Here is a 57,671-nt window from a genome sequence, read left to right as displayed (position 1 = left end):
TCACCCCGAAATCTGGTCTTAACCTTTTTTGGAAGGAATCCTATGAGTTTCACCGACAAAACCCTCGTCTGTGTCGATTGCGGGAATGACTTCGTTTTTACTGCTGGTGAACAAGAGTTTTACGCACAAAAAGGCTTTACCAACGAACCACGTCGCTGTACTCAATGTCGTCAAAGCAAAAAACAACAGCGGAGCGAGCCAAGTAGCCGCTCATCATTTAGCCGAGATAGCAGTTTTGGTGGTGGTCGCGAGCGCAGCCGCGAGTATGGCGGTCGCGATAGTTTTGGTGGTGGTGGGCGTTCTAGCTTCGGTGGTGGCAATCGCCGCGATGCTGCTGGCCAAGCTTCACGCGAAATGTACGATACGGTGTGTGCTGAGTGTGGGCGTACCACGACAGTGCCTTTCAAGCCAACTCAAGGCCGTCCGGTCTATTGCCGCGATTGTTTTCAAAAGCAACGAACTTCTTCACGTTGGTAAGGTCGGGTAGCGTAGCATAAATCTTGGTGGGGCAGCCGTTCAGTCGCCAATTGTGGCGGCTGAATTTGTTTTAATCACGCTCTTGCATTCTTCACAGGTGTTGCATTCCAGTTTCAAGATCAATATGACTCTGTGGCGATAACCGTAGTTGCGGGCGCAGCTGTGGCGTAACCGCTTTTTTGCGGCGGCCAAGCGTCAAATGGAAATTGACTAAATAGGCTCCATCGCTGCGCCGCAAGGTTGGCAAGCCAAAATGTTCACGAATCGTACACAAGCCTGGGCTATGGCAATCAATCCATAAATGCAGGCCGTTTTCAGCTTGTAGCACTGGCACATAGCGAAATGTGACTGTCTCGCCGACAAATGCCACGCCCCAATCGGCTTGGTTGCGGTTGGGAGCTTCGCCCTTGATCACTGAAATATGTGGACGTGCAGCAGGTTTGCAGGCAATATTGGCGGTTTCGACCAAATACAATAGGCTGGCATGAGCTTCAGCCGCAACCCTTAGCAAATACCAATTTGGCTCGTAAAAGAGTTGGCCTTCAAGTTCTAAACCTGCCTGATCATAGTGTTCTAAGGTTGTTACCATCGGTTTACCTCATTGGCTCTCGCAATTAGTTGAATTATTGCTCAATTTTAGCCAAATTATGCCAGAAATATGCTCAACGAGGATCTTTGTAGAGTGAGACCCCCGCTTACTCGTGATGTGAGGATTCCCTATGGAGATGCCAGCCCTAATTGGATTGCTCGTTGATGCTGTGCTTGCTGTGTCGCCTGCCGCTGATCGCCCGACCATTGAAGCGGCGTTTGGCGCGATGTTGGCGGGTAAACCAATGCTACTTGATGATGCTCCTTTATCTCTACTGATTGATCAATCGGGCAATCAACCCCGTGCGACAATCGTGTATGCAGGCCAGACGATTGCTATTGACCTGCCTGAGCCGCTTGACCCGCTGGTTGTAGCGCTAGCGGCGGTCGCCTCGCTACCACCGACAACTGTTCCCGCACCGCGTGCCGATCAACCAGCAGCCTCGCGATTACCATTTGAAGCAAGTAGCACGTTTGTTGGGCGTGAGCAAGAATTGTTGGCGCTGGCCGCCGCGCTTAGCCATGCTCAGCCAACGGTTGTGCTGCCCGCCGTCGCTACTGGCCTTGGCGGAATTGGCAAAACCAGCTTGGTCACTGAGTTTGCCTATCGCTATGGCAGCTATTTCCACGGCGGCGTATTTTGGATCAACTGCGCTGATCCTGAGCAGGTTGAAAATCAAATTGCTGCATGTGCCGAGGCGCTGGCTATCGATCCAACAGGTTTGACGCTTGATGCCCAAGTGCAACACGTTTTAGCAGCATGGCAATCGCCGTTGCCGCGCCTACTCATTTTCGATAATTGTGAAGATCCGGCGATCCTTGAGCGTTGGATGCCGACGTTGGGCGGTTTTCGGGTGTTGGTGACTGCCCGCAATCAATTAGCAACGATGAGCGCGATTCGGCTTGGAGTTTTGGCTCCTGCCGAAAGCCGTGCCTTGCTACAACAGCTTTGCCCACGCCTGACAACCGCTGAGGCTGAGGCAATCGCCGCCGATCTTGGGCATTTGCCGTTGGCCTTGCAGCTTGCAGGCAGCTACCTCAATACTTATGATCAGCAGAGTGTTGCTCAATATCGCCAAGATTTGGCGGTTACCCATCATTCGCTCAAAGGCGGGGCTGGGTTGCCCTTGCCAACCCGCCATGAACAAGATGTTGAAGCGACATTTATGCTCAGTTTGAACCAGTTTGATTCGGCTAATGCGCTGGAGATGCTGGCCTTAGATATGTTGGATGGTGCGGCGTGGTGTGCGCCTGGTGTGCCAATCCCCCGTCAGCTTGTGCTCGATTTTGTTCCCAATGAAACTGATGATCAAACTGCACTCGCAGCGCTGCAATTATTGGAGCAACGTGGATTAATTGATGGGAGCGAGGCGCTGGTTGTGCATCGTTTGTTGGCGCAAGTTGTTCAGGTTCATCGCGGCTCAGCGCAAATCCGCGAGCTGGTCGAATCTCGAATTAACGAGCATGCGGTGCGAATTAGTGCTACGCGCGTGCCAAAGCACATGCTGCCACTTGAGCCACATTTGCGTCATGTGACCGTGCAAGCGCTGGCGCGTGAGGATGAACGGGTCGCACGGTTGTGCAATAGTCTTGGCTATTGGGAGCATCTGCGTGGCGTTTATGGTGAGGCTGAGCGCTGGTATGAACGGGGCTTGGCAATTATGCAAAAAGTTTTGGGTCTAGAGCATCAAAATACTGCCCGCATGATGAATAATTTGGCGGGTATTCGTTTGGAGCAAATGCGCTATGCCGAGGCGCAGGCCTTGTATGAGCAGGTTTTAGCGATTTGGAATGTTGCTTTAGGCCCAGAGCATCCTGATACCGCGCGATGTATGAACAATTTAGCATCGGCTTTAGGGCGACAAGGGCAGAATGCTGAGGCTCTGGCGATGCTTGAACGATCATTGGCAGTATGGGAAGCAGCCTTAGGCCCAGAGCATCCCGATACCGCGATTAGTATCAACAATCTGGCGGTAGCTTTGGAGCGCGAAGGACGCTATGCCGAATCGCAGGCGTTACAGGAACGAGCGCTGAAGGTCTGGAAAAAAACCTTAGGGCCAGAGCATCCCGATACAGCGGCAAGTTTGAACAGTTTGGCCCGCTTGTTGGAACGCCAAGGCAAATATTCGCAAGCCCTGCCATTCTATCAACAGGCGTTGGCAATTCGCGAAACTGCCTTGGGGCCAGAACATCCCGACGTTGCTTCCAGCCTGAACGATCTGGCGGGATTGTTGCTCGAACAAAAACGCTATGCTGACGCGCAGGCCTTGTATGAACGAGCGCTGACGATTCGCGAATTGGTGTTTGGCCCAGAGCATGCCGATACGATCACTGCTATGGCAAATTTGGCGGTGACGCTAGAGCGGAGCGGCCAATACCGCGAATCGCTAGAGTTGCATGCCCAGGCATTGACCATTAGTCAAAAAGTTTTTGGCGATAACCACCAGACCAGCCAACGTATTCGCACTAGCCATGCCCGAACCGTCCAAGCGATTCAAGAAGCTTTCGACCAATCAGCTGCCAAACGATCCAGTGGCAAACGTACCAACGATGATCAAGTTAAACAATGGAAGTAAGGCCTAAAACAATCATTAGCAATTGTGCAATGGCATTTTGGCCTAAGGTTTAGTATGATCGTCGTATACTAGCTGTTTTTGGAGGTAGACAATGGCGTTATTGGCCGAGAAAGTGGCGTTAATTACGGGAGCTGGACGTGGGATTGGAGCAGCGGCAGCGCGATTGTTTAGCCAACACGGGGCACGGGTGGTCTTGTGCGATTTGGATGCTGCGCCCGTTGAGCAATTGGCGGCTGAATTAAAAGCTGCTGGCGGCCAAGCTTTGGCGTTTGCTGGCGATGTGACCAGTGCTGAATTTGCGCCGCAAGCAATTGCCGCCACCTTAGAGCACTTCGGCGGCTTCGATGTATTGGTCAACAATGCTGGCTATACGTGGGATGGCGTGTTGCACACCATGGATGATGCCCAATGGCAAGCCATGCTCGATGTGCATTTATCGGCTCCCTTTCGGCTGATTCGGGCTGCGGCTCCCTATTTGCGCGATACCGCTAAAGCTGAAATTAAGGCTCATGGCGCGGCCAAAGCCCGCAAAATTATCAATGTTTCTTCAGTTTCGGGCGTATATGGCAACGCTGGGCAGGTCAATTATTCGGCGGCCAAATCAGGTGTGATTGGCCTCACCAAAACCCTTGCCAAGGAATGGGGCCGTTTTAATGTCCAAACGAATGCGGTTTGCTATGGCTTTATTGAAACTCGCTTGACAGCTGCCAAAGAGCAGGGCGAGACGATTCAACGCGGCGATCAGGCGATTAAACTTGGCGTGCCCGAAAATCTCATGGCGGGAATTACCATGTTTCACCCGATGGGGCGAGCTGGTACGCCGGAAGAAGCGGCTGGGCCGATGGTCTTTTTAGCTTCAAGCTTGGCCAATTATGTGAACGGCGAAATTCTCGAAGTAACTGGTGGCATGGGGATTTAGTACAGGTATAAAGCAGAGGTGCAAGGACTATTTTCCCTGCACCTCGAATATTTAGATTGCGAATTGTTCTTAATTAACTCTAATCTTTAATTTCGTGCCCTTCGTGTTCTTCGTGGATCAATCAAATTAGCCAGCAGCTTGTTCTTTGCCATTGGTCGATTCGATAATGCCGCGATCAAGCAATTCTTGTAAACCTTGGGCGACAGCCTCGATCGTGAAATCAATTTGCTCAATCGTATGGGCGCTGGTCAAGAAGTTGACATCGCGGCGCAAAATGACTCCACGTTTGGCCAATGTGCCCAACAAGGCTTCCATCAAACGGGCATGGGTTGGCATATCGGGCGCAAAGGCAAAGAAGGGAATTGCATCATAGCCACAAACGCGCAAGGCCACTCCAAGCGCCTCGGCTTTGGCATTCACACCTTCGCGCAAACGTTGGCCAAGCTTAGCCACATGCTCAAAATAGTTAGTGTCACGATAGACGTTGATCACTTCGTAGCAAACTTCCAGCGAGAGCATTTCGCCGCCAAAGGTGGTTGAAACTTGCAAATCGGATAAGCGTTCGAGATACTTTTTGGGGCCAGCAATCGCGGAAAGTGGCATGCCTGCAGCGATGCCCTTCGAGAGACAGACGAAATCTGCATCAACGCCATAGAATTCTTGCGCTCCACCAAGTGCTAAGCGGAAGCCCGTTACTACTTCATCGAGCACAAATAATGCGCCAACTGCATGACAAGCAGCCTTAACTTCGTTCAAATACTCAGCATCCAAGCAGTGTTTGTAGGGCATTGAAAGCAACACGGCGGCCAATTGATCGCCATGCTTGTTGATGGCAGCGATCAAGTTGGGCTTTTCGTGGGGAGCCATCAATGATACTTGTTCGGTGTATTGGCTGAGCACGGCGGGCACACCAGGAGTGTAATACATAAAATGGTCGTGCCAGCCATTGTAGCCAACCGTGATAATCCGTTCGCGCTTGGTAAGGTGGCGAGCCAAACGCACGGCGGCAGAAGTGGCATCAGCCCCAGTTTTAAAGAAGCGAGCCATTTCAGCATTCGGAATAATATCGATCAACGCTTGAGTTGCCCGTAGCTCAACTTCAGTGGGCAGCGAATGAATCAGCCCTTTATCCAAATTGTTGCGAATTGCCTCGACCACTGCTGGATGGTTGTGACCCAAGGTGGTTGCGCCCAAGCCACAAATAAAATCGATATATTGATTGCCATCAACATCGGTTACCAACGCGCCATCACCATGATCAATAAAAACTGGAAACGAACCATAGGCGAATTGCTCAGGCCGTTTCATCAACGATTGGGTTGTCCCTGGAACAATCGCTTCGGCTTGGGCTAACAATTCCATCGATTTGGTGAGATTTAGGGCTTCGCCGCTGACCTTGGGCAGTTGTGCTGCACTCATGCTGCTCGATCCTTCCATATATGCTCGACGTTTGTTTGATTATGTAGAATAAAATCAATTTAGTCGGATTAAATAGATTTTATTTGAGCGCTAGTATACGGAAGCGGCGCTGGTTTGTCAAAATCTTTGGCCTAGCCCCAGCTTGCGGATTTTTCGCAGGTCAAGGGCTAGGTTTCAACGCAGCGGCGCAAAGGGAATTATGAAGGATGAGGGATGAAGGATGAATAGCTTATTCGTGCAATTCGTGGCTAAGAACTTAACCTTCGTATCCTTCGTGTCCTTCGTGGATCAAAAAATAAACTTCGTGGTTGCTAAAAACAGATTTTTGCTAAGGAACAACGATTTGCTGAGTTTGGCCTGCCCATTCGATTGCAAGCAGCTCGCCACGAGCAATATTTTGGGTTAATTCAATCCGCAGTGGCTGTTGTGGCTTGAGATCAAGCGTGCCTTGCCAGATCGTTTGGCCTGCCTTGCTAATGCGAATTGGCGTTGCAACGAAGGCTTGGCTTGGCTGAATTGCCACGCTCACAGTGCCGTTGCTGCTGATTTGCAAGCCAACTGCGCCATAACGATTGCCCGCACTCAAATCGCCCAAATCGTGCAAGGGCAGCCAATGCGCCTCGAACGAACGACTTTGGCCTGCGGCTAGGCTTGGGTAATCCCAAAATGTGGCTTGTGCGCCATGCCATAGTTCGGCATAATCGCTGCCATCGGTCGTGTAAAGGCTGCGATCAAATTGGTCGCCAAAGGCAAAGGTTTTAATCCCAGGCAAATTTGGATCAAGATCAACCAACATCAAGCCTTGGTTGAGCGCTGGATCATACACGCCAGCCCATTTGCCGCTCAGGTTGTCGGCGGCAAAGAGGCCGATATAGCCGTTCCAGGTGGCATAACGACTAAGATCCCGCTGATTAAAATTGGGCCAGCTGATTGTTTGTTGTGGTGCTGGCAGCGCCGCGTCTTGGGTTGCATGCACAATCATCTGCTGGGTTGGCACGACAAAATGTAAGCTACGTTGCAGCTGGTTGATTCCACCAGGCGCAATCATCGCATTCATCCAAAATTGAAATGGCTGTGGGCTAGCGGTTGGGTTGCGATAATTGCCGCGCATATTCACAATTTGGCTATCGTTAGTTAGCTCAATTGTGATTTCAATTTGAATGCCAGTATGGCGCTCAGTTGTTGAAACGATCACCCGTGCGGCATCGTTGGTTTGCTCCAACCGATAATCCCATGGCTCGGATTCGAGGTAGCCATGCTCCTCGGTGGGCGCGGCCCATTCGATACCACCTGCGGCCAGCCACCAACCGCGCTGCCCCAAATGGCTAGCTTTAATCACCGGATTTTGATAGAGCAGGTTTTGGCCTGTGGCTTTGTTGGTCAGTTGATAAACCCGACCGCCCAGTTCAGGCAAGATCGTTAGCATGACATAACGATTTTCAAGCTTGAGCAAACGATAATTTTTGGGTTGATAACCCGTAATTTTGCTGCGATCAATTCGTTTGTAGGGGTAAATTGGGTCGCTGGGTAGGCTATCGACCAGCGCTGGCTGATAGCCTTCGGTATTGATGGCCAACGTGCCAGCCTCAGAAACTTTAGCCGCAATGCTGCTATCCTGAAAATAATACATTGGCTTGGCATAGCGCCAGCGATAGTAATGACTGCCCACGTTGCCCATTTCAACTTGCCAATTCGCCGAGTTATTGGGATTGTAGGTCAGCACACGGCGTTCAAAAGCTTGAAATAGCACTCGTTGGGCTTGGCCGTTAATCGTTGTATCGATCCAGTAGGCTTCGGTGATTGGGTAGCCAAACGTCCCTAGCACATTGGTTACATTGCTCAACGATTGCTGAAAATCGAAAAATACTTTGGGCACGTTATGGCCCGTGACGCTTTCATACTGCACGATGGTGGTGTTGGCAGTTGCCAAATCTGGCTGATCGCTGATCTGGCCGTTTGCCGCGAGCAGACTGCTAATCCGTTGGCCTTGGCGGTTTTCGCTGCGATGATCGCCGTTGGTGGTCGCGATAGGGGCAAGGCTGGCGTAGGTTGGGCTTGGGCTATCAGGATCGCCAGCAATTGGCACGTTGGCCGCTGAACGAGCCTCAAATTGCTGATCGCCTGTTTGTATTTGGCCGCTGATCAGCTCAACGACCAACAAACCATTGGTTGCAAACCACTCACTGTTACGATCTGCATCAGGCTGGCTAATTTCCATGCGAGCCTTATCAAAATATTGCACAAGGCGGCTAGCTTGGGGCGATTGCTGATAGCGCTCGATTATTCGTGGGCCGATGTTTTGACCCCAAACCCACGAACGACTGGTTTGACCATCGGCCACTGCTTGATCGGCACGCTGCCAGCGTTGGCGAAAGGCTGTATCGGCAAACCCATCAGTAAACGCAGCATAACTTGGGCGTTGGGGCACGAAACTCAAACTGACAATTAATAAGCAAAAACTTAGGGTTATTCGACGCAACATATATCCCTCCAACATCAAATAGCTATGGTGAGTATAGCGCTGTGGTGGGCCAAAAACCATAGTTTGCGGCTGAAGTTGGCCTGAGAAACCTGAAAATTCTGCTAGGTTTGGGGCGATTATGCTCTATAGTATGGCTAGTGTGTGAATGCTCAAAAGGGGGCTGCTGCGATGAACGATCTGCAAATTGCTGAACAATTGCAAGCGAGTTATAGTCTGTTTGCGCCGATCCGAGCGCATTTTCGTGGGCCTGGAGTCGAACGCGGTGGCTGCCCACGCCATGGTATGCATGCGGTGTATGCCAAAAAATATGGCGAACATCTGGCGACAATCTATCCAGGCATCAACGCAATTGGAGTTGAATCGTCGTTTGATGCGGCTCAATTGCCAGCAATTATGGCGGCGTTGGGCAGTTTGCGCGAGGTGTTGTTGGCAAATTTGGCTCATCGGATTGTTGAATATGCCCAAGCTAGCAAGCCGTATGTTTTGCCCGCCTACCTGCGCAGCATCGAAGTGGCGCTTGAACATTTTGCCAAACGCCATCCTGAGCAATTGGCGGCGCTTGATGCAGTATTTTGCGTGGCTGGGGGCGAGGGTTTCCGCGATTTAATTGTGTTTCATGGTGGGCATCTTTTGGAGCAAGCCAAGGCTGGGGCACTCTGGACGAATATTGATATTTATTCATTGGTCGATTTGCATGACCGCCAAACGGCTGAGGGCTTAGAAAAGTTTGAGGTTTGGTGCTTAGGCGGCGATTTAGCCAAAGCGGTGCTGACTGAATTTCAGAAAGCGGCCTTGATGTTGGTGATTCAAGGCTGGCAACCACAGCCGCTCACCAAAGAATTAGCCTTATTGCCAGCCGATCTGAATCGCCATTTTAGTCAGATGCTGCGTAATTTATTGCACAAAGCTTTGGCGCAATATGTTTTAGGTTAAACAGTGGACGGTCGATCACCAATTGTAGTGATCGACCGTCGTCGTGAACTTAGTGGCGCATGCGCGATTGGATGGTTTGGCTGATGATATGGGCCAAATCAGGGCGTTGAATATCGGCGTGGGTAAAGGTCAACTTGGCATAGCGTTCGTTGAGATCAAAATCGGCAAACAGCTTAGCAAAGCCATGCAAACGCTTGTCGATTTCCAAATAGACATCAACCCCATAATCTTGCAAATCGAGCACAACCTCTAATTCTTCGATGTGGAAACTTTGGTGGCCATAGGGCTTGAATTCAAGCTCTTGCACAAATGGATAGGGGCCGCGCCAGCGTGAATTGTATTCGTTGTGCACGGTATATAGTTGGAAGCCAATTTGTTGGATGGCCTGAATAATCGTTGCCTGCGAAGGATGCGGCTGAATTTGTAATTGATCAACATCGCCTGCATCGACCCCGCCGCTGATTGATAAACCAGTCCGAATAAAGACCGGTTGATGGCCCATGGTTAATGGCGTATCGAGCGGCAAATTAATGCTAAAGGGAATGCGTTGTTGAGCGCCTGGTTGAAGCTTAAACCGCTGCGTCAGTGGATATTGCCCAATCGTGTGATCTTGGGTCATTTTGCTGTCGTCGTACTCGCGGGTATAGCGAGTGACCAAAAACAAATACAGTGCTTCGATATCTTGTTCGACATCACCGCCCATAATATGCACTTCGCCAGTGATCGTGCCACCTGGAGCGGTTGTATTATTGTGGAGATGGGTTTCGATACGAGCATTGCCAATACCAACGCTGGCGAGCAATTTACGGAACATGCACATCCTCCTAAGTTGATCGATTTGTTAAGGCGTTATACGTAGACACAGTATCAAAAGGTTTCACGATTTAATCTTGACAATGTTGTAACACACAATGGACACACATTTCAAGGGTGGCGCAGCGACAACGCAACCCGCGCTGGAGTAATTGTTGCACATGGCTAGCTTGTTCGAGCAATTGGCTGAGATCGGCCAACTTTTGCTTGGCTAATTGCCGCCATAAACCTGCTAACGGAGCCTGTTGCTGCTCATGTTGAAACAGCAATTGAATTTCGGTAAGGCTAAAGCCAAGCCGTTGGGTTGTGCGAATAAACGCTAGACGCTCGAAAATCTGTTGATCGTAATAACGCCGACCATTCTGGCGAGCAGCAGGCGGCAATAGATTAATTTCTTCATAATAACGAATGGTTGAGGCTTTGATGCCAGCCTGTTTGGCGACCATACTGATACTAAGTTGTTGCATATGCCGACCTCTGAAATTGCTGCTTGACTTCAAGTTGACTTGAACTTGTAGACTGCCAACGAGCTACTGTAATCATGCAATAGCTGTCAAGCGGAGGTCTCGTTCATGCAAACCGTGATTGATCAGCCAGTTCATATTAGCGATGCCAGCTTTGAAACGCAGGTATTACAATCGGATACGCCAGTCATTGTCGATTTTTGGGCACCTTGGTGTGTGCATTGCCGCGTGATTGCGCCAATTTTGGCCAAACTGGCACAGCGCTATGCTGGTGAAATTGTGGTTGCCAAAATCAATACCGACGAAGATGTGCAATATGCCAGCCGTTTGGGTGTGCGTGGTTTGCCCACGATGGTGGTATTTCAGCATGGTCAAGAGGTTGATCGCTGGATTGGGGCGATGAGCGAAGCTGCGTTCGAACAACGTGTGCAAAAGCTGCTTGGGCGTTAAATTATAACAGGCAGGCTGCTTCTCACGGCGGCCTGCCTGTTTATTCTTCCTCGGTAAATTATCTAGGCTCCCACAAGCGGACTATTGGCATTCTTCCAACCTACTCCATTGTTCTTCTCTCCCACAAGCGTTGACGATAGATTGATGGCGGCTAGTGTAACAGTGTTACAACGGCCACTGTGGGTTTGCAATGGCTGGCAATGTAGCCCTCTACAGCTACAGAGCGCACGGCTGGCGACCATGAGACCTCCTAGTGGTGACCGATGGAGTGCTGCGACGCTTGAATTTGGCTGGTTGCCTAGCACAGACTGTTGGTTGAAATCGATAGTCGGATATAATGATGCTAAGGCACAGCCACATTCGCACTGGCTCGGTTGCTTTATTAAGTTGTTGGTTGAATTAATCGTCGATAATGCTACGATAGCATACAATCAAACCAAGAGAGTGCAATATCTCTCTTTATTGTGTCTAGAGTTTGGCGGGAGAATCTTGGAGAAATTACGAATCCGTAACTGAGGGTTGAGTGATTGTGGCTGATGTTGGTTGAGAAAGATAGCGCTCAAGCTCAGCCGCCGTTGTGTACCAATAGCGATCAAGTTTGATGCCACGGATTTTACCTTTATTAAGGTAAACGCGCAAGGTGCCTTCGGTGAGCGATTGAGCCGGGTAATATTCACGGGTATAGGCCGCCGCCTGCTGCAAGGAGAGCAGTTGGCTGGCTGGTGGGTCGTAGGTTAGACCAGAGGGCTGTTCCATGCCACATCCTTGGCCAAATAAAATGCTCCGCCAATTACTCCGCGGCGAGATGTTATCGCAAACGTTGCAGCAGTGGGTCGATAATCATGGTGGTCGGCAGGTAGTTGTGCAAACGTTGCGCGATGGCATGAGCCACGATGTTGATGCACTTGCCTTCTTTGAACAGCAGGTAAATCGTTATACCACAGAAAGCCAAAAAGCTGCAAATCTTAATATGGCCGATAGCACCTACTATGCCAAACGTGGCCGTTTTTATGAGCAATTACGCCATTTGCTCGATCATCTGCCTAGCCTGCGTCCTACCACGATCATTGGTCTGCCGATTCCGCTTACGCCTTTGGTTGGCCGCCAAGCAGTTTTGCAAGAGTTGCTTGAACTTTGCCGCGAATATCGGCTGGTAACCTTGCATGGTATTGGTGGCATCGGCAAAACCCGCCTCGCGATTGCCCTCGCTAGCTATATTGCCAATGCTGGCTTTGCTCAAGAAGTCGTTTTTATCGATTTACGCAATGAATACACAGTGCATGATAGCTGGCATGCCTTGCTCAATCGCTGGCTCGGCGACCCCAAAGCCGATTTAACCAGTTATATTCAGCAATCCAATCGCCGCACGGTCTTGATTATCGATAATTGTGAGCATATTCGGGCAGTTGCCGAGATGCTGCTGCCATTACTCAATTTTGGCAATATTTCAATTATTACCACCACGCAAATTGCCTTGAGCATCAATGGTGAACGACGCTTTCCTGTGCCAGCCTTGAGCCTCGAAGAAGGGATTTTGTTGTTTGAGCAACGTGCTCGCGATTTGAACCGTCAGGTTGAGCGTCGGCAAACCGAGCAAATTGTTCAGCGTTTGGCAGGCCATCCCTTGGCGATTGAAATTGCTGCTTCGCAATTGTTGCTGGTTTCGCTCAACGATATTTTGGCCATGACCAACGTTGAAATGTTGGAGATCGAATCGTTGGCAAATGGCTCGGCCTCGCATCGCACCTTGCGCCAAATGGTTGAATATACCTTTTCGTTGTTAAATGATGATGTTCAAGCTGCTTGTTTGCGCTTGGCCTTGTTTGAACATCATTTTAGCCTAGCCCAAGCCACCCAAGCTTTTAAAGTCAATTGGCGGGTGGCTAGCGGTTTGGTCGATGCATCATGCTTGGAGGGTAGTGTCGATAGCCGTGGCGAAACGCGGTTTAGTATGCCAATTGTAATTCGGCTCTATGCTCGGCAAGTAGCGCTCGAACGCGATGTCTATCATCAGTTGATGCTGGAATTTACCCAATATTGGGCCAATGAAATTAAGCAGATTTTGCAGCGTTGGGAGCAAACGATCGAACGCGCCAAAGATCATGGCGAATTGCTCACGCCGATGAACGATCTTTCGTTGTTGCGTGAGAGTTATACGACGATTCGTGGCTGTTTGCAATGGGCGGCGATCTATGAGCATGGGCAATTATTGGAGTTAGTCGGCGGTTTGTGGAAATTTTGGCTGCATTATGAAAGCCCCGAAGGTCGTTTATGGTTGCGTTCGGCCATGAGTATGGCGAGCGAGCAGCAACGCAGCGAATTACAACAAATTCTATTGCTGTTTAGCTGAAGATTGGCACTGGCACATCGCCTGCCCACGTGTGTTCCCAAACCGCTTCACCAGCCAACAAACGGCTAATTTGTTGCGGAAAGTAGGCTGGGCGAATTGGCTTGCCTAAAAAACCAAAAAAGCCCAAAGCCTTGGCACGTTCAACAATGCTCATATCACTAAATCCTGTCAAGGCAATACAGGGGGCTATCGAGCGCAAGGAGCCAATCAAATCGAAGCCTGATTGATCTGGCAGCTGCACATCGAGCAAAATGAGGGCAGGTTGTAAGGCTTGCACGGCTTGAGCTGTAGCCACGCGGCCATTGGGGAAGAAGTGTAATTGATGGCCTTGTTGGTGCAATGTGCTCCGAATGATTAATAGCGTATCTGGTTGGTCTTCGATCACAACAAGTGTAGCGATACCAGCCTCCTTGGATTTCAACATGTGGCTGAATTGTACCGCGAAAGCAGCGGCATGAGCAATAGGGCATGCCGCTGCTCAACAATTGCTAGCCGCCGCTTGAATGGGCAACCGATTTTTGCAATTGCTTGGAGCTACGCCAAATCAAGAAAGGGATGAGCATCAGCCAAATCAAGACGGAAATAACCCATGGTTGTAAAATTGTGCCACCACCAAGTTGGCCTTGTAAATCTAAAGTCCAGGTGGTTGCTTGACCATCGGTAACGCTCTGAATCCACATAATAAGGCTAAAGAACGGGCTGAACGACAAGGCCACAACCCCAAGATTGCGGATAAAGCCATTGTTCATAATGGAATCAAATAATGGTTGATCATTCGAGAGCACTGCTAAGACTAATATCGCCAGTAATGGCAGCCCAATCGCCAATACCAATGCTAAGCCAAGGGTTGCCATCATCGCCCCACGGCTGGTTTTAGCCCACGAAGCTCCCCAAATCCCGATGCTGCCATAGCCCAAAACTGTGACCAATTGAATCGCCAGGGCAATCCATAGGTCGCGGGCTTCGATCCCGCCAATTAGCAAGGCCAATGCGCCAATTGGCAAGCTGGCTAAACTAAGCAAAAAGAGGAATAAACAAGGCGCAATCAGCTTGCCCAAGATGATTTGGTAGCGCCGTACAGGTGTGACCATCAACACGTCGATGGTTTGGCGATCGCGTTCGCTGCCCAGCGATGAAGCATTCAGCGATGGTGCAAAAAAGGTTAGTTGAAACAAGGCTACGGCGGCAGCGGTGCTATATAAACTTAAGCCAATCTGGCTGCGATCGATAAACCCATTTTCGCTTTGGCCAGCGTAAATTAGCACACACAAGCCACTGAGAATGAATAAGTAGATGCTGAGCATGGTAAACGCCCGATTGCCGCGCAAATACGAGCGAAATTCCTTTTGCAAAATTGCCTTCATGCCACCACTCCCTGTGTCACATGCAAAAAGACTTCTTCGAGGTCGGATTGGCGTTCGGCAAAGTGATTGACCCGAAAGCCTTGGCTGATCAGGTTGCTCAAAATTGCGCTGCTCTCTTCGGCTGTGCCACTGAAGTTGATCGCTAATTTGCCGCCTGCCTGATCATCGGCTAGCTCATTGGCTAAATGCACATCGTTGATGGTTGGCAGTTGTTTGAGCATTTGCAAGGCTGGCATTGCTCGTTCAAGCACTTGCACTTCGATCAATTTATGTGGGCGTAAATCCTGCATAATTTGTTCGACTGGACCGCTTGCTAGGAGTGTGCCACGCTCGATAATGCCAATATGGCTACACATTTCGGCTAGTTCCGACAAAATGTGTGAACTAACCATAATCGTTTTGCCCATGCGGCTTAATTCGCGTAGCAACTCGCGTAGTTCGATTCGTGCGCGTGGATCAAGCCCACTGGCTGGTTCATCGAGAATTAACAAGCTGGGATCGTGGGCCATGGTGCGGGCTAAACTGAGGCGCTGTTTCATCCCACGGCTGAGATTCATTACATAACTATCGTGTTTTTCGGTCAGATCGACTAGTTGCAATAATTCTTGAATCAAACTTGTTCGGCGTGGCTGTTTGATACCATAGATGTGGGCAAAGAAATCGAGGTATTCCCAAACCCGCATGCTTTCGTAAACCCCAAAATAATCGGGCATAAAACCAATCATTTTGCGCACTGCATCGGGATCTTTGCGTACCGAAACGCCGTTGACAAAGGCTTCACCAGCGGTTGGTTGGAGCAAGGTGGTCAAAATTCGCATGGTGGTGGTTTTACCAGCGCCATTTGGCCCAATAAAACCATAGACCGCACCTTTGGGAATGCTCAAATTGACCTGATTGAGCGCTAGGTGAGTGCCAAAACGCTGGGTTAAATTGTGGGTTTCAACGATCAATTCCATCAGCGTTGCTCCAAATCAACATACAAATTGTAGATATTGCTGCTCTTTTGCGGAGCGGCGATTCCATCGACGGTAATTTCGTTGAGCACCTCGGTATCAAGCACTGTGATATGCGGCTCGGTATAAAGCGAATTTTTGGGCAGCCCATTGTAGTTGGTGCGCTCGTTGCCTGCGTTCCAGAGCAATTGGAGGGCTTGGGTTAATTGGTCGTTGTTGTTGAGATAGGGGCTGCTTTGCATGACGCGATCAAGGCTTTTATCGATCGTAATCGAAGCACCTGGTTCGAGTGCTGGCAAAATAATACTTTCTTCGCCACTGAACAGAATCGCATATTCAACCTTGCGTTCGCTTCGGTTGGTAATTGTTGCACCTTCCCACGAATTAGCTTTGGCTACGTTAACCTCAAAGTTGTAGGGAACTGCGGCTGGGCCAATTGCGGCGAGGGTTTGCATTTGGCCAATGTTGCTTTGCCAATTGGGCAAGCGAGTTTTGCCATCGTTGGTTTGCTCGATTGTGCCCGAACCCTCGCCGCCAAAGCCTTGAGTTGGTTGATTGCCAGCAATTAAATTGGTATCAATACTGCCATTCCATGCGCCGCGTCGGCCTGCATTGAAGCCATAGTTGACGCTTAGACGGCCTTGATCGGCCCCAAGTTGGCTATCGATAATGTTAATCGTGGTGACATTGATATTGCCTGTGCGTAAATCGCCACCAGCCAAATACATAATGCCCACGAAGCCGAGCACAACCAATGGAATGCTAAACCAAGCCCATTCCCGCCGATCCAAACGCCGCAAAATAAAGTAATTGATCGGGCCAATCAGCAGAATGTAGCCAAACAAAATTCCCATCAAGCCTAAAACTGAAGGCAAATTTTGATCAGTGCCACGAATCTGGATTGACCATGGCGAAAGCGCTACATTCCAATCGCGGTAGAGTTGGGGTTGTAAGAGCACTGGCCAAACCAACCGATCATTAACTTCGGCGGGTAAGTCGCTGGGATTGAAGGCTGTGACGAGGATTTGGCCCATGCCCAGCTTGCGACTGACGATCAAGGCTTCATTATTGGCCCCAACGCCGAACATGCTAGCATCGGCGGTTGCTTGAAGTTGGTTAACTCGTAGATTGATTTGAGCAAAAGCGGGAGTATTGCGCCCATTGAGTGTGGTTAACACGGCTGAATTACTGCTGCGGCTAACGCTCGCAGGCAGGAGCGCTACGAGTTCTTTGGGCAGTTCGGCGCTATTCGGGCCACCACTGACGATCAGTGTGCCGCCGGTTGCGACCCAACGTTCGAGGGCGGCGGCTTGCTCGGCAGTCGGTTGAACATCTTGCAGCACAATTGCTGCAAAGTTAAACAATTCGCCGTCGGTGCTTGGCAGTTGATCTGATTCAAGCGGCATCACCGTGGTGAGGCGGCCTGGAACTGATGCGCCAGCTAAACTTGAGGCTGGCCCGCCAAATACACCTACTAAAATTTCTTGGCTATCGTGTACCCGCACATTGCTGCGATTGCGGGCTAGTTGCTTGCCTTGAGTATCAACAACTTTGATTTCGACCACCGTTTGATTGAGATTGGCTCGCATGAGCAAACGCACTTGTTTACGCGAACCACCAGGCAGATCGACATTTTGCAGCAAATCGGCCTGCCCAAAGCCCGTGGTTACCACAACTTGGGCTTGAAGGTCGGCTCCGCTATTTTCGATCGTTGTAATAATTGGATACCAACCACCATTCGCGACATGGCCTTGGGCATCAAAGCCAACCTGATCGATAGTGATGGTGATGGCATCGGCATTTTGGGCATGACTTAGGTTGGGCCAAAGTAGGCAGATTAGGCCTAAACCAAGCCAAAACCACCCACGCCACCGGGCTGACTGCGCCATGAAAACTCCTTCGCACAACAGATTCTGACTCCCAATTAGGATTACACTCCAGTTTCCAACCGCTCGGTTGGCGGCAATTTGGCTTCGATATGGCTGCGATGATCATCAAACAGCACTTGGAGTTCATCGCGTTGTAGTTGATGATAATGTTGCAACAGCATTAAGGTGCTATCAAATTCGCGGTCACGCGCCCGCTGCTCGAATTGGTCGCGATAATCGGAAATGACCGCCAGCACGCTATCGGGTGCGGCTACCCCGCGAAAGGTGAAATTTTCGTTTTGACCTGCGGTAAATAGCTCGACATCGCCATACTTCAAAATGCGTGCCCATAAATTTTCTTGATTCAGCGAAACATTCTGAATTTTGTCCCAGGTTGTTTCACGTTTGGTTTCACGGCCCAACGGCTTGCGCTCAATATCAATAATGTTGATTGGGGTGACAATATATTCATCGTTGCGCCAATCAATCACCTCGTAAATCAGCCAGCCGAGACAAAAGATATCGAGGATTGCCAAAAATACTAATGACCCACCAGACCGAATAAAATCGTAGCCGAGCAACAGTGACCACGACAAATTGATGATTAGAAAGAGCAAAATTGGATTAGCTGCCTCGACAAAGAGAAAGAGCCAATGTTTGCGCCAAATAATCGAATTGCCGCGCACCTCGGGGCTTGGCGGAATAATGCCCAAAAGTGTACGGCCAGTTTGTTCTGGTGGAATAAAATCGCTCAGCGGTGGCAAACTGGGCATTGTGCCTTGTTTGAGCACTTTGGCTCTGACGATTTGCTGAATATGCTCAACATGCTCAACTTCTTTGAGCGGCGCAACAAATTCGAGAATTGTGTCGCGTACCAACGTAGGATTGACGATTCCCACGAAGGCAATGTTGCGCAAACGGCTAGCAGTTTGTACCTCAATTTCGCCATAATCGAAATAACGCGAAACCACCGACTCCGTGACGGTTTTTACGTCTTCAATTTCGCGCACATACAGCTCATTGCGCTGCACGCTGATCAAAAAGCGCGAGTTATACGAAATAACCCGCTGATTGGTGACCACCAAGGCATCGTTGCGCCAATCGAAATAGCTATAAATCATGGCCCCGAAAAAGATTGTGCCAGCACCAAACAGCACAGTGTTGAGGGTATCAACGCCAACCACCGAGACTCGCCATAAGAAAATCACGGTACAAATAAACCAAAAAGTAAACCAAATTGAAAGATTGCGGGCCAAGATCAGCCAATGACGATAGGCGATCAACTTGACCCGTTCATCAGCTTGGAGATTGATATTAAAACTGAGTTGAGGCACGTTGGTTGGCATAACATCCCATCCTATTCATAGCTGAGTTGGCTAACATTCGTGCCGCCATAGGCTTGCGGTAATAAGGCTGCAACTTGGGCCATAATTTGCTCAGCCAAATAATCGCGTTGGTGGGCGATTGGCAAGTTGCTTTGCGCCAGTTGCTCCAAGGTTTGGGGCTTGCCAATTGTAATCGTGACAGTTGGCCGCCCAAACCATGGAAATTTACCCAAAAACACCCGCTCCATGCCCGTGATTGCAATTGGAATAATCGGCGCACCGCTTTGTTTAGCCAGTAACACCACGCCAGCCCGCGCTTGCTGCAAGGTACGGGTGGTCGAGCGTGTGCCCTCAGGGTAGAGGCCGATGCATTGGCCTTGGCTGAGCAATTCTAGTGCCCGCCGAAACGCCGTGCGATCAGCCTCGCCACGCCGAACCGGAAACGCCCCAGCTCGCGTAATCACCCAATCCATAAAACCACCGTCGAACATCTCGGCTTTGGTCATAAAGTAGACATGGCGTTTGATATAACCGATAATTGTGGCCGGATCGGAGTAGCTAATGTGATTAGAAATCAAAATTGCCGCGCCATGTTTGGGAATATGTTGGTTGCCTCGGACAATCACGCGGCGAGTGAAGATAAAAAAGAGCACTTTGGCGAGATAGTGATAAAAACGATAGAAGCGGCTCATCGATTACCCTCCCACATCAGGGTTGCTATTGCTATAGTATTTTGTTTGTGAGCCAATCGTCAAGCGCCAAAAGCAGCGGTTGCTCCCAGCCAATGGAACAATGCTTAAACAAAAACGACGTGGAGCAACCTCCACGTCGTTGTTTGCCGAAATTAAGCTTGGGCTTCGACCCCGATGACGCTCAAGATTGCCTGAAAAACCTCTTCGGGCGAGCGGCCATCGGTGGTGATGGTGATCGCATCGTCGGCCAAGAAGGTGTTGGCGGCATCTTTGGCATCGCGGCGGGTCAAGTCGTCAAGCACCTCGCGATAGCTGATTGAGCGGCCACGGGCGTTGAGTTCTTGGGCGCGGCGTTGGGCACGCTCCTCAACCGAAGCATCAAGATAAATTTTCAATTGAGCATCGGGCATAATCACTGCCCCAATATCGCGGCCAGCCATTACGACATGGCCCGCTTTGCCAATTTGACGTTGAATATCGCGGAGTGCCTCGCGAACAGCTGGTTGAGCGGCGACTTGCGAAACATTGCGTTCAACATTGGCGGCGCGTAATGGCCAAGTAATATCCTCGCCATTGGCCAACACCGTGTATTGGCGGCCATCGGCGATGGTTGGCGGAAGCACTTCAAAGTTGCTGGTTTGGGCGAGTTTGGCGAGAGCGGCGGCATTAGCGAGATCAATGGCTTGTTCGAGGGCTACATAGGTCAAGGCGCGATAGAGCACCCCAGTATCAAAATAGATATAGCCAAAATGATCTGCTAACAACTTGCCGAGCGTACTTTTTCCCGACGCTGCCGGGCCATCAATTGCAATTGTATGTGGTGTAGTCATAGTGAAAAACACAGATATTCCTTGCTGGATACCTCCGAACAGGCAATATTTGAGCGCATGCTGAAAGGTGAAGGGTACACATCGCAACCACTCTCCTGTTGAGTACCCAGCGTATGCAATACCCCACTACGGGAGTGAGGGGACAATAAATCATGAAAAGGCTAGAAAGGCCATGGTTCTATTGTAGCATAATGATCTAATTTTGCTTAGATTATGGCAACGAGCCAGACGATCTGCTATAATCGCACGCCGAACCATGATCATAGTTGGAGGTTGCGATGCGCTCTGGCATCTGGCGAAGTTGTTGTCTATTGCTCTTAGTATTTCTGGCTGGTTGCGGCAGCAGCCTGACAATCTACGATATTACCAGCAATCCTGCAAATTATAACGGTCAAGAAATTACAGTCGAAGGTGTGTACCTCTGGAAGCCGGGTAATCCTGGGTTGTCGGTTTTGGCCAAGGCGGTTTCAACCCGCAACGATGGTACTGATGCTCAGCCCGTTGATAGCCTCGTCTGGCTTGACGAGTTTCCGGCTGAGGCTAGCGCTAATTTGCATCGCCCAATCGATAGTGTTTATGGCGCGGTGCGAGTTAAGGGCAAATTTGAAACTGGCGCGTTTGGCCCAGATGGCAGTTTTACCAGCCGTTTGGTGGTGCAATCTGCCGAAGCGATTGAGCAAGTTGAGCGGGTTGAATACCCAGCGCCAACCGCAGCTCAGCCCAACCAGGTTTCAATCTATGAGCTTGAGAAAAATCCTTCAGCCTACAACGGCCAAACCGTGACCACCCGTGGCATGTATTACTGGACTCAAGCCAGCTCTGGTTTGTTGACCACTGGGGTGCAAAGCGAAAAGCCACTCGGCGATAACGTGGCAAGTGGGGTTAATCCGCAGCCGATGGGCACGCCAATTTCGATGGAAGGCTTTCCGCCTGATCTTTCGAGCCAACTCAACGTTGGGCCTGGCAATGGCTTCGTTTGGGGTTTAGTTGAAGTAACTGGCACCTTCCAAACGGGCGGGCAATTTGGCTTAGAAGGTCGTCATGGCTCACAATTGATTCTCGATCCAACATCAGTTAAACCGATCAAATAAGCATTCATCAGCATAGAAGGCTGCAATGTACTACTTCCTAAAGGCTATGCACGAGGATGATATTCCGCGTGTCCAAGAAATTGAGCGCCAAAGTTTTTCAGCGCCATGGTCGGCCAATACCTATCGTCGTGAATTAAGTTCGCCTGCGACCAGCCGCTATATTGTGGCGCGTTCTAGCCCAAGCTTGCCGCCCGATGAGCCAATTATGCCGTATGTGCCACGGCGCTCGTTGCTGCAGACCTTGTTGCCGTCGGTGTTTACCAAGCCGCAGCCAGTCAGCCCGTTTCCCTTGGTGGGTTATGCTGGCTTATGGTTGATGGTTGATGAAGGCCATATCACTACAATTGCTGTGGCTCCATCGCAGCGCGGCCAAGGCCTTGGCGAGTTGCTGCTGAATGGCTTAATTGATCAAGGCATTGATATGGGGGCAACCCGCCTGACCTTAGAAGTGCGCATTTCAAATGAATCGGCCCAAAAGCTCTATTTGAAATATGGCTTCGAGCCAAGCGGCACGCGGGTGCGCTACTACACCGACAATGGTGAAGATGCCCTGATTATGTGGACTGATGTGATTAATGAGCCAAGCTATCAACACCGTTTGAGTGAGCTGCGGGAACGTTTGGCGTTACGCCTTCAGCGTCAGGCTGGGATGGTCGAATAGTCCTGTTGCACAAATGCTTGATGTTGGCTATGATGCATAAATTCATGGCTGACGACCCACTGTGGTTGTCAGGTGCGGCGAGGGCGCTCTACCATCAACGAGGATGTTGGTCATTGTTCGCTGGTTCACATGGGACGGTGCCGTTTGTTATTCATGGTTGGGGTTGCTTCCACCGTCGAAGTGGCCTACCGAAGGAGCTTGCATGAAGATCGTCGTTGCAGGAACAGGCTTTGTGGGATTGCCCCACGCTGCGGTCTGCTCAGAATATGGTCATGAAGTCTATGCCTATGATATTGATACCAAGCGGATTGCGGCCTACAAAACCGCTAAGCGCGAAGAAATTGAAAAATATGTCAATGAGCCAGGCTTGGCCAGCATTATCCAAGAAAATATCAACCGTTCTCTGCATTTCATTGATGATCTTGAGCCGGTAATCGAAGGGGTCGATGCCTTTTTCTTGTGTTTGCCAACCCCCCCAAACCGCGATGGCTCCTCGAATTTGAGCTACTATTTCGATGCGGTCAATCATTTGGCGAAGCTATTGGCCAAACGTGCTGATCAACGCCGCGTGGTGATTATCAATAAAAGCACAGTGCCAGTTGGCACAGGTCGCCAACTTGAGGAAGTGCTCAAAAGCCATAATGTGCCAAACGTGGGCATTGCCTCGAACCCTGAATTCTTGCCCGAAGGCAACGCGGTTGAAAAATCACGCCATCCTGATCGGGTCGTGGTTGGGGCCGATACCGAGGAAGATTTCCGAATTTTACGTCGGATCTACTCGCAATTTATCAACCATGTGCGAATTGCCTTTATCGAAACTACCCCTGAAACTGCTGAATCGATTAAGTATGTTGCCAACACCTTGTTGCTAACCTACATTTCGTTCTGGAACGGGGTTGGCGGACGTTTGGCTGAATCGGTCTCAAATGTGCGCATGGAAGATCTCAAGCGTGGTGTAACCGCTGATACCCGCATTAGCAAATGGGGTTCGTTTGTCTCGAACGGCGCTGGTGGCTCGTGCTTTGGCAAAGATATTCAATCGTTGATCTATCAACTCAAGAGCCGCAACCAAAGCACCGATTTGCTCGAATCGGTCTATGAAATTAACGAATATCAAAAGACCTATTTGATCGATCGGGCAGCGGCAGAAGCTGGCGTGAAGTTTAACAATAAAGTTGTGGCGTTGCTCGGCTTATCGTTCAAACAACGCACCAACGATATGCGCGATGCCTCGGCCTTGAAGGTTGTCGAAAGCTTGCTTGGCCGTGGGGTCAAGGAAATTCGCGCCTACGACCCAATGGCCGAAGAGGAAGCCAAGCGCTTTTTCAACCCCGAACACAACCACTTGTTCGAGCGCATCAGCTATCATCCTTCGGCCAAAGCAGCGCTTGAAGGCAGCGATATGCTGTTTATCTCGACCGACTGGGAAGAATTCCGTGGGCTTTCGAGCACCATTGAAAGCACCGTGCCAGCGCCATACCTGATCATCGATGGTCGCCGCATGATTCCCGACTACAACGAGTTGGTCGAACGTGGCTATAGCTATTTGGCAGTTGGCTCACCTTACTTGAACAAATAGCGCTTATTGTTGCTTCAACCGCCCTTGAATTGGTTAAGATCAAGGGCGGTTGGTTGTTTTAGTGGCCCACGCTGCGCTGCTGATATTGCCGAGCTAATTCCAACACCTCGCTCAGCGACCATTGATCGTAGCCATGCACCCCATATTTGCAAGCCACAATCGTGCCATCAGGCGCAATCAGAAAATCGGCAGGCAAGCCCAATGGGCTTTCGCCTTTTGCGGGCATACCTACCCCATGCTTGAACAAGCCTTTGAGCATTGGTAGCCACGATTGAGGGTGTAATACCGCCCAAATTGAGCTATCGACTCCAAATGCTGCATACAGTTTTTTGGTGGGGTCGGCAATCAGGGCAAACGGAGCCTCGGCATGGCTCGCCAGCATGGCAGTTTTTGAGGAGTGAAATACTGCAACTTCTTGAATGCCTGCCTCAGCTAGCGCCGCATGGCCCTGAATAAATGCCCGAATATGCAGATTGCACATCGGGCAGCCTGCAAAGCGCCGAAATTGCAGGTGGGTCAATTGCTGCGGGTGCGGAATGCTCAGCGCTTGATCGGCAATGCTGGTCAAATTGCGGGGATTAATTGTTTGGCCTGCTTGATAGCGTGGCATCGGCTTGCTCCTTGCTAATAGATTGGGTATAATGAATTATGTAGTGATTATTACAGAATAGTATAATAGACCTAAGCAAAGAAAGCAAGAGGACTGTGATGTCTACCCAAGAACTTCCATTAGCCAATAACCAACGGCGTGGCCGACCACGCGAATTTGACCGAACCAATGCCTTGGAGTGTGCGATGCGCCAATTTTGGCAGCATGGCTACGAAACGCTCTCGATGGCTGATCTGACAACCTGCTTGGGGATCAATCCGCCGAGTTTGTATGCCGCTTTTGGCAGCAAGCAAGCCTTTTTTCTCGAAGCGATCGACCATTATTTGGCAACGCGCGGAGCCTACGTTTACGCCGTACCCAGCGACCAAAGCTCGCCACGAGCGATGTTGGTCCAACTGCTGCAACGGGCGGCTGAGGCCTTCAGCGATGCGGCTTATCCAGCGGGCTGTTTTGTGCTTTCTAGCATTGCCACAACTTACGATTCGCATGAAATTGAGCAAGCCATCGTGGAGCGCTGCCAGCAACGTATGAGCAAAATCAACGAATTGATCGATTTGGGCGTGCAAACAGGTGAGTTGCCAGTTACGACTAACGCTGATGAATTAGCTCAATTTTTCATTTGTGTGCTGCAAGGCATGTCGTTGCAAGCACGCTTGGGAGCTAGCACCAATCAACTCCAAGCGATTGTTGCGAATGCGCTGCAATTGTGGCCCCAAACCATGCGTTTGCGCTAGGCTAGTTTCTGGTACAATGCCTCTCCGGAGGTTCAACTGTGGAACGCACAACGCTTGCAAGTGCTCTAACCACAACGTCATCACCGTTTCCTTGGACGGTGAGCATTGTGATTCCAGCCTTTAATGAAGCCGCAACAATTGGCGGGGTGGTGCACGAGGTTCGCACACGCTACCCTGAACTTGAAATTATCGTGGTTGATGATCATTCTGCCGATGCAACCGTGGAAATTGCCACCACTGCCGGAGCACGCGTGATCACCCGTCCTTATAACATTGGCAACGGCGCTGGGGTCAAAACTGGTGTTCGAGCCGCGACTGGCGAAATCGTGATCATTATGGATGGCGATGGGCAGCACAACCCCGCCGACATCGAACGGTTATTGAGCTATATCGGCGATTACGATATGGTGATAGGCGCTCGTTCACGCTCAGGCCAGGAAAATTGGCTGCGTTGGCTGGGCAATAGCGCCTTGAATGGGCTTGGCTCGTATCTGACAGGCATGGAAATGCAAGATTTGACTTCGGGCTTTCGGGCTTTTCGGCGTTCAATTTTGCTTGATTATATTCATCTCTTGCCAAACCAATTTTCGTGGCCAACCACCAGCGCCTTGGCTTTTGCCAAAGCTGGCTACCACGTGCGCTTCGAGCCAATCGCCATGCAACGCCGTCAAGGTGGTCGCTCTAAGCAAAAGCTGCTGAAAAATGGCTTTAAATTTACCATCATCATCCTGCGGATTATCAGCCTGTTTAATCCGATTCGGGTGTTTATGCCAGTTAGTGGCTTTTTCTTTGTGCTATGTATTATTTCGTATGTGTTGGGAGCGCTGAACGATAATAATTGGTTGCATCTGCCGCCGACGGCGCTGTTTTGCTTGATTGCGACCATGTTTTTCTTTTGTTTTGGCTTGTTGGCCGAAACAATTGCAGCGCTGCGCTTTGAACGGATTCGCCAATGAAAAAACGAATTATCAATGGGCTTTTGACTGCCTTGGGGCCAGCGATCTTGATTTGGTTTCTGGCTACCAACGATCTTACTAGCATTTGGAATGTGATTCGCACCACCGATCCTTGGTTGTTTGGTGGTTCGGTGGTCTTGGTATTGCCATTTCTCTATTCCAAGGGCTGGCGCTGGCGCTTGATTTTGCAAGGCTGGAATATTGAAATTAGCCCATGGTTTGCTTCATTGCTCTATACCTTGGGCATTTTCGTTGGCTCAGTTACGCCTGGCCAGGGCGGCGATGCGGTCAAGGCTTGGTATTTGCGCCGCGAAGGTCATCCGCTGGGGCCAAGTTTGCTTTCAATTGTGGTTGATCGCTTCTTCGATGTGGCAATTATGGGGATTATTGCTGGCTCAGGCTTGTATTTTTACCGCACCTTTTTGCCAGGCAATGTGCAACTCTTGATTGTGGCATCGCTTTTGGGTGTGGTGGTTGGTGTGGCGATTTTAGCGAGTGCTGGCTTGCGGCGTTGGTTTACGACCAAAGTTGTGCCAGTGGTTGTGCCTGCCAAATTACGCCAACTCGCGGTTAAAGCTGGCCTCAAAGATCGTGTGTTGCATATGCCACTCAGCCGGATTGGGACCTTGGTTCTATTCTCATTCGTCACCTTAGGCTGGACGTTTATTCGGCTGTATTTACTGTTTCTGGCAACCGGAGTCAAGATTGATATTGGCCCGTATATGGCCATGATTGCGATTATCTCGTTGGTCAGTGTGATTTCGATTGCTGGCATTGGCATTCGCGATGTCGTGATGATTTTGATTATGACCAACTTAGCTCAAACTGGTCAAATGGTGCCAGTGGCTGGTGGCAGCTTCACCAGCGAACAAGCGACCAGTTTGGCATTAGGCATTTCAACCCTGTTTTTGGTGTTGAATGTGATTAATGTGGTACTGGGCTTTTTAGTTTCGCTGCGCTACCCGCTGGGCGATGCCTTGCTCAAAACCGATTTGGCCACGGTTGAGGAGTGATCAGGGGCGAAGGGGGCATGGGAGAGGATCGGAACTTTGGAACCGCGAAGAGCGCGCAGATCGCTAAGGCTATTTTGCCACAGATTAGGATGGTTGGGTTTTGAACCTGCTAGGCAATAGATAATAGTACTTTGTGCGCTTCGTGTTCTTCGTAGATCAAAACTGATCCCTGACCTCTGGCCCCTAATCCCTATGCTATGTTCTATGTTCTATGCTCTTCGAATATGGTGGAATCGCGATTAAGCTCAAGCAAAAGCCCAAAATTGCCACCTCAAAGACCATGCCAGTCCACATATGAGCAATCCAATTCAATCCTAGGCTTGCCATAATGATCAAGTAATAGCCTAGGAAAAAGCTTGCTGGCAGTAGGCTACAGACCAAGCGCACCGCCAAGGGTCGTTGTTGATTGATCTGCCACATATGCATTGCAATATCAGCGAGCAAGCCGACAATCGCCGCCCAAACGACAATAGGCCAATAGGCTTGTGAACTTTTATTATGCACAAACCAAATCAGGCCAGTGCTGCCACCAATTAATAGGGTCATTGCACCAAATGGTAAGGGCCAGAAACGCAGCGAGAGCAGCAAAATTCCAATCAACACCAGTGTGGTGATAATGCCAGTGCTGATGCCGCGCATATCAATATTCGACATGGTTGATTCAAGGTACGGCTCAGAGAGAAACGGTGCATTCACAATTGGACTAGCATATTGGGTAAAGAAACTAACGGCAGCCATCAAGAAAAACAGCGACATCACCATCGTGCCCAAATCACGCCAGCCCCGCAGATGTACCCCAGCTTGAGCTTGAAGCCAAGCAGTGCGTAACGGAGCAGTTCCAAACAACATCGCGCCGCTGATAATCATCAAATGTGGTGGGCTAAATAAGGCATCAAGCCGTAACTCAAAACCAAACCATTCATGCCACATTAAATCCAGCGGAGCCGCAAACGAAAAGAGGATAATCCCAAGCAATGCGGGGAAATAGCCTTGCGGCAGTGCTTTGGTTAGCGGATATTGGCGGTACATATTACGAATTTGTACCGTGCCAATCACGGTTGTAATGCCCAGAAAACCCGAATAAAGCACGGCATGCCACGGCGAAAAGAAGGTATCGATCAATTGCTCGGCATGGGCCAAACCATCAATAAATAGGCCAATTAATAGCCAAATGCTGAAGATGATGCACAAGACATCAAGGCGCTTGCTGAATGGCGGATGGCCCGTAGGGGCCGGATTCAGCCGTGACGCAGTGGTTTTGGTTGGGCCGACCGTTGCCATTCTTGGCCTCCTTGAGGTTGATAGTGCGGCGGCGATAAAGAGCTAGCAGCTTGGATGCTAATTGCAAGAATGGCTCGACCGCCTTGTCATAAGATATGCCAATAGTAGCATAGATTCAACAATCGGCGATAGCCAAAAGGTAAACGCTAAGTAAACCAAAAGGTGCTATCTAGCCTAGTTTTCCTACACTTAAATTAAACGCACTCCATCGACGAATGGAGTGCGTTTGAACTTTCTAACGGATAGATTTAGGCAGGTTTGCTCGGTGCTTCGTAGGGTGGAGCCACCAAGAAACTCAGAATCAAGCCAACAATTGCGACCTCGAAAATCATACCTGTCCACATATGGGTAATCCAGGTGAGGCCAGGCCCAGCCATAATAATCAGGTAATAACCTAGAAAGAAGCCAGCGGGCAATAAACTACATAACAAGCGAATGCCCAAGCGATTATGACGATCGATCTTCCAATAGTGCATAGCGCAATCGGCAGCAAGGCCAATCACCACGGCCCAAACTAAAACAGGCCAGTATTGCATGACGCGGGAGGCACGCATCGCCCATAGCAAGAACATACTGCCACCGATCAGCAGTGTGATCGAGCCAAAGGGCAAGGGCCAAAAGCGCAACGACAGCAGCAAAATGCTAATCAAGACGAAGGTGCTGATATGGGCTGAGGCAATGCCCCACAGATCAGCCCGATACATTTCTTGTTCGACACTATAAGGCAATGAAAGCCACTTGGGTGAGGCTAACGGATGGGCATATTGGGTCATAAAGGCGGTCGTGACCATCAGAAAAAACAGCGACATGACCATTGGTGCTAATCCGCCCCGCCAGCCTGCTAATTTTTCGCCTTGTTGCATGCGAATCCAGGCAGTGCGCAATGGAGCGGTTCCAAATAACATCGCGCCAGAAATTAGCATCAAGTGCGGTGGGCTGAGCAAAGCATCAAGCCGCAACTCAAAGCCAAACACATCATGCCAAATAAAATCAAGTGGGGCGGCAATCGCAAATAAGATGATGCCCACGAGTGCCAGCAAATAGCCACGCGGCAAGGCTCGCCAAAGGGTGTAGCCTTTGTACATATTGCGCAGTTGCAGCCCACCAATCCACAAGGCTACCGCCAAAAAGCCCGAGTAGAGAATCAAGTGCCATGGAGTGAAGAAGGTATCAACAGCGTTAGCAGCATGGGCTGCGCCATCAGCGAACAAGCCAATCAGCCACCACGCCGCAAAGACCATTGACATAAAATCAAAGGTGATACTCGATGGTGGATATTCGTCTGGGCGAGGCAAACTCGAAACATTCCGACCAATCCGTCCGATTGAGGCCATATCAAACCCCCTAATTCTTGATAGTGTCAGACCGCTGCGGATACATGGGGTGGTAGCCTTTCCACAAGCATGGGGGAAATACTGCTACTGGTCGATGTCGCTGCTCAAACGTGGAGTAGCCCTATTATGCCATAAAATCATAGTCTAGTGGTAGATTATGCAGAACATAGAGCAAAGAGCATAGAACATAGCATAGCTCAGGGGTTAGAGATCAGGGGTCAGGTTTGATCCACGAAGGGCACGAAGCACACGAAGTAATGAGGCTATAGGCTTCTGACCCCTCGCCCCTGATCCCTGACCCCTCCTCCCTTGTTCTTGAGTAACTTAAGTTAGAATATTAATTTAGGACTATCGGCACGCATCTAGAAGATGTAGTTATGGTATAGTTTTGCTTTGATTGAAGTGATTGAGGCTGACCTGCGTTTTGATTCATACAGAAGGAAATCCATTGTGACGAAGTTAATTCTGGCACCTGAGGTGCAAGCAGCGTTTGCCAATGGCCAACCAGTCGTGGCCTTGGAGTCTACTGTGATTAGCCATGGCTTGCCGTACCCGCATAATCGTGAGATTGCTTTGCAACTTGAGGCGACTGTACGAGCGGGGGGAGCCGTGCCTGCCACGATTGCCGTAATTCAAGGGCAAGTGCATGTTGGGCTAACCAACGAGCAAATTGAGCATTTTGCCACGGCCAAGGATGTGCTCAAACTTAGCCGCCGCGATATTGGCTACGCGGTAGCTGCTGGTCGCGATGGTGCTACCACGGTTGCGGCAACCATGGCCATCGCCGAGTTGGCGGGCATTCAGGTGTTTGCAACTGGCGGGATTGGCGGCGTGCATCGCGGTGCTCGCGATACCTGGGACGTTTCAGCCGATCTTGGGGAGTTAGGCAAAAGCTCGGTTTTAGTGGTTTGCGCTGGCGCTAAATCGATTCTTGATTTGTCAGCAACGCTTGAAGTGCTTGAAACCTATGGTGTGCCTGTGGTTGGCTATACGACTGAAGAGTTGCCTGCTTTCTATAGTGCTCACAGTGGTTTGCAATTGGGTCGCCGCGTTGATGACCCAGCTCAAGCCGCCGCCGCATGGGCGGCGCATCGAGTGTATGGCGGGGGCAGTGGCATGGTTTTGGCAGTGCCACCACCAGTTGAAAAAGCGCTTGATCCTCAATTTGTCGAGGCGGCAATTGGTCGGGCAATTGCCCAAGCCGAAGCAGCAGGCATTCGTGGCGCAGCAGTTACGCCATTTTTGCTGAGCGCTATGGCCCGCGAAACCGAAGGCGAAAGCATCGCCACTAACACCGCTTTACTTAATAATAATGCTCAGGTGGCTGCTCAAGTTGCAGTTGCTTTGTTCCAATCAGTTTAAGTTATTCAAGGAGTTTTTCGCATGTCTCAACCTCGTCGTGGTCGTCGCCAAGTGGGCCAAAAATCGCGTTTGCCATTGTTTTTTGGCATTGGGGCCGTGCTATTGGTGATTGTGGTGATTGCCGTTGTGGTGCTTAATGGTGGTGGAGATAAAGTTGACAAGGTGACGGTTGCCGAAGGAACGACAGCACCCTCAACGACTGGGGTTGTTCAAGAATTGCCCGATGAAGGCCAACAACACGTTGCCGATGGCGAAAAAGTCGCCTACAAGCAGAATCCCCCAACCTCTGGCAGCCACTGGGCTGGCCCTGCTCAATGGGGTCTCTACCAAACCAATCCCCCCGAAGATGAACGGATTGTGCACAACATGGAGCATGGTGGGGTGATTATTTGGTTCAAGCCCAGCGCAGTCAGCGCCGCCGAAAACGATCAATTGGTTAAATTGTTTACGGCCTTGAGCGCTGAACAATATCGCACGATTTTGGTTAGCCGCGAAAATATGGATACCAAAATTGCCATGACGGCTTGGAACCATCGCCAATTGCTTGATAGTGTTGATGAAACCGCAATTCGTGCCTTCTTCGATGAGTTTATTCTCAAAGGACCAGAGTGCGTTAACTTGCGCTGTCCTCAATAGGCTTGGTTAAAAAAATGCGCCCACTTCAAATGATGAAGTGGGCGCATTTTTTGTTGATCAATTTAAACTAGTTGCCGTAGCGCCAGCGGCGATAGTGTTGGCCTACATTGCCCATCTCAACCTGAAAGGCAGGCGCATTGGTTGGGGTATAGGTCAAGATCCGCCGTTCAAAGGCTTGGACTAACATCCATGTTTCAGTGCCACCAAGTTTGGCCCGCATCCAGTAGGCATCGCTCAGTGGGTAGCCGAAAGCAAACACCCAATCAACGACTTGTTTATCGTTGACAAAGCGGCCATTTTCATAGACCGTGCCCGTTTGGTTCATAAAATTCCAGAAGACATCGGGAATATTATGTTGGGTTTGGCTCACATAATGGGCGTTGGTGACAACGCTTGGTGCAGTAATGCCACTGGTCGTCGCATCGCGCTTGAGTTGAGTGCTGATAGTTTGGCCAGTTTTATCGGGCTGGCTGGTCAATACATTGCGCAGTGAGCTATAGCCCGGTGCAACATCGTTAATTGCCCGTGGATCGCCGCCCAAAGCTTCATCAGCTGGGATACGTTGTTCAAACGAGCTATCACCAATCTGCACTTGGCCGCGAATCATCTCGACCACCAATAACCCATTGGTGACGAACCATGGCTGGTTGCGATCGCCATTGGGATTATTAACTTCCATACGTGATTTATCGAAATATTGGACGAGCCGTGTGCTACCACCATATGGCTCGTACTGGCCTTTGGCGATTGCTGGCCCCCAAACCCATGAGCGGCTGGTGCGGCCATCTTGGACGGGCTTATCGGTGCGTTGCCAGGTTTTTTCAAAGTTGGCATCGGCAAAGCCATCAGGAATTGGCGGCACATTATTTTTGAAGGCACTAATTTTTTCGCGTGAAATATCGAGGTATAAGTTACCATAACCTTGGCTTGGCTCAAGTTGGCTGCCTTCATACCATTCATTCCAACTCGTTAAAATGATCGCCTTGGGTTGATAATTGATCGCCGTATCCCAGCCAGCGCGATAGTAGTTGCCGTTTTCGCGGTCGCGGAAGTGGCCGTTGCGATAGAGCAAATCATCATAACCAGGCATAACAGTCGCGACAAATGGTTTGTTACTATTGCGGCTGCTGTTATATTCGCGCAAGTTGCGGCTATATGAAATCATCGCATCGCCTTGCTTGCGTTCCCACGTGATATCGAAAAAGTGAATCGCATCGAACACATCGAGCAGGCTGAAGTTGACCCCGCCCCCAAGCCAAAATTGATTGCGATTGGGATCAACCCGACTGCGCAAATCAGTCCAATCGCTGAGCGAGCCACGGCCACCAGGCAAAATTGTATCATTCCAGAAGACGAAAACTGGCTTGCCATCCCAGCGCCAATAGGCATTGCTGCTGGCGAGGCCAGCCATTTCACGCATATTATCGACAATTGCCTGAGTTGAGTTGAGCGTACCATCGGCTACCGGATCAACGCTGAAAACTACGTTGAAATTGCCTTCTTGCTCGGCTAATTGCAGCAAGCGAGCACATGTATAGCGCCAAGTACAAATAAAACCATCGATGCCAGCATTTTTGGCTTGGCGAATATGGTTGAGCATGGTGCTATCGCGGTCGCTCTCGTAGAGTTCCAGCGGGCGGTCGCGAATTTTGTCGAGATACCAGGTTTGGCTGCCCCACCAGCCATAGTAGTAGGCAAAAACCGGACGCGAAGGCTCGGCGGCACTGGTTGAGGGCGAATTCGAGGGGATGAGAATCAGGCTCAAAATCAAGCCCAGCAGGATCACAATCCGTCGCATGTTTGCTCCTTTCGTCCACTGCGACTCAGGTACTTGGTATTGTACAAGCAAAAAGGGCAAAAAGGGATTCGTTATTAGGGATCATGGCCAGTTTATTCTGATCCACGAAGGACACGAAGCGCACGAAGGCCGAAACCACCAAGGGCTCGAAGAACGCGAAGGCACCTTTAGCCACAGCTGAGCACAGATTTGTTTGATTATGGTTCTTCATCCCTCATAATTTATCCTTCATCCTGCTTAACGCTGCGCCTCTGGGTTAATTCCTGACCCCTGACCCCTAGCCCCTAAATCGTCTGGATTATGCTCTTTCATCCTTCATCCTTCATCCCTCATCCCTCCAAATTGTCCTACCTTGATTGTTTGACAAAACCATGGTCGTTGTGTACACTACCGCCCTATAAGACCCTCTACTTTCTCCCAATCCAACCCGCTACCATTGCAGGTAGCCGTCGTTCAATGATTGCACCTTTGAGTTGAATGTGGCTTTTAAGGAGGTTTTTGCCTCATCACTAAAACCATGTATGGCTTTGGGCTAGCCAGTTTTAGGCTTTCCTCGCTTTTAAACAAGGAGCAACTGGAATTATGAAACGTTTCCTTTCATTCTCGCTCGTCTTGACCATGATCATGGTGATTTTGGCCGCATGTGGCACCCAAACTGGTGGAACAACCAAAACTACCGTCACGATTGTTAGTAGCTTACCCCGCACCGGTTCCTCAAAAGGACAAACAGATACCATTGTAAACGCCATCAAGATGCGTTTAGAAGAAGCCAAATACACCGCGTGCGATGGGAATGTTGAGATCAAGTATGAAGATCTTGACGATGCAACCGCAGCTAAAGGCGCTTGGGATGAAGCGAAAGAAGCCGAAAACGCTAATGCTGCTGCTTCAAACAAAGATGTGATGGTCTATATCGGTACCTTCAACTCAGGTGCTGCCAAGATCTCGATTCCGATCTTGAACAATGCTGGAATTGTGATGATCAGCCCTGCTAACACCTACCCTGGCTTGACTAAGGATGGCAAAGGTGCTGAAGGCGAACCAGCAGTTTACTATCCCAAAGGTACCCGCAACTACACCCGCGTGGTGCCAGCCGACGACTTGCAAGGTGCTGCCGCAGGCAACTGGGCCAAAGAATTGGGCGTAACCAATGTCTACATCTTGGATGATACCGAGTTGTATGGCAAAGGCATTGCTGACGTATTTGCTGCTACCGCTGAAAAGAATGGCATCAAGATTGCAGGCCGCGATAGCATCGATGCCAAAGCTAGCGATTACAAAGCGTTGATGTCGAAAATCGCTGCTACCAACCCCGACATGATCTACTTCGGTGGCATTACCCAAAGCAACGCAGGCCAATTGGTCAAAGACATGCGGGCTGCTGGCATGACCGCTGATAAAGTTAAGTTCATGGGTCCAGACGGGATCTTCGAACAAGCCTTTATCGACGCTGCTGGTGCTGATAACGCTGAAGGCGTTTATGCAACCTTCGGTGGCGTTCCACCAGCCAAGCTTGAAGGCAAAGGTGCCGAATGGTACAACGCCTACAAGACCAAATTCAACGCTGAGCCAGAAGCTTACGCTGTCTACGGCTATGAATCAACCAACGTAGCGTTGGCTGCGATCAACCAATCATGTGCTAGCGTCAACCGCGAAACCATCTTGAAGAACGTTTTCGCAACCAAAGATTTTGATGGCGTGTTGGGCAAATGGGGCTTCGACGCAAGCGGCGACACCACCTTGACCCAAATGAGCGGCCAACAAATCAAGGGTGGCGCGTTCGAATTCGTTCAAGTCCTCAAGTAAGCTTAGATACCGTTTCCAAGGGACGATCCTTTGCTGATCGTCCCTTTCCCCTGTGTGGATTGTGTCGTTGCCAGCCCCTTGCTGGGTACAGAGGAATAACGCGCTATGGCAGCATCTCAAACTCCAACGTCGCCGCAGTCGGCTCCGCTTGTACCACGTGAGCCATTTCTGACCAAGCGACGGGCTTTTACACTTGTCGGCCTGATTATCTTCCTCGGATTCTTTGCCATTCCCATTTACCAAACGATTTTGCTTGAGATGATTGGCGATACAGGTCAACTCATGCAACAGATCGTCATTGGCTTGACCAAAGGCACCTACATTGCAGTGATTGCATTAGGCTATACCTTGGTCTATGGGATTTTGGAGTTGATCAACTTTGCCCACGGTGATCTATTTATGATCGGGGCATTTCTTTCGTTGATCTTTATTAGTTTATTTGGCTTAGACCCCAAAACCAGCTCAGGCTTAACGATTTTCTTTTCGTTAATTGCCATTTTGGGCTTAGTGATGCTTTGTACAGCGTTCTTGAATGCTGGGATTGAGCGCTTTGCCTATCGACCATTGCGCAATGCCCCACGTTTGGCTCCCTTGATTTCAGCGATTGGCATGTCGTTTGTCTTGCAGAATGTTGGGATTTTCTTGGGCGATGGCCTGATTTGGGGCAAAGCGGCTGATGCCATTGGTTCCGATGCCCTTGAACGAGTTTCCACCGCCATGGGCAGCCAATCAGTTGCGCCGAAAAACATTCCCGACTTGTTACCAAAGGAACAAGTCTTTTTTATCCCTGCTGGGCTGAATTTTAGTTATAAAGATCTCTTGGTAGTCGTTGTAAGTCTTGGCTTGCTCGCGGGCTTATATTCGTTTGTGCGTTTTACCAAACTTGGTAAAGCAATTCGTGCAACGGCTCAAGACCGTGATGCAGCACGTTTGATGGGCATCAACGCCGACCGCACCATCTCTGTAACCTTCCTTATTGGTGGCGCGTTGGGCGGTGCTGCTGGTATGATCGTTGGTCTCTACAACGGAACTGCCTTATTTACCATGGGTTTTACCGCTGGCTTGCTTTCGTTTACGGCGGCAGTGCTTGGTGGCATTGGCAATATCCTTGGTTCGGCTTTGGGTGGTTTGCTGATTGGGTTGATCCTTGCATTGAGCGATCAATATATTGGCGCACGCTGGTCGAATGCGGTGATTTTCGCCATTCTTGTCTTGATTTTGCTCTTCCGACCAACTGGTTTGCTCGGACAAGAAGGTGGCCAAAAAGCCTAGAAACGAGGATTGTATGCCAAATACAAAGCGCTATTTGATAACTGGTGGAATTGGCTTTGCAGTCGGGACATTCTTTTTATGGAATTACCCGAACCTTGCGCTTGGCTCGGCAATAATTGGTGGTCTGGTCATTGCCGCGCTCTGTTTGCTGTATAGTGCGCCCTTACCCGATATGGTTAAAGGTGGCTTAATTGCTGGTTTGTTCGGCGCGGTCATGACAATTGTCTATGGCCCCGATAAGCCAGGTGTGGCGATTATTGCGGGTATGCTCAGTGGTTTGGGCGCTGGTTTGCTAGCATTTCAACGCAAACCACAAGCAACACCCCAAGATGGAGCTGCTTTGGGCGCTGGGGCTGGCGCAATTGCTGGCGCTTGGACGGCCCTTGCCCTCTTTTTAACCGCCTTTGTGATCGCTCCCGCCGCTGGGGTTGATGCTAGCGAGTTTGCCGAGCATTTATCCGAAACCGTGATTTTAGCTCATGCGATGGGCTTAGCCAGTGATATTCTGATTTTGCTGTTTGTCTTGGTCTTTTGTACCATCACGGGCGCATTATTGGGGGCGGCAGCGGGTGCAGCACGGGCTTTGCCGTTGCGGCCTAATATCCCACTGTTAGCGGTGATTGCCCTGCCGGTGATCTTGATTCCCTTGATTGATCGCGCTGGCAACTTGCTTTTGCTCGATGCCTTGATCCCAATTTATATCTTTATTCTGTTGGCCTTGGGCTTGAACATTGTGGTGGGTTATGCAGGCTTGCTTGACTTAGGTTATGCAGCCTTCTTTGCAATTGGTGCCTATACCACCGCTATGCTCTCATCGCCGCACCTTGGCATCAACATTAGTTTTTGGTTGGTGATTTGGGTGGCGGCGGCGGTCGCGGCAATTGCTGGTTTGGCCTTGGGTGCGCCCACACTACCCTTAAGGGGCGACTATTTGGCGATTGTGACCCTTGGTTTCGGCGAAATTGTACCGATTCTCTTCCGCAACCTTGGTGGTGGCCCGCCCACGGGAACCTTGACCTTGCGCTTCTTTGGCCTGCCAATTGGGATTGAACAGATGGACTTAACTGGTGGTAATAAAGGGATTAACCCAATCTCGCCGCCAAATTTGCCGTTGATTGGCAATTTTGAGCCATCGAACAAAATTCCTTGGTATTACCTGTTGATTATCATCATGGGCTTGGCGATTTTCTTCATCAACCGCTTGCGTGATTCACGCCAAGGCCGCGCTTGGATGGCCATGCGCGAGGATGAATTAGCCGCCGATGCAATGGGCATCAATGTGGTACGCACCAAATTGCTCGCCTTCTCGATGGGGGCAATGTTCTCAGGCTTTGGTGGTGCGTTCTATGGCGCATTCATCGGGGCAATTTTCCCAAGCTCATTCGACTTTAGCGTTTCAATCATCTTGCTCTGTATGGTGATTCTCGGTGGTTTGGGCAATATGGCCGGGGTGATTGTCGGTGGCCTGCTGATTCAGGGCGCTGATAAGATGTTTATCCCCAAAGGTGCCGAATTATTCCGCGATATTGCTGACCAGAGAGCCCTCACCACCGGTGGTAGTACGGTCGGGGTTTCCGCCCTACAAGATCTGACCCAACAACGTTTATTGTTGTTTGGCATCGTGTTGGTGGTGATGATGCTGATTCGACCGGAAGGCCTGTTGCCTAACGAGCGTCGCAAAGCCGAATTACATTCCGATGATGATCCGATCAATATCAATAGCGTGGCAGCCGAGGCGGATGCTGATCCGTCGTTGGCGGCGTAGGAGACCTGCATGGCACCTTTGCTGCTAGCTCGCGGCATTACCAAGCGTTTTGGTGGCCTAACCGCCGTGAGCGATGTTTCATTTGAGATTGAAAAAGGTTCGATTGTTGGGCTGATTGGCCCCAACGGTGCTGGTAAAACCACCTTTTTCAATATGATTACTGGTTTGTACACGCCCAGCGATGGCGACATGATTTTCGATGGTCAGCGGATCAACGGCACAAAGCCTAGCGAAGTAACCAAGCTGGGGATTGGCCGAACCTTCCAAAATATTCGTTTGTTTGCGCATATGACGGCGCTTGAAAATGTTTTGGTTGGCCAGCATTGCCGTATGCATACTGGCTTGTTGGGCACGCTTTTCCGTACTCCCAGCATGCGAGCCGAGGAAAAAGAAGCACGGCATAAAGCCTTTGAGTTGCTTGAATATGTCGGTTTAGGCCGTAACAGTGCCGACGAAATGGCCAAAAATCTGCCGTATGGCGATCAGCGCCGTTTGGAAGTGGCCCGGGCCTTGGCAACTAACCCCAAACTGTTGTTGCTCGATGAGCCAACCGCTGGCATGAACCCCAAAGAAACCGATGCCTTGACCAAGTTGATCTATCAGGTGCGTGATGAGCGCGATCTGACGGTACTGCTGATCGAACACGATATGAAAGTGGTCATGGGTATTTCCGAGCGGGTGACCGTACTTGATCGCGGGATTAAAATTTCCGAAGGCTTGCCACGCGAAGTCCAAACTGATCCCAAGGTTGTCGAGGCCTATCTTGGCACAGGTCATGCCGCCAAGGGCAAAGGCGGCGGCGCTCCGGTGTTTGATAAAGCCTAAGGCTGGGGATTGGTTGTTGGGGATCGGGGGTCGGGTTTGAAGTCGCGAAGAGCGCGAAGAATGCTACGTCGATTAGCATAATTCAAATCTTCTGGACAACGACCCGAGCACTGTGGCCTAGCATTCATGGTTGCCTAGAGAAGGATCGCATTGGATGATCGGGTATTTCATCCTTCATCCCTCATCCTTCATCCTTTAATGATAAGGACATTCGCGATGTTGCAATTGCAAAATGTACATACCTATTACGGCAACATTCATGCGCTCAAGGGCATTTCGCTGGAGATTAATCAAGGCGAGATTGTGACCCTAATTGGCTCGAATGGCGCTGGGAAAAGCACAACCTTGCGGACAATCTCTGGCATTACGCCGCCCCGCACAGGCCAAGTGTTGTTTGAAGGCAAGCCGCTCAATGGTGTGCCCGCCCATAAAATTGTTTCGCAGGGTATTTCGCAATCGCCTGAAGGTCGGCGGATTTTTGCCAACCTTACTGTGCGCGAAAACCTAGAAATGGGCGCATTCACCCGCAACGATAAAGCTGAAATTGCTAGCGACATGGATCGGGTGTTTGAGCTATTTCCACGCTTGAAGGAGCGGGTTGCTCAGCGTGGCGGCACGCTCTCTGGTGGCGAGCAGCAAATGTTGGCAATTGGCCGCGCTTTGATGTCGCGGCCTCGCTTGCTGTTGCTCGATGAACCATCGATGGGGTTAGCCCCAGTGTTGGTTGACCTGATTTTTGAAATTATTCAAAATATCAACAGCCAAGGCACAACCATTTTGGTGGTTGAGCAAAACGCTTTGATGGCGTTAGGCATTGCCCATCGAGCCTATGTGCTGCAAACTGGGGCAATTGTTAAGGCAGGCGATGCCGCAACGTTGCGCGAAGATGAAGATGTGCAAAAGGCCTACCTGGGGATGGAATGAGCGACCGAGTTTTTTTGGCGCATCTGCGCGATCAAGCCGAGTTTGTGGCTGGCGATGGTTGCCATTTGCGCGAATTGTTGCATCCAGCTCAGCAGCAAGTTCACATTGGCTATAGTTTAGCCCATGCCTACGTTGATGTTGGTTGTCGTACTACCGATCACTGGCTTGAACAATCTGAGGTATACTACATTATCGCTGGACATGGAACGATGGTGCTTGATGGTCAGGCCCATGCGATCGAGGCTGGCTCGTATTACTATATTCCGCCACGTTGCTCACAATGGTTGCGCAACGATGGCGAACAACGCTTAGAGTTTTTATGTATCGTCGAGCCGCCTTGGACGGCAGCAGGCGAGACAATTACTGAGTAGCCTCGCTGATGAGTCTTTGGGCGCGGGTCTTCCCGCGCTTTTTTGTCGTCTCTGTTCCAACCAGCATTGAACTCTTTATTGACACACCAAGGTGGAACACGATGGTTTTTGGATTAACAGCTTTGGCAGTAGTGGCCTATTCGGGATTGTCACTGCTCTTCAAGGCGCTTGCTAGTCGGACCCGTCCGGCCCAGATGGTTTATGCTTCAAGTGTGATTGCAACAATTTGTGGGCTAATCTATTTTATCGCCAGCGGTGAATCGTGGTCGTGGCCGGCGGCGATTTTGGCCTTTTTGGCTGGCGTGACCTTTTATTTTGCCACGATTGCCCGCGCCAAAGCCTTGGAGCATTCGCCTGCCTCATTGGTTTTTGCGATTAGCAATTTGGATTTAGTGATTGCTGGAGTGATGATTCTACTCTTGCCCGCCGCTTGGAATATGCTGCAAGTTGGCTCGGTCACGATCAATTTGCCTTCGCAGGCTGGTAATCCTACGCTGGGCAATCTACTGGCTTGTGTATTAACCGCAGTCGCCGTGCTCATTGGCGCTCAAGTTAAAGGTAGCGAGAAACTAAGCAACGCCACCTATGTTTGTTTAGGCTTGTTGGTGGTTTCAAGTTTTGCTGCTGTGACCTATGCGCGTAATTTTGGGGCACAAATTGGATTGTTGATGTTTGTTGATTTTGCGGCTGGGGTGATTCCTGGCTTGCACCTTACACCGCAAGTGCGCCGCCACGAATGGGGTTGGGGTGCGGTAGTTGGCTTGATCACCTTCGGTGGTTTTGTGGCGATGATGCATGCCCAAGCCATGTCCGACGCGGCAACGCTGCCATTTGTGCTGCTAGCAATTAACCTCAAAACGCCAATTACGGCGATTATTGCTGTGCCATTGTTCCGCGAACAATTAACTGCCCGCAAAATCATCGCGATTAGTTTAGCAACCCTCGCCTTGTTTATTTGGCAAATCTAGTGAAGAACATAGAGCATAGAACATAGAACATAAAATGATCTTGGGTGTTATTGGAAGTTAGTTTTTTAACCACGAAGGACACGAAGGGTTCAGGATTCAGGGGCGAGGGGTCAGCTTGGCATTACCGAACTCAAGCGTCAATCCTGACTCCTGATCGCTGGCTCCTGACCCCTAAATCGTCTCTGTGCCTCTGCGTTAAATGCCCCTAAATCCTATGTTCTATGCTCTTATATCATCCTTTGCGCCCAAATTGGCGTTCGATTTGGCCTTGGGTGATTTGGAGCATGGTTGGGCGGCCATGCGGGCAGGTGCGCGGCATTTCGCAGCGCTCAAGTTGTTGCAAAAGCTGGCGCATCTCTTCGTGGGTCAGGGTTTTGCCCGCGCGAATTGAGCTATGACAGGCGATCGTGGTCAACATTTTTTCACGTCGATCGTCGCTAGTGGCTCCGCCTTCATAACTTAAATGATCAGCGATTTCCATCAATGCCGTAGCAATTTGGCCAACATGCAAGCCACTTGGCACCGCTCGCAACATTAATGTGCCTTCGCCAAATTCCTCGGCCTCAAAGCCCCATTGCTCTAAATCGACCAAATGAGCGCTGAGCAAGCGGGTGACCGCTGGTGGTAATTCAATCGGTTGCGCTAACATCAGGGTTTGGCGTTCAATTGGCACATCCTGATGTTCGGCCATCAAGCGCTCATACACCACCCGTTCGTGGGCCGCATGCTGATCGACCAAATACATACCATCGCTGCTTTCGGCCACAATATAGGTTTCGTTAACTTGGCCAACCACCCGTAACATGGGCAATTTGGCCTCGCCTGGGGCTGGCATACTCGGCGCATACGCCGAATCAAAAGCCTGTTGTTGCGGCGGCAAGAAGCTGCTGGCTTGGCTGGTGGTTGGAGTTTCAAACCGCGTTTGTTTCGCGATTGGCGGCAAATTCACGGTCGAATCAAAATCATCATCAGGATAATTATTGACCTGAGGGCGTGGCGCTGCTGGCGCATCATCAAACAAGGGTGCATCATTGCTTGCGCCACGTCGTTCACCATTGGGCGAGCGTAATTCGACCCGCCGATTGACACTTTCATTGGCTCCAAAGCCTGTCCAAGCCCGAATAGTGCTTTGAGCGGCCAAGGCTTCGCGCACCGCTTTGGTCAATGCGCCATAGACATGCGATTGATTGCGGAATTTGACTTCGCTCTTGGTTGGATGCACATTCACATCAACCGCTTCTGGCTCAAGCTCAATATTCAAGGCCACAATCGGATGCCGACCCTTCATTAATAAGGTATGGTAGGCCTCTTCGATCATATAGACCAAATTGCCTTGCGGCTTGATCCAGCGCTGATTAACGAATAGGTGCATATACGAACGGGCAGCGCGAAAGGTCGAGGGCTGGCTGACAAAGCCGTGGACCCGCACGGTTTCATCTTCGGCTTCCGAGGTACGATCAACACTAATCATCTCGCGGCCAACATCAATCCCATACAATTCGATTAAGGCATCGAGCAAGCGTCCATTGCCTGGAGTTTGCAAAGCCAGCTTGCCATCGAGCAGCAAGGTCCAGCGAATGTTGGGGTAGGCCAAGGCATATTGGGTAACGATCGTGCTGATTTGGCTCATTTCGGTAGCATCGGAGCGCATAAATTTGAGCCGTGCTGGGGTGTTATAAAACAGATTGCGGATTGTGAAGGTTGTGCCAACTGAGCAGCCACGCGGCGTTTTAGCCTGAATTTCGCCGCCTGCGATCCGCAATTCAGTGCCAACTTCATCGGCAGCAGTGCGGGTAAGGCAGGTTACTTGAGCAACTGAGGCGATTGACGGCAAGGCTTCGCCACGAAAACCCAGCGTGCGAATCGAAAATAAATCTTCAATTTCGGTTACCTTGCTGGTGGCATGGCGCAAAAATGCCGTTTCAACCTCGTCGCTGGCAATGCCACAGCCATTATCTTGAATGCGCAACTCGCGTTTGCCGCCCTCGCGTGCCTCGACCCGAATCTCGGTAGCGCCAGCATCGACCGAATTTTCGATTAATTCTTTGACAACCGAGGCTGGGCGTTCAACCACCTCGCCAGCAGCGATTTGGGCGGCTAAAGTTGGGTCTAAAACACGAATTGGCATTGCTCAGGCTCCTCGTAGATACACATTCTGCCTTGCTATTGTAGCATAAATTGGGCTTTTTAGCATAAATGAGCTAGTTTGGAATGGAGATCGGGAGCACTGAAACCGCGAAGAGCACGAAGAACGCGAAGGCTGGGAGTTGGGGTAATGGAAATAATCCAGAAAGCAAATTAAGCGTTGAAACCGCGAAGAGCACGAAGAACGCAAAGGCTGGGAGTTGGCAGAAACAATGAGATCGCCAATCCAGACATTGGAGATCTTAGCAGCCTTCGTGTTCTTCGCGGTTAGATCACACCTATCACATCCGCTCATCAACGCGAGCTAGCACAAACTTGAGATAGCGGCCTTCATTAAAATGCGCTGGTACTGGGTGATCGAGCGCTTGCCCAGCTTCATGAATGATTCGCAATTGCTGATCAGTTTGGGCAGCAGCTTCGCCCAGCATCAAGCGAAAATTGGCGGGCGAAAGTTGGCTGGTACAACTGGCCGAGGCCAATAGCCCACCCTTAGCCACACATTGAATCGCTAAGACATTGAGTTTGACATAAGCACGAGTTGCTGCATGAATATTCTTCTTCGAGCGAGCAAACGAAGGCGGGTCGAGAATCACCAAATCATAGGTTTCGCCACGCTGAATCGTGCGACTGAGAAAATCGAAGCAATCGCGGGCCAAAAAGCGCTGATGTTCGTTCATCAAGCCATTGAGCATAAAATTTTGCTCAGCATCGTGGGCAGCAGCTGGTGCAATATCGACGCTGGTGGTGGCAGTTGCTCCGCCCCGAGCAGCGTATAACGAAAATGCCCCAGTATATGAGAAGCAATTGAGCACCGTTTTACCATTGCTCCATTGTTCAATGGTATGGCGGTTTTCACGATGATCAAGGAATAAGCCAGTTTTCTGGCCCTCAAACAAATTAGCAATTAATTTAAGGCCATGTTCTTCGATCACCAATTGAGCTGGTGGCAATTCGCCCCACAACAACTCAATTTTGCCAGTTTCATCGTCGTTTTCGCTATCGTCGCGGCGGCGGCGCACTACGCCCCGCAGTTGCGGCACGCTAGCTTGTAAGGCTTTGACCACATCGGCAATCAATACCTCAACACAATCGGCGTAGGTCGCGATCACGGCATATTGATTATAGAGATCAACGGTGATCCCTGGTAGGCCATCGCCCTCGCCAAACAGCAAACGATAGGCAGTGGTGGCAGTTTGGCGCAACGGTTCACGCGCTTGCCATGCTTGCTGCACAACCGTTTTGATCCAGTTGGCATCGGGCTGCATGCGGCTCGAAAAAATGCGTAGAGCGATCGGCGAGCGAGCATCCCACAAGCCAAATCCTTGCCAATTGCCACAGTGTAGCCGCACCCATGTGCCGCTGGCTAAACGAGTACTAGGCGGCACATGGTCGCGGTAGACCCATGGATGGCCGGCCTGAAGATGAGCCTTTAGCTGGGTTGGCAAGTTGATTGTTGGCATTGAACGGGCGGCCACACACGACTCCTCTAGACTGCCGATGGCACGTATCCGCGCACCATCTGCAATAAATCTTGAACATCAAACGGCTTAGAAAGATAATTGGTATAGCCAGCACTGAAGGCGCGTTGGCGGTCTTCGTCGGCGGCATGTGCGGTGACGGCGATCACCGGAATATGTGCTAAATCAGGCTGCATGCGAATTTCGCGAATCAGCGTCCAACCATCTTTGACTGGCAGTCCTACATCGAGTAGTACAAGTGCTGGGCGATGTTGGCGCATATATTCAATTAATTGCAGCCCGCCACTCAGCGTGCGCACACTATAGCCATAGCGAGTCAACATGCGCATGACTAATTCGGCTAACGCTGGTGTATCATCAACAACCACGATATGTTGCATAATCTGCAATACCCCCGTAATGTGGATCGATTTAAAAACCTCGCAAAGGTCAGGTTTCCTGCGTCCAATCGCCTAATCTCATGTAGCTACCTAGGCAGGTATCATGCCAAGAGTACGCGATTGTGCTACTTGAATGGATGACTTTAATCCTAGCTTACGAGGGTGAGTTTACTTCCGAGCTTACCAACTTGCGCAATAAATCACAATTCGACTGAGCCAAGCTGCGGTTGGGTGATCGTTGGTAGTACCACGCTGGTTTGATCGCCGTCGCTAGTGTGTTGGCTGCCGCGCTCAAGCGGATTTGAGACAAAGGCAATTGGTAAGACCTCATCCATATGTTCAACCGCAACCACGGTTATTTGGCGGCGCACATTGTTGGGCACTTCTTCCAAATCACGCAAATTCTTTTTGGGAATCAGCATGGTGGTGATGCCTGCGCGATATGCCCCTAAAATTTTGTCACGCAGCCCGCCGATTGGCAGCACTCGCCCGCGCAGGGTGATTTCGCCAGTCATGGCCACATCGCGGCGCAATGGCCGATGGGTTAAGGCTGAAATGACCGAACAGGCTAAAGTAATCCCTGCCGATGGCCCATCCTTGGGCACACCACCTTCGGGTACGTGAATATGAATATCGATTTTTTCGAAGCGTTTGCCATCGATCCCCAAACGGCGCGATGAGGCTCGGGCATACGAAAGCGCTGCTTGGGCTGATTCTTGCATCACATCGCCAAGTTGGCCAGTCAGGGTGGTTGTGCCTTTGCCATCAACAATCGCGGTTTCGATTGCGACCACATCGCCGCCGTTGCTCGACCAAACCATACCTGTCGCCACCCCGATTTCATCGCGATCATTGGCGCGGCTATAGTCAAACGGCGGCTGACCAAGAAAATCGGTGAGCATGGTTGGCGTGATTCGGCGTGGATAGCGCTTTTTCTCGGCGACACGGCGAGCAATTTTACGACAAATGCCGCCAATTTCGCGCTCAAGGTTGCGCACGCCCGCTTCCCAGGTGTAGGTGCGAATGATTTGGCGCAAGGCTTCATCGCTGATCGTAATCGGATGTTGCTTCAAGCCATTGGCCTCGATTTGCTTGGGAATCAAGAATTTACGGGCAATTTGCACTTTTTCTTCTTCGATATAGCCTGGTAGCTCAACAATCTCCATCCGATCAAGCAATGGCTCGTCGATTGGGTCGAGCATGTTGGCAGTGGTAATAAACATAATCTTCGAAAGATCATACGGCAGATCAAGGTAGTGATCGGCAAAGGTATTATTTTGCTCAGGATCAAGTACCTCAAGCAAGGCCGCTGCTGGGTCGCCGCGGAAATCATTGCCCAGCTTATCGATTTCATCAAGCATAAAAACTGGGTTGATCGTGCCTGCATCTTTCATGGTTTGGATGATGCGGCCTGGCATGGCTCCAATATAGGTGCGGCGATGGCCGCGAATTTCAGCCTCATCGTGCACGCCACCAAGCGAAAGCCGCACAAACTCGCGGCCTAACGCCTCGGCGACCGAACGGCCAAGGCTAGTTTTGCCGACACCTGGCGGGCCAACAAAACATAAAATTGGCGATTTGGTGCTATCACCAGCCAACATGCGCACGGCAATAAATTCTAAAATCCGTTCTTTGACTTTTTTCAAGCCATAGTGGTTGTTTTCGAGCACCTTGGCCGCCACTTCAAGATCAGCAACATCGGCGCTGGTTTTCGACCATGGCAGTTCTAACAACCAATCCAAATACGTCCGAATAACGCTATATTCAGGTGCAGCTGGCGGCATCATTTCCAAGCGACCAAGCTCTTCTAAGGCTTTGGCTTGGGCTTTGGCAGGCAAATTGGCCGCAACAATCCGATCATGCAGTTCATTCAATTCGCGGGTCAATGGATCTTCTTGGCCCAGCTCGGTTTGAATGGCCTTGAGTTGTTCGCGCAGGAAGAAATCCCGTTGCGATTTATCGACCTCTTTTTGCACCTGATTTTGAATGTGATGCTCTAATTCAAGCACATCGATCTCTTGTGAGAGCACCACACTCAGCCGCCGCAAGCGCTCTTCGATCTCAAAAAGTTCGAGTAATTGTTGACGACGCACGATATCAAGCGGCAAGGTCGAGGCGATTAAGTCGGCCAAGGCGCTAGCATCTTCAAGGTTGAGCGCAGCAACATAGGCATCATCGGGCATCGTGCGGCTTAGTTTGACCACTTTTTCGTAGGAAGCCAACACGCCGCGCATCATGGCCTCAATCGCCAAACTTGATTCATGATCTGGCTCGATGATCTGCACTTGGGCATTAATGTAGGGTTCAGTTGCCAGCCAATCGACGATTTGTACCCGCTGTTGGCCTTGCACTAAGACCGAGGTTGTGCCATCGGGCAGTTTTAGAACCCGTTCAATATGGGCAATCACCCCGACCTGATACAGTTGGCTGGTATCGTGCTCCTCGATTTCAATCGCTCGTTGAGCCACCGCGACAATTTGCCGATCGGCGCTCATCGCTGCTTCGATCGCAGCCATTGATAGCTCGCGGGCTACAAAAAGCGGGGTGACCATTGTTGGAAAAAGCACGGTATTGATGAGTGGAAGCACTGGTAATTCCAGCGTGGTTGCTGCCGGAATTTCATCCACCAACTGTCGATCATCTGCCATGGGTTACACCTTTTATCGCAATTTTGGCTTGGGTTGCTCGTTGAAACATACGGGGCATTATAGCACAGCCTTCTTGCGATCAACGGTTGCGGGCCAGTCTCAGGCTTTGGCAGATTAAGCTTGGTGGCGATCGTGAAGAAATTGTTACATAGCGTAGGCAAATTCCCACTTTAGCGGTTACGCTTGGCTGATTAAACTGAATCACGACAAAGGAGGATCGGTATGGCCACGCAACGGCAACAGGCTTTGAAGGTCTGGGGGAGGCTGCGATGATTACCGCAACGATGCGTGTTGGTGAATTGCTGGGACGGCATCCTGAGCTAGAAGATTGGCTCGTATTGAACGTGCCAAGGCTGGCTCGCCTGTCGAATCCACATTTGCGACGGATTTTAAGTCGTTGGTTGACACTCAGCCAATTGGCCCAAATGATGCACTTAGAAGTTGATCAATTGCTGATGGCGGTCAATCAGGCCTTAAATGCCACCAATCAGCCCGAAGGTACGCCCCAAGAGCCACCAGTCTGGCTGCAAGAACGGCCAATTTATCGCACAATTCAGGTTGATCAATTAACCAATGAAGTTGATGATCCGGTGCAATTGATTTTGCGTAGCGCCAAAGCAGTGCCCGCTGGTATGGTCTTATTATTAGTTAATTCATTTGATCCTCAGCCGATTAGTGCCGCTTTAGATCACCAAGGCTTTGTCAGTTGGCAACGGCCAAATCGTGAACGCTGGGATTGTTATCTTTATCGCCAATTGCCTGGCGAAGAGCAATGGTTTGCGGCTCGTCCAGTGCTGCAACAACCCACCGTGATCGATAATCGTGGCCTCAAAACGCCCTTGCCCTTGGTCAATACCTTGGAAGCCTTGACAACCTTGGAGCCAGGCCAGCAATTATTGACTTTGACTGATATTCAGCCAACCTATCTTTACCCGATGCTCGAAGAACGTGGGTTTATCTACAGTACTAGTCGGGCAATTGATTATGGCTATATCACCACGATCAATCGGCCATTGATCTCAGTTAATTGATTACCTCGATGGGGCAAGCAATGCTGCTGCCCCACTGGCTTTGGGATTTTTGGTTTAATCTGGGGCTTTACTTTTGTGTCAACTTGGATTATCATATCGGATATTACCGAAATGAAGGTTGAGCATGACAGCGGCACTCCCAACTGAAATTCAAGCTTTTCTGCGGGCATTGGGCAACGAAACCCGCCAAACGATTTTGTTTTTGTTTGCCAACCATCAGCAACTCACGGTCGGCGAAATTGCCGAACTTGCCCAAATTGGCCAATCGACCGCCTCGGAACACCTGACCATGCTCAAACGGGCGGGCTTGTTGATTTCGACCCGCCAAGGCAAAGAGGTGATTTACCAAGCCGATACTCAGCGGATGGTCGCCTATGCCGAGGAATTAGTGGTCTACTTAAAAACCTGTACCTACGAATAATTATTTTTTTATCAAACATATCGTTATATTCCGAAATGACGATATATTACAAGGAGCTAGCAATGCAAGCAATCGTTATTTTGGGTGGTTATGGCGTGGTTGGGTCGCAGATTGCCCAGATTTTGCGTCAGAGTCACCCTGATCTGCCGTTGATTTTGGCGGGGCGTAACCCGCAGCAAGCTCAGCAATTGGTCGCCGAACTTGGTGGGCCAACCAGCGCGGCGGCGATCGATGTGCTCAAGCCGCAACCATTGGCGGCATTGCAACCACAGGCGATTATCAATGCTGTCAATGACCCACATGATTATGTGTTGCAAGAAGCAGTGGCCCGTGGGATTCCCATGGTTGATATCACCCGTTGGACATCACGTTTACAACGAACCTTGGATGGGATTGATCGCAACACTCTGAAGGCTCCGTTGCTATTTGCCTCGCATTGGATGGCGGGCTTGGCCAGTGTGGTGGCGTTTGCGGCAACCCAGCAATTAGCCCAAACCGAACAGATGGATTTGCATGTGCTGTTTTCGCTCAAGGATAAAGCTGGGCCAAATTCAATTGAATATATGGAGCATATTACTACGCCGTTTACCATCACTGAAAAACATCAGCCAAGAGAGGTTTACCCGTATACTGAGCCGCAAACCGTGACCTTTCCCAATGGCTATCGCGCCAAAACCTATCGCTTTGATACGCCTGATCAATGGACATTGCCGCAAAGCACCAAGGCTGCGAGTGTTTCGGCCCGCATCACCTTTGATGATCGTTTGACCATGGGTTTGTTGTTGGGCTTGGCGCGTTCTGGCGTGTGGAAATTGTTGATGCATCGGCGCTTTGATCGTTTGCGCCATGCCTTGCTTTACAATCCTGGCAAGGGCGCGGCCCATGAATTGGTGTGGCAGATCAGCGGGCGTGATCATGCTGGTAAGGCCCAGCAATTGACCAAAACAATTGTTGATCGTCAAGGCCAAACCCACCTGACGGCAGTAGGCGCGGTGATTCAACTTGAAACAATGTTAGGGCTAGATGGTAGCCAAGCGTTTGCGCCAGGCATTTATTTTCCTGAGACAGCACCAAAATTGGTCTATGCTTTGGGTCGTATGCAGCAGCTTGGGGTGGAATTAAATTAATCGATCAAGCAGCGCCTTGCTAGGTTGTAAGGCGCTGCTTTGTATTAATCGGCCAACAAAAATGCACCATAAAGAATCAGACAATTAATCAGAATCATTGCCCCATGGAGTAGCAACTGGGTGCGTAACTGACGTTGTGCCCCAAAATCGACCGCGGCATGAAATGGTACAAAAAGTCCTTGTTCTGAATCAATGGCTGGTTCATAAATGCGAAAAAACAACATATCTCGTGTCCGATATGGCCCCTCGGTATAAACATTACGCAACATTGGCACATGTTTTCGCGCAATGATGAACCCAATCATTGCAACAACAATTAATTCACGATAGGCCAGTGGTAAAACCCCAATCAGCATCAGATAGAGCAACAGGGCAAAATATTGACCAATGCAGATCCAGCGCAAACTATGCAGCAAAAACCAGCGAATTTTTGTTTTGAAAAATGCATAACCATAACATAGGCTGATCCATGCAATTAAGCCGATCCCAATTATAAAGAGATACCAAAGCATCGAAAACCCTCGCTTATGCTCCCGTCCACACCCACCGCACCACTCCATACCGCCTCAACCCGCACTATGGGCGGCGCGGCGATGAGGTCGCGCCGCGCTCCGCCAGCGCTTGGATATGAACCATTACACGTATGTTCTATGCTTTTATCCCTAGTTTCGTACTCTTCATGTCCTTCGTGGATAAATTTTGTCTTTCATTACCCTATGTTCTATGTTCTTTGCTCTATGCTCTTACTCCCGACTCAATATACTCAAGGCTTTGGTGGCGGAAATAGGTGTTATACAATTCGGCATAATGACCAGCTTGATCGAGCAGGCCTTCGTGGCTACCAGTTTCGATAATTTCGCCCTTGCGCAGCACAATAATCCGGTCGGCATGGCGCACGGTCGAAAGGCGGTGGGCAATCACAATCGCTGTACGATCTTGCAAAATTACATCAAGCCCTTCTTGAATCAAGGCTTCGGTCAGCGGATCGATACTGGCAGTCGCTTCATCCAAAATCACAATCGCTGGATTTTGCAACAACACGCGGGCTAAGGCCACCAATTGGCGTTGGCCAAGCGAGAGATTGCCGCCACGCTCACCAACATCGGTATCAAGGCCATTCGGCAAGCTGCCCAGCCAATCGCCGCCGCCAACCAAGCGTGCCACAGTTTGCACTTCTTCATCAGAGGCATCGGGCTTGCCATAGCGAATATTCTCACGCACATTGCCATCGAATAAAAATGGCGTTTGGGTCACAATTCCTAGTTGGCTGCGATAATCGCCAAGATCAAGCTCGCGAATATCCACGCCATCAATTTCAATCGTGCCATGCTGAAACTCATAGAAACGGGCAATTAGTTTAGCGATGCTCGATTTACCAGAGCCTGTATGCCCAACTAAAGCAATCGTTTCACCTGGCTGAATTTCCAGGGAGAAATTGCGCAACACTGGCTCATCGGGGGTGTAGCTGAAATTAACTTGCTTGAAGTTGATGCGACCACGCACAGGCGTGAGTTTGCGATTATTATTTTGAACCACATTCGATTCTGCATCGATCAGGGCAAAAACTCGTTCGCCTGCGGCCAAACCAAGTTGAAATTGGCTCCAAAATGAGGCAATACTGGTCAGAGGGAACCAAAACATGGTCAAGCCTTGGACGAATAAGAACCAATCGCCAATGCTTAAACTTTCGTTATTGACCGAAACTGCGCCCCAGTAAACCAGCAAAGCCGTGCCAATCCCCGCCAAGCCGTTCATCAATGGGAAGATGCTACTAAACACAAAGCGAGTTTTTTGGTTGACGCTGCGCGATTTTTCGTTAACTTCATGAAACTCACTATAAATCACTGGCTCTTGGCGAAACGTTTTGGCCACGCCAATGCCACTGACCGTTTCTTGGATATGGCTGCTGACAGTCGCGGTCATGCGGCGTGATTGAGTAATTGTGCGGCGGGCAATTTTGCGGAAGCCCAACGCAAACAAAAAGATAATTGGCGCAAAACCCAGCAGGGTAAAAGTCAGTTTCACATCAATCGTAAACAGGTAGCCAATCAACAAACTGACCAGCAACAAGCGGCTGAGCAGATCGAGGGTTAGGGTCATCACCTGCGAAAAGGCTTGGGTATCGGAGTTGACCCGACTAACCACCTTGCCCGATTGAAAGGTATCGTAGAATGACATGTCGCGCTCAAGCACCGCATCGCAGGCATCTTCGCGCAAGGCGAGAACGACATCGCCTACAGCGCGGCTTGAAAGTTGCTGGCGAACTGCATTAAAGACCCATGCGAGGGTGGCAATCAGGCTCAAGCCAACCGCCAAATAGATGAAGGTGCTCAGGCTACGGTCAACTTGAAGCTGATCGATACTGATTGAAACAAAAATTGGTAAGGCTGTATCCAGCACTGCATTCAAAAAAATTGCTCCCGCTGCAATCGCCATGGCGCGGCGTTGCGGCGAGAAATAGCGCATGATGCGGCGCAATAACTGACCATCGGTATACGTCCGGTCATAGGCCTCGGCATCAAGCCCATCCATAATAAAGCCCATAATTCACCCCAAGTAGCTCAGATTTGCTGTTTATGACCTTGTTAGTATCGTTGATTTTACCCCAACTCACTACCGCCCTAAGTCGGATATCCACATCAAATATTAATTCAAATCAGGTTTGGTAACGGTAACCACGAAGAACACGAAGAGCACGAAGGGATGAGGGATCAGGGAGCAGTCATTGAAAGTACGAATTAAAGTACATCAAACTTGGGGATTGGCATAAACGCAATATCTCACAGTATCGTGATTCAAGGGCTAAGGAATGAGATTTTAATAAATAACCGAGACCTCAATTTGGGCAGTTCGCCGCTAGTCAAGGCTATTTGGTTCGTGTTATAGTGATAGGAGCGGTGTCAACTATTGTTAAGGATTTGCGGAGGTGTTATGACTGTTCAACAGATGCTCTGGAAGAGTGGCCCAACCGATGCGCCATTGCCCCCGGTTGCCGATGGCTCGTTTTTGGTGGGTAGTTTGCAGGCAATGCTCAGCGATCCAATTGATTTTTTCGTTAAGCAATATCAAAAATTTGGCCCGATTTTTCGCGTCAAAGCCCTCAACAATAAATTTACTATCTTGGCTGGACCTGAGGCCTGCCTCTTTTTAGCCCGTGAAGGCACCAAGCATTTTAGCTCATGGGATACTTGGCACTCGTTGGATAGTGAAATGGGTGCTTCGAAATCGCTGATCAGCGTTGATGGTGAGCAGCATTCGCGCTTGCGAGCCTTGCAAAAACGCGGTTATAGCCGCCAAACGATTGAAACGCAATTTCCCGAAGTGCTCAAGGTCGTTCATGGCTTTTTGGATCAATGGCAGGTTGGCACATCGAAAGCTACGGTAACCCAACTCCAACGCTTGATTACCGATGAATTGGGGATGTTGATTGCGGGCCAAGGCCCAGGTGATTATATTGATGATGTGCGGACATTTGTCCGAATCGCCCTCATGACCCACATCACGCGCCAACGCCCAGGCATTTTGCGCATGTTGCCTGAATATCGCCGTGCTCGCGACCGCAGCTTGGAATTAAGCAAGCAGGTGCTGAAAGCCCATCGTAGCGGCGCACGTGATGCCAACCGCCCGCCCAGCCTGATCGACGATATTATCGCTGCAACCAATGATCCTAGCTTAATGCCTGAGGGCGATTTGGTCATGACCGCCTTGGGTCCATACATCGCAGGTTTGGATACGGTTGCCAACACGATGGCGTTCTTGTTGTATGTGCTGACCACTAAGCCAGAACTATACGAACAAGTTGAGGCTGAAGCCGATGCACTGTTTGCTAATGGTGTGCCCGATCCAGCCGATTTGCGCAAAATGGAAGTGTTGCATCGCGTAGTGCTCGAAAATTTCCGCATGTATCCAATCGCGCCAGCCGTGCCACGCACCGTCAAAGCTCCGTTTGAATTTGGTGGCTATCGGGTTGATGCAGGCGCACGCACTTTGGTGGCAACGACGGTCGGCCATTTCTTGCCCGAACTCCACCCTGAGCCAGAAAAATTCGATATTGATCGCTATCTGGCTCCGCGTAATGAGCACCGCATTCCTGGGGCATTCGCACCATTTAGCACTGGCTCGCACACCTGTTTGGGCGCTGGCCTAGCCGAAGTGCAAATTATGCTGACCACCGCTGCATTATTGCACTATGCCAAATTCGAAGCTGATCCAATCGATTATAAATTGAAGAAAGTTTTTGCTCCAACCCCAGCCCCCGACAGTAGCTTCAAATTGCGCTTGGTCGCCCGCCGTAATAGCTAAATTAATTGAGTTAACGCGTTGATCGGCATGGATTCGTATCCATGCCGATTTTGTATTAGGGCTAATCGCTTGTGGTACCATACGCTGCGAAGCCACGATCAACAGGAGTAGCTATGACAACCAGCGATTGGCAAACGCCCGATTGGGTCAAACATGCCGTCTTTTATCAGATTTTCCCTGAGCGCTTTGCCAATGGTGATCGAACCAATGATCCGGCAAATGCGCAACCTTGGGGTACAAGCCCAACCTTACATAATTATATGGGCGGCGATCTACAAGGAATTATCGATAAGCTTGATTATTTAGTCGATTTGGGCATTAATGCGCTGTATCTCAACCCAATTTTTCAAGCCACAACTTCACATAAATATAATACCTTCGATTATTTTAAAATCGATCCGCATTTTGGTACGCTAGAAACCTTTAAAACTTTATTGAATGAAGCTCATCGCCGTGGAATTAAAGTTATTCTTGATGCGGTGTTTAATCATTGTGGTCGCGGCTTTTTTGCCTTTCACGATGTAATTGAAAATGGTGTGCACTCGCCCTACACCAATTGGTTTCATATCTCGCGCTTTCCAATTCATCCCTATGAATCGCGCTATGCCGCTAATTATCGTACTTGGTGGGATTTTCGCGAGTTGCCCAAATTCAACACCGATAATCCGGCGGTACGCAAATATTTGCTTGATGTAGCTCGCTATTGGATTGAATTAGGCATTGATGGTTGGCGCTTGGATGTGCCAAATGAAATTGAGGATCATAACTTTTGGCGTGAGTTTCGCACAATTGTCAAAGATATTAATCCTGAAGCCTATATTGTGGGCGAAATTTGGACTGATGGCTCAGCTTGGCTGCAAGGCGATCAATTTGATGCAGTGATGAATTATCTGTTTCGCGATTTATGCACCGATTTCTTTGCCAGCTATCGGGTACGTGCCGCTGATTTTGCGGCTGGGATCGACCATTTAATTGTACGCTATCAGCCGCAAGTGACCTATGTCCAATTTAATTTGCTTGGCTCGCACGATACTGCGCGATTTTTGAGTGTGGCCGAAGAAGCTGGTAAATGGGCTTTAGAGCGCATGAAATTAGCGGTTTTGTTCAAATTAATCTTTCCTGGTGCGCCATGTATCTATTATGGCGATGAAATTGGCTTGCATGGCGGCAAAGATCCCGATTGTCGGCGCTGTTTCCCGTGGGATCAACCGCAAACCTGGCAGACTGAGCTTCAAGCTTGGACTAAACGCTGGGTTAAGTTTCGTCATGAGCATACAGCCTTGCGCACAGGCCATTATGCGACACTGTTTGCCGACAACGATATGAATATTTTTGCTTGTGCCCGTTGGGATGATCAAGGCCAATTTGTGATTGTACTAAATAATAATGAAACGCCTTGGACGCTTGATTTGCCGTTGCATGCCCAATTACCAAGCGTTGCCCATTATCGCGATGTGCAAACTGGCGAACTGTATAGCGTGGCCGAGGGCAAAATTCGCGAGGTAGCATTGGCTCCGTGGAAACATTTGGTATTACAAGCTGAATAGTTAAATTGGGCTGCCCAGCGGCGTGCAGCCCAATTTATTTAAATCCAGCGGCGGGTTTGGGCTTGATAGGCGGTGTACTGCTCGCCAAAATTTGCTAACATCGCCCGCTCTTCAAAGGCAATATACCAACGATCAACAATAATGACGAACGCGATAACCAGCACTAAATTCGAGATTGCCGCGCCAAGCAACAGGGCAATGCCCAATAAACTGAGGCCAAAGCCCAAATACATTGGGTTGCGACTCCAACGAAACCAACCAGAGATCACCAAGCGATCAGGCTGGCCAAAGGTCATAATATTCGTGCCAATTTGGCGAAAATGGCGGGCACTGCTGATTGCGACGGCCAACCCAGCAACCCCAATCACCAAACCAAGCCAATTGAACGGTGTTGGCACTAAAAGCGCAATTGGCCAAAGCCAGCGTAATGCTAGCATCAGGCCAATCGTCAACAAAAAGAGCCTTGGTGGGAGTAATTTTTGCATAGCCAGCGATTCCTTTCCACAACAACTGCTGCTCAATCTAGCATAGTCGTTGTCGCCATGAAACCAGCAAACTATGGCCTATCTATTAACATTATTAATCATCAGCTCGTAGCCAAGCCAAAATTTTCCATGTCGCGCGGCAATCGGCTTCTAAGTAGCGGCTGAGCAATTGCATCTCTGGGCTAGTGCGCGGATTAGGCTTGCGATAAGCATACCAACCAACTAACTGCGCTTGCGAGCCATCGGCTAAATCGCTGGGCCAGGCTGGATCATATTGGGCATCGAGGGCTGCCAACGCTTTGGCAATGCTCTTGAGCGAATAATCCCACGCGCCAGGCACAGCACAGGCATTATCGACCAAAACATTTTTCAAATCGAACCATGGCAAATTGAGTAAGAGATGGTCGCTGGGCAAGTGATGGCGGGCCGCAGCATGGCGACATTCGACTGGCTCAGCATTATGCCAATGGTAAAGCACCGCTTGATCAAGCTGCTGATTGGTTTGGGCCTGTAAAACGGCAATAAATTCAGCCAAGATGGCTTGTTCAGCGAGATGATCTTCACGCTCAGCAATACACTCGTGATAGTGCCACTGACCATTTGCCAGCCAGCCAATCC

Annotated in this window: 51 protein-coding genes (1 of these 51 cut by a window edge); 26 read left to right on the top strand and 25 right to left on the bottom strand. The window is 50.1% G+C overall.

The window, feature by feature from the left end; all coding sequences use genetic code 11:
* The first annotated feature begins 42 nt into the window (after nucleotides 1-42).
* Nucleotides 43-477, top strand: a complete 435-nt coding sequence (locus tag LCH85_07130) for a zinc-ribbon domain containing protein (GenBank protein ID MCA0351754.1) — start codon at nucleotides 43-45, stop codon at nucleotides 475-477.
* Nucleotides 478-568: 91 nt separating this feature from the next.
* Here LCH85_07130 and LCH85_07125 read toward each other — a convergent pair whose 3' ends face one another.
* Complete coding sequence (locus LCH85_07125) at nucleotides 569-1,066, bottom strand: hypothetical protein (GenBank protein ID MCA0351753.1); 498 nt, start codon at nucleotides 1,064-1,066, stop codon at nucleotides 569-571.
* Nucleotides 1,067-1,196: 130 nt separating this feature from the next.
* On the opposite strand from LCH85_07125, the gene LCH85_07120 reads away from it, so the two are divergent.
* Both LCH85_07120 and LCH85_07115 read left to right on the top strand, forming a co-directional pair.
* On the top strand, nucleotides 1,197-3,641 hold the full coding sequence (locus LCH85_07120) for a tetratricopeptide repeat protein (GenBank protein ID MCA0351752.1): 2,445 nt from the start codon (nucleotides 1,197-1,199) through the stop codon (nucleotides 3,639-3,641).
* 91 nt (nucleotides 3,642-3,732) lie between these two features.
* Entirely contained in the window at nucleotides 3,733-4,560 is an 828-nt protein-coding gene (locus LCH85_07115) for an SDR family oxidoreductase (protein MCA0351751.1), read from the top strand.
* Nucleotides 4,561-4,686: 126 nt separating this feature from the next.
* On the opposite strand, the gene LCH85_07110 is transcribed toward LCH85_07115, so the two are convergent.
* A complete protein-coding gene (locus tag LCH85_07110) occupies nucleotides 4,687-5,922 on the bottom strand; it encodes an aminotransferase class III-fold pyridoxal phosphate-dependent enzyme (protein ID MCA0351750.1) in 1,236 nt (411 codons plus the stop codon).
* Between the two features lie 385 nt (nucleotides 5,923-6,307).
* Complete coding sequence (locus LCH85_07105; protein MCA0351749.1) at nucleotides 6,308-8,461, bottom strand: DUF5107 domain-containing protein; 2,154 nt, start codon at nucleotides 8,459-8,461, stop codon at nucleotides 6,308-6,310.
* A 168-nt stretch (nucleotides 8,462-8,629) separates the two neighbouring features.
* On the opposite strand from LCH85_07105, the gene LCH85_07100 reads away from it, so the two are divergent.
* Nucleotides 8,630-9,394: a hypothetical protein gene (locus tag LCH85_07100; protein ID MCA0351748.1), complete on the top strand. Its 765-nt coding sequence runs from the start codon at nucleotides 8,630-8,632 to the stop codon at nucleotides 9,392-9,394.
* Between the two features lie 49 nt (nucleotides 9,395-9,443).
* Here LCH85_07100 and LCH85_07095 read toward each other — a convergent pair whose 3' ends face one another.
* A complete protein-coding gene (locus LCH85_07095) occupies nucleotides 9,444-10,208 on the bottom strand; it encodes a sporulation protein (protein MCA0351747.1) in 765 nt (254 codons plus the stop codon).
* A 70-nt stretch (nucleotides 10,209-10,278) separates the two neighbouring features.
* On the bottom strand, nucleotides 10,279-10,674 hold the full coding sequence (locus LCH85_07090; protein ID MCA0351746.1) for a MerR family transcriptional regulator: 396 nt from the start codon (nucleotides 10,672-10,674) through the stop codon (nucleotides 10,279-10,281).
* 105 nt (nucleotides 10,675-10,779) lie between these two features.
* On the opposite strand from LCH85_07090, the gene trxA reads away from it, so the two are divergent.
* Complete coding sequence (trxA, locus tag LCH85_07085; GenBank protein ID MCA0351745.1) at nucleotides 10,780-11,121, top strand: thioredoxin; 342 nt, start codon at nucleotides 10,780-10,782, stop codon at nucleotides 11,119-11,121.
* Between the two features lie 498 nt (nucleotides 11,122-11,619).
* Here the strand turns inward: trxA and LCH85_07080 are convergent, their stop codons facing one another.
* Nucleotides 11,620-11,877 (bottom strand): helix-turn-helix domain-containing protein, encoded by a 258-nt coding sequence (locus LCH85_07080; protein MCA0351744.1) that lies wholly within the window; start codon nucleotides 11,875-11,877, stop codon nucleotides 11,620-11,622.
* Between LCH85_07080 and LCH85_07075 the strand changes: the two genes are divergently transcribed.
* Nucleotides 11,876-13,471, top strand: coding sequence for an AAA family ATPase (locus LCH85_07075; GenBank protein ID MCA0351743.1), 1,596 nt, complete (start codon nucleotides 11,876-11,878; stop codon nucleotides 13,469-13,471). The two genes, LCH85_07080 and LCH85_07075, sit on opposite strands and share 2 nt — an antisense overlap.
* Here LCH85_07075 and LCH85_07070 read toward each other — a convergent pair.
* The 7 genes from LCH85_07070 to cmk form a co-directional block, all read right to left on the bottom strand.
* On the bottom strand, nucleotides 13,464-13,895 hold the full coding sequence (locus LCH85_07070) for a response regulator (GenBank protein ID MCA0351742.1): 432 nt from the start codon (nucleotides 13,893-13,895) through the stop codon (nucleotides 13,464-13,466). The genes LCH85_07075 and LCH85_07070 overlap by 8 nt on opposite strands.
* Nucleotides 13,896-13,959: 64 nt before the next feature.
* Nucleotides 13,960-14,835 carry an ABC transporter permease gene (locus LCH85_07065; protein MCA0351741.1) on the bottom strand — a complete coding sequence of 292 codons (876 nt, stop codon included), beginning with the start codon at nucleotides 14,833-14,835 and terminating at the stop codon, nucleotides 13,960-13,962.
* Nucleotides 14,832-15,791, bottom strand: coding sequence for an ABC transporter ATP-binding protein (locus LCH85_07060; protein MCA0351740.1), 960 nt, complete (start codon nucleotides 15,789-15,791; stop codon nucleotides 14,832-14,834). The genes LCH85_07065 and LCH85_07060 overlap by 4 nt, the downstream gene beginning before the upstream one ends.
* Nucleotides 15,791-17,677, bottom strand: coding sequence for a DUF4350 domain-containing protein (locus LCH85_07055; GenBank protein ID MCA0351739.1), 1,887 nt, complete (start codon nucleotides 17,675-17,677; stop codon nucleotides 15,791-15,793). Before LCH85_07055 ends, LCH85_07060 begins: the two co-directional genes overlap by 1 nt.
* A gap of 41 nt (nucleotides 17,678-17,718) precedes the next feature.
* Nucleotides 17,719-19,002, bottom strand: a complete 1,284-nt coding sequence (locus LCH85_07050; protein MCA0351738.1) for a PH domain-containing protein — start codon at nucleotides 19,000-19,002, stop codon at nucleotides 17,719-17,721.
* An 11-nt stretch (nucleotides 19,003-19,013) separates the two neighbouring features.
* Nucleotides 19,014-19,673: a 1-acyl-sn-glycerol-3-phosphate acyltransferase gene (locus tag LCH85_07045; GenBank protein ID MCA0351737.1), complete on the bottom strand. Its 660-nt coding sequence runs from the start codon at nucleotides 19,671-19,673 to the stop codon at nucleotides 19,014-19,016.
* Between the two features lie 152 nt (nucleotides 19,674-19,825).
* Nucleotides 19,826-20,515 carry a (d)CMP kinase gene (gene cmk, locus LCH85_07040; GenBank protein ID MCA0351736.1) on the bottom strand — a complete coding sequence of 230 codons (690 nt, stop codon included), beginning with the start codon at nucleotides 20,513-20,515 and terminating at the stop codon, nucleotides 19,826-19,828.
* A gap of 266 nt (nucleotides 20,516-20,781) precedes the next feature.
* Here cmk and LCH85_07035 point away from each other — a divergent pair, with 266 nt between their 5' ends.
* From LCH85_07035 to LCH85_07025, 3 genes are all read left to right on the top strand, one after another.
* On the top strand, nucleotides 20,782-21,594 hold the full coding sequence (locus LCH85_07035; GenBank protein MCA0351735.1) for a hypothetical protein: 813 nt from the start codon (nucleotides 20,782-20,784) through the stop codon (nucleotides 21,592-21,594).
* Between the two features lie 25 nt (nucleotides 21,595-21,619).
* Entirely contained in the window at nucleotides 21,620-22,255 is a 636-nt protein-coding gene (gene rimI, locus LCH85_07030) for a ribosomal protein S18-alanine N-acetyltransferase (protein MCA0351734.1), read from the top strand.
* 202 nt (nucleotides 22,256-22,457) lie between these two features.
* Nucleotides 22,458-23,834 (top strand): nucleotide sugar dehydrogenase, encoded by a 1,377-nt coding sequence (locus LCH85_07025; protein ID MCA0351733.1) that lies wholly within the window; start codon nucleotides 22,458-22,460, stop codon nucleotides 23,832-23,834.
* A gap of 58 nt (nucleotides 23,835-23,892) precedes the next feature.
* On the opposite strand, the gene LCH85_07020 is transcribed toward LCH85_07025, so the two are convergent.
* Nucleotides 23,893-24,444 carry an AhpC/TSA family protein gene (locus LCH85_07020; GenBank protein ID MCA0351732.1) on the bottom strand — a complete coding sequence of 184 codons (552 nt, stop codon included), beginning with the start codon at nucleotides 24,442-24,444 and terminating at the stop codon, nucleotides 23,893-23,895.
* 98 nt (nucleotides 24,445-24,542) lie between these two features.
* Here LCH85_07020 and LCH85_07015 point away from each other — a divergent pair, with 98 nt between their 5' ends.
* From LCH85_07015 to LCH85_07005, 3 genes are read left to right on the top strand one after another with little or no spacing between them, the layout of a single operon-like run.
* Nucleotides 24,543-25,178: a TetR/AcrR family transcriptional regulator gene (locus LCH85_07015; GenBank protein ID MCA0351731.1), complete on the top strand. Its 636-nt coding sequence runs from the start codon at nucleotides 24,543-24,545 to the stop codon at nucleotides 25,176-25,178.
* A gap of 38 nt (nucleotides 25,179-25,216) precedes the next feature.
* Entirely contained in the window at nucleotides 25,217-26,134 is a 918-nt protein-coding gene (locus LCH85_07010) for a glycosyltransferase family 2 protein (protein MCA0351730.1), read from the top strand.
* The gene (locus LCH85_07005) at nucleotides 26,131-27,147 is read left to right on the top strand and encodes a flippase-like domain-containing protein (GenBank protein MCA0351729.1); all 1,017 of its coding nucleotides are present in this window, start codon (nucleotides 26,131-26,133) and stop codon (nucleotides 27,145-27,147) included. Before LCH85_07010 ends, LCH85_07005 begins: the two co-directional genes overlap by 4 nt.
* Before the next feature lie 195 nt (nucleotides 27,148-27,342).
* Here the strand turns inward: LCH85_07005 and LCH85_07000 are convergent, their stop codons facing one another.
* Both LCH85_07000 and LCH85_06995 read right to left on the bottom strand, forming a co-directional pair.
* The gene (locus LCH85_07000) at nucleotides 27,343-28,428 is read right to left on the bottom strand and encodes a hypothetical protein (GenBank protein MCA0351728.1); all 1,086 of its coding nucleotides are present in this window, start codon (nucleotides 28,426-28,428) and stop codon (nucleotides 27,343-27,345) included.
* A 248-nt stretch (nucleotides 28,429-28,676) separates the two neighbouring features.
* Complete coding sequence (locus tag LCH85_06995) at nucleotides 28,677-29,762, bottom strand: hypothetical protein (GenBank protein MCA0351727.1); 1,086 nt, start codon at nucleotides 29,760-29,762, stop codon at nucleotides 28,677-28,679.
* A 450-nt stretch (nucleotides 29,763-30,212) separates the two neighbouring features.
* Here LCH85_06995 and LCH85_06990 point away from each other — a divergent pair, with 450 nt between their 5' ends.
* A complete protein-coding gene (locus LCH85_06990) occupies nucleotides 30,213-31,124 on the top strand; it encodes a pseudouridine-5'-phosphate glycosidase (protein ID MCA0351726.1) in 912 nt (303 codons plus the stop codon).
* Between the two features lie 21 nt (nucleotides 31,125-31,145).
* Entirely contained in the window at nucleotides 31,146-31,760 is a 615-nt protein-coding gene (locus LCH85_06985; protein ID MCA0351725.1) for a DUF3105 domain-containing protein, read from the top strand.
* A gap of 67 nt (nucleotides 31,761-31,827) precedes the next feature.
* Here LCH85_06985 and LCH85_06980 read toward each other — a convergent pair whose 3' ends face one another.
* Nucleotides 31,828-33,558 carry a glycoside hydrolase family 99-like domain-containing protein gene (locus LCH85_06980; GenBank protein MCA0351724.1) on the bottom strand — a complete coding sequence of 577 codons (1,731 nt, stop codon included), beginning with the start codon at nucleotides 33,556-33,558 and terminating at the stop codon, nucleotides 31,828-31,830.
* Between the two features lie 582 nt (nucleotides 33,559-34,140).
* Here LCH85_06980 and LCH85_06975 point away from each other — a divergent pair.
* From LCH85_06975 to LCH85_06945, 7 genes are all read left to right on the top strand, one after another.
* Nucleotides 34,141-35,364 carry a branched-chain amino acid ABC transporter substrate-binding protein gene (locus LCH85_06975; GenBank protein MCA0351723.1) on the top strand — a complete coding sequence of 408 codons (1,224 nt, stop codon included), beginning with the start codon at nucleotides 34,141-34,143 and terminating at the stop codon, nucleotides 35,362-35,364.
* Between the two features lie 258 nt (nucleotides 35,365-35,622).
* Entirely contained in the window at nucleotides 35,623-36,636 is a 1,014-nt protein-coding gene (locus LCH85_06970) for a branched-chain amino acid ABC transporter permease (protein ID MCA0351722.1), read from the top strand.
* Nucleotides 36,637-36,649: 13 nt separating this feature from the next.
* Nucleotides 36,650-38,401 carry a branched-chain amino acid ABC transporter permease gene (locus tag LCH85_06965; GenBank protein ID MCA0351721.1) on the top strand — a complete coding sequence of 584 codons (1,752 nt, stop codon included), beginning with the start codon at nucleotides 36,650-36,652 and terminating at the stop codon, nucleotides 38,399-38,401.
* A 9-nt stretch (nucleotides 38,402-38,410) separates the two neighbouring features.
* Nucleotides 38,411-39,226, top strand: coding sequence for an ABC transporter ATP-binding protein (locus LCH85_06960; GenBank protein MCA0351720.1), 816 nt, complete (start codon nucleotides 38,411-38,413; stop codon nucleotides 39,224-39,226).
* A gap of 216 nt (nucleotides 39,227-39,442) precedes the next feature.
* Entirely contained in the window at nucleotides 39,443-40,150 is a 708-nt protein-coding gene (locus tag LCH85_06955) for an ABC transporter ATP-binding protein (GenBank protein ID MCA0351719.1), read from the top strand.
* Complete coding sequence (locus LCH85_06950; protein ID MCA0351718.1) at nucleotides 40,147-40,521, top strand: cupin domain-containing protein; 375 nt, start codon at nucleotides 40,147-40,149, stop codon at nucleotides 40,519-40,521. Before LCH85_06955 ends, LCH85_06950 begins: the two co-directional genes overlap by 4 nt.
* Before the next feature lie 101 nt (nucleotides 40,522-40,622).
* A complete protein-coding gene (locus LCH85_06945; protein MCA0351717.1) occupies nucleotides 40,623-41,489 on the top strand; it encodes a hypothetical protein in 867 nt (288 codons plus the stop codon).
* 232 nt (nucleotides 41,490-41,721) lie between these two features.
* On the opposite strand, the gene mutL is transcribed toward LCH85_06945, so the two are convergent.
* From mutL to lon, 4 genes are all read right to left on the bottom strand, one after another.
* Nucleotides 41,722-43,617, bottom strand: coding sequence for a DNA mismatch repair endonuclease MutL (mutL, locus tag LCH85_06940; protein MCA0351716.1), 1,896 nt, complete (start codon nucleotides 43,615-43,617; stop codon nucleotides 41,722-41,724).
* 298 nt (nucleotides 43,618-43,915) lie between these two features.
* Nucleotides 43,916-45,109 carry a class I SAM-dependent rRNA methyltransferase gene (locus LCH85_06935; GenBank protein MCA0351715.1) on the bottom strand — a complete coding sequence of 398 codons (1,194 nt, stop codon included), beginning with the start codon at nucleotides 45,107-45,109 and terminating at the stop codon, nucleotides 43,916-43,918.
* 11 nt (nucleotides 45,110-45,120) lie between these two features.
* Nucleotides 45,121-45,492, bottom strand: coding sequence for a response regulator (locus LCH85_06930; GenBank protein MCA0351714.1), 372 nt, complete (start codon nucleotides 45,490-45,492; stop codon nucleotides 45,121-45,123).
* 200 nt (nucleotides 45,493-45,692) lie between these two features.
* Nucleotides 45,693-48,140, bottom strand: a complete 2,448-nt coding sequence (lon, locus tag LCH85_06925; protein ID MCA0351713.1) for an endopeptidase La — start codon at nucleotides 48,138-48,140, stop codon at nucleotides 45,693-45,695.
* A 269-nt stretch (nucleotides 48,141-48,409) separates the two neighbouring features.
* On the opposite strand from lon, the gene LCH85_06920 reads away from it, so the two are divergent.
* The 3 genes from LCH85_06920 (at nucleotide 48,410) to LCH85_06910 (ending at nucleotide 50,719) form a co-directional block, all read left to right on the top strand.
* Complete coding sequence (locus tag LCH85_06920) at nucleotides 48,410-49,171, top strand: DUF2249 domain-containing protein (protein ID MCA0351712.1); 762 nt, start codon at nucleotides 48,410-48,412, stop codon at nucleotides 49,169-49,171.
* Nucleotides 49,172-49,295: 124 nt separating this feature from the next.
* A complete protein-coding gene (locus LCH85_06915; protein MCA0351711.1) occupies nucleotides 49,296-49,592 on the top strand; it encodes a metalloregulator ArsR/SmtB family transcription factor in 297 nt (98 codons plus the stop codon).
* Nucleotides 49,593-49,654: 62 nt separating this feature from the next.
* The gene (locus LCH85_06910) at nucleotides 49,655-50,719 is read left to right on the top strand and encodes a saccharopine dehydrogenase NADP-binding domain-containing protein (protein ID MCA0351710.1); all 1,065 of its coding nucleotides are present in this window, start codon (nucleotides 49,655-49,657) and stop codon (nucleotides 50,717-50,719) included.
* Between the two features lie 44 nt (nucleotides 50,720-50,763).
* Here LCH85_06910 and LCH85_06905 read toward each other — a convergent pair whose 3' ends face one another.
* Both LCH85_06905 and LCH85_06900 read right to left on the bottom strand, forming a co-directional pair.
* Entirely contained in the window at nucleotides 50,764-51,231 is a 468-nt protein-coding gene (locus LCH85_06905) for a hypothetical protein (protein MCA0351709.1), read from the bottom strand.
* 223 nt (nucleotides 51,232-51,454) lie between these two features.
* Nucleotides 51,455-53,263 (bottom strand): ABC transporter ATP-binding protein/permease, encoded by a 1,809-nt coding sequence (locus tag LCH85_06900; GenBank protein ID MCA0351708.1) that lies wholly within the window; start codon nucleotides 53,261-53,263, stop codon nucleotides 51,455-51,457.
* Nucleotides 53,264-53,650: 387 nt separating this feature from the next.
* On the opposite strand from LCH85_06900, the gene LCH85_06895 reads away from it, so the two are divergent.
* Nucleotides 53,651-55,021 (top strand): cytochrome P450, encoded by a 1,371-nt coding sequence (locus LCH85_06895; protein ID MCA0351707.1) that lies wholly within the window; start codon nucleotides 53,651-53,653, stop codon nucleotides 55,019-55,021.
* Nucleotides 55,022-55,134: 113 nt separating this feature from the next.
* A complete protein-coding gene (locus tag LCH85_06890) occupies nucleotides 55,135-56,568 on the top strand; it encodes a glycoside hydrolase family 13 protein (GenBank protein MCA0351706.1) in 1,434 nt (477 codons plus the stop codon).
* A gap of 38 nt (nucleotides 56,569-56,606) precedes the next feature.
* Here the strand turns inward: LCH85_06890 and LCH85_06885 are convergent, their stop codons facing one another.
* Together LCH85_06885 and LCH85_06880 are read right to left on the bottom strand one after the other, a co-directional pair.
* Nucleotides 56,607-57,053 (bottom strand): isoprenylcysteine carboxylmethyltransferase family protein, encoded by a 447-nt coding sequence (locus LCH85_06885; GenBank protein ID MCA0351705.1) that lies wholly within the window; start codon nucleotides 57,051-57,053, stop codon nucleotides 56,607-56,609.
* A gap of 94 nt (nucleotides 57,054-57,147) precedes the next feature.
* Nucleotides 57,148-57,671 carry the final stretch of a ribonuclease H-like domain-containing protein gene (locus LCH85_06880; protein ID MCA0351704.1) on the bottom strand. The gene runs 1,141 nt beyond the window's last position, so the window shows 524 of its 1,665 coding nt (coding positions 1,142-1,665); the start codon falls outside the window, past its right edge; it ends in the stop codon at nucleotides 57,148-57,150.

The sequence above is a fragment of the Chloroflexota bacterium genome (assembly GCA_020161265.1).
In the GTDB taxonomy this organism is placed as follows: Bacteria; Chloroflexota; Chloroflexia; order Chloroflexales; family Herpetosiphonaceae; genus Herpetosiphon.
Note: the sequence above shows the minus strand (reverse complement) of the source record. Positions and strands in the feature narration are given on the sequence as shown.

Excerpts from the sequence above, each read along its gene's own strand:
- LCH85_07130 (MCA0351754.1), top strand. The coding sequence starts at position 43 with ATGAGTTTCACCGACAAAACCCTCGTCTGTGTCGATTGCGGGAATGAC.
- LCH85_07125 (MCA0351753.1), bottom strand. The coding sequence starts at position 1,066 with ATGGTAACAACCTTAGAACACTATGATCAGGCAGGTTTAGAACTTGAA.
- LCH85_07120 (MCA0351752.1), top strand. The coding sequence starts at position 1,197 with ATGGAGATGCCAGCCCTAATTGGATTGCTCGTTGATGCTGTGCTTGCT.
- LCH85_07115 (MCA0351751.1), top strand. The coding sequence starts at position 3,733 with ATGGCGTTATTGGCCGAGAAAGTGGCGTTAATTACGGGAGCTGGACGT.
- LCH85_07110 (MCA0351750.1), bottom strand. The coding sequence starts at position 5,922 with ATGGAATTGTTAGCCCAAGCCGAAGCGATTGTTCCAGGGACAACCCAA.
- LCH85_07105 (MCA0351749.1), bottom strand. The coding sequence starts at position 8,461 with ATGTTGCGTCGAATAACCCTAAGTTTTTGCTTATTAATTGTCAGTTTG.
- LCH85_07100 (MCA0351748.1), top strand. The coding sequence starts at position 8,630 with ATGAACGATCTGCAAATTGCTGAACAATTGCAAGCGAGTTATAGTCTG.
- LCH85_07095 (MCA0351747.1), bottom strand. The coding sequence starts at position 10,208 with ATGTTCCGTAAATTGCTCGCCAGCGTTGGTATTGGCAATGCTCGTATC.
- LCH85_07090 (MCA0351746.1), bottom strand. The coding sequence starts at position 10,674 with ATGCAACAACTTAGTATCAGTATGGTCGCCAAACAGGCTGGCATCAAA.
- trxA (MCA0351745.1), top strand. The coding sequence starts at position 10,780 with ATGCAAACCGTGATTGATCAGCCAGTTCATATTAGCGATGCCAGCTTT.
- LCH85_07075 (MCA0351743.1), top strand. The coding sequence starts at position 11,876 with ATGCCACATCCTTGGCCAAATAAAATGCTCCGCCAATTACTCCGCGGC.
- LCH85_07080 (MCA0351744.1), bottom strand. The coding sequence starts at position 11,877 with ATGGAACAGCCCTCTGGTCTAACCTACGACCCACCAGCCAGCCAACTG.
- LCH85_07070 (MCA0351742.1), bottom strand. The coding sequence starts at position 13,895 with ATGTTGAAATCCAAGGAGGCTGGTATCGCTACACTTGTTGTGATCGAA.
- LCH85_07065 (MCA0351741.1), bottom strand. The coding sequence starts at position 14,835 with ATGAAGGCAATTTTGCAAAAGGAATTTCGCTCGTATTTGCGCGGCAAT.
- LCH85_07060 (MCA0351740.1), bottom strand. The coding sequence starts at position 15,791 with ATGGAATTGATCGTTGAAACCCACAATTTAACCCAGCGTTTTGGCACT.
- LCH85_07055 (MCA0351739.1), bottom strand. The coding sequence starts at position 17,677 with ATGGCGCAGTCAGCCCGGTGGCGTGGGTGGTTTTGGCTTGGTTTAGGC.
- LCH85_07050 (MCA0351738.1), bottom strand. The coding sequence starts at position 19,002 with ATGCCAACCAACGTGCCTCAACTCAGTTTTAATATCAATCTCCAAGCT.
- LCH85_07045 (MCA0351737.1), bottom strand. The coding sequence starts at position 19,673 with ATGAGCCGCTTCTATCGTTTTTATCACTATCTCGCCAAAGTGCTCTTT.
- LCH85_07035 (MCA0351735.1), top strand. The coding sequence starts at position 20,782 with ATGCGCTCTGGCATCTGGCGAAGTTGTTGTCTATTGCTCTTAGTATTT.
- rimI (MCA0351734.1), top strand. The coding sequence starts at position 21,620 with ATGTACTACTTCCTAAAGGCTATGCACGAGGATGATATTCCGCGTGTC.
- LCH85_07025 (MCA0351733.1), top strand. The coding sequence starts at position 22,458 with ATGAAGATCGTCGTTGCAGGAACAGGCTTTGTGGGATTGCCCCACGCT.
- LCH85_07020 (MCA0351732.1), bottom strand. The coding sequence starts at position 24,444 with ATGCCACGCTATCAAGCAGGCCAAACAATTAATCCCCGCAATTTGACC.
- LCH85_07015 (MCA0351731.1), top strand. The coding sequence starts at position 24,543 with ATGTCTACCCAAGAACTTCCATTAGCCAATAACCAACGGCGTGGCCGA.
- LCH85_07005 (MCA0351729.1), top strand. The coding sequence starts at position 26,131 with ATGAAAAAACGAATTATCAATGGGCTTTTGACTGCCTTGGGGCCAGCG.
- LCH85_07000 (MCA0351728.1), bottom strand. The coding sequence starts at position 28,428 with ATGGCAACGGTCGGCCCAACCAAAACCACTGCGTCACGGCTGAATCCG.
- LCH85_06995 (MCA0351727.1), bottom strand. The coding sequence starts at position 29,762 with ATGGCCTCAATCGGACGGATTGGTCGGAATGTTTCGAGTTTGCCTCGC.
- LCH85_06985 (MCA0351725.1), top strand. The coding sequence starts at position 31,146 with ATGTCTCAACCTCGTCGTGGTCGTCGCCAAGTGGGCCAAAAATCGCGT.
- LCH85_06980 (MCA0351724.1), bottom strand. The coding sequence starts at position 33,558 with ATGCGACGGATTGTGATCCTGCTGGGCTTGATTTTGAGCCTGATTCTC.
- LCH85_06975 (MCA0351723.1), top strand. The coding sequence starts at position 34,141 with ATGAAACGTTTCCTTTCATTCTCGCTCGTCTTGACCATGATCATGGTG.
- LCH85_06970 (MCA0351722.1), top strand. The coding sequence starts at position 35,623 with ATGATTGGCGATACAGGTCAACTCATGCAACAGATCGTCATTGGCTTG.
- LCH85_06965 (MCA0351721.1), top strand. The coding sequence starts at position 36,650 with ATGCCAAATACAAAGCGCTATTTGATAACTGGTGGAATTGGCTTTGCA.
- LCH85_06960 (MCA0351720.1), top strand. The coding sequence starts at position 38,411 with ATGGCACCTTTGCTGCTAGCTCGCGGCATTACCAAGCGTTTTGGTGGC.
- LCH85_06955 (MCA0351719.1), top strand. The coding sequence starts at position 39,443 with ATGTTGCAATTGCAAAATGTACATACCTATTACGGCAACATTCATGCG.
- LCH85_06950 (MCA0351718.1), top strand. The coding sequence starts at position 40,147 with ATGAGCGACCGAGTTTTTTTGGCGCATCTGCGCGATCAAGCCGAGTTT.
- LCH85_06945 (MCA0351717.1), top strand. The coding sequence starts at position 40,623 with ATGGTTTTTGGATTAACAGCTTTGGCAGTAGTGGCCTATTCGGGATTG.
- mutL (MCA0351716.1), bottom strand. The coding sequence starts at position 43,617 with ATGCCAATTCGTGTTTTAGACCCAACTTTAGCCGCCCAAATCGCTGCT.
- LCH85_06930 (MCA0351714.1), bottom strand. The coding sequence starts at position 45,492 with ATGCAACATATCGTGGTTGTTGATGATACACCAGCGTTAGCCGAATTA.
- lon (MCA0351713.1), bottom strand. The coding sequence starts at position 48,140 with ATGGCAGATGATCGACAGTTGGTGGATGAAATTCCGGCAGCAACCACG.
- LCH85_06920 (MCA0351712.1), top strand. The coding sequence starts at position 48,410 with ATGATTACCGCAACGATGCGTGTTGGTGAATTGCTGGGACGGCATCCT.
- LCH85_06915 (MCA0351711.1), top strand. The coding sequence starts at position 49,296 with ATGACAGCGGCACTCCCAACTGAAATTCAAGCTTTTCTGCGGGCATTG.
- LCH85_06910 (MCA0351710.1), top strand. The coding sequence starts at position 49,655 with ATGCAAGCAATCGTTATTTTGGGTGGTTATGGCGTGGTTGGGTCGCAG.
- LCH85_06905 (MCA0351709.1), bottom strand. The coding sequence starts at position 51,231 with ATGCTTTGGTATCTCTTTATAATTGGGATCGGCTTAATTGCATGGATC.
- LCH85_06900 (MCA0351708.1), bottom strand. The coding sequence starts at position 53,263 with ATGGGCTTTATTATGGATGGGCTTGATGCCGAGGCCTATGACCGGACG.
- LCH85_06895 (MCA0351707.1), top strand. The coding sequence starts at position 53,651 with ATGACTGTTCAACAGATGCTCTGGAAGAGTGGCCCAACCGATGCGCCA.
- LCH85_06890 (MCA0351706.1), top strand. The coding sequence starts at position 55,135 with ATGACAACCAGCGATTGGCAAACGCCCGATTGGGTCAAACATGCCGTC.
- LCH85_06885 (MCA0351705.1), bottom strand. The coding sequence starts at position 57,053 with ATGCAAAAATTACTCCCACCAAGGCTCTTTTTGTTGACGATTGGCCTG.